The sequence below is a fragment of the Nonomuraea sp. NPDC049625 genome (genome assembly GCF_040675285.1).
Lineage (GTDB): Bacteria > Actinomycetota > Actinomycetes > Streptosporangiales > Streptosporangiaceae > Nonomuraea > Nonomuraea angiospora_A.
Window position 1 is genome coordinate 508,177 of record NZ_JBFAOQ010000007.1, and the last position, 56,197, is coordinate 564,373.

A 56,197-nucleotide genomic window follows, 5' to 3' on the forward strand; every position below is an offset into this window, starting at 1 on the left:
CGGCGTCGCGCGCTCGACGAAGAACTCCTTCAGCAGCACGTGCCCCATGGCCATGGCCAGCGCGCCGTCCGTGCCGGGCCGCACGCTGACGAACTCGTCGGCGAACTTGGCGGCGTCGCTGTAGTCGGGGGAGACCACGACGACCTTCTGGCCCCGGTAGCGGGCCTCGGCCATCCAGTGCGCGTCGGGGGTGCGGGTGACGGGGACGTTCGCGCCCCACATGATCAGGTACGCGGCGTCCCACCAGTCGGCCGACTCCGGCACGTCGGTCTGGTCGCCGAACACCTGGGGGGAGGCCACGGGCAGGTCGGCGTACCAGTCGTAGAAGGAGAGCATGGCGCCGCCGATCAGCGACAGGAACCGCGAGCCGACCGCCTGGGAGACCATCGACATGGCGGGGATGGGGGAGAAGCCGGCGATCCGGTCGGGGCCGTACCGCTGGATGGTGTGGACGTGGGCGGCGGCGATCATCTCGGTGGCGAGGTCCCAGGTGACGCGGACGAGGCCGCCGGTGCCTCGGGCGGACTGGTAGCGACGCCTTTTCAACGGGTTTTTCACGACATATGCCCATGCGTCCACGGGGTCGCCGTTCAGGCGTTTCTTCGCTTCCAGGTACATCTCGACGAGGACGCGCCGGGCGTACGGGTAGCGGACCCGGGTCGGCGAGTAGGTGTACCAGGAGAAGGCGGCGCCGCGCGGGCAGCCGCGCGGCTCGTACTCGGGGCGGTCGGGGCCCACGCTCGGGTAGTCGGTCTCCTGCGCCTCCCAGGTGATGATGCCGTCCTTGACGAACACCTTCCACGAGCACGAGCCCGTGCAGTTCACGCCGTGCGTGGAGCGGACCACCTTGTCGTGACTCCACCGGTCACGGTAGAAGATGTCTCCTTCGACGCCGCCTTTCAGGTAGAGGGTGTGCAGATCGGCGCTGGTGACCGACCTGCGCAGATAGCGACCGGTCTTCAGCAGGAGCTCCTCCACACTCATACCCCCACTTCATCACACATAGTGACTCTCTGTTACACAGGGTGTATGTCTGAGCTTCGTAAAGGTCAGATGTCGAACCTGGCCCTGGCCACCGCGGCGTTCGCGGTGACGTTCTGGGCTTGGAACCTCATCGGGCCCCTGTCCGGGAGCTACAGCAGGCAGTTGGGGCTGTCGCCGACCCAGACCTCGCTGCTGGTGGCGATCCCGGTGGTGGTGGGGGCGCTGGGGCGGATCCCGGTGGGGGTGCTCACCGACCGGCTCGGCGGGCGGCGGATGTTCGCGGCCGTCTGCTTCGTGTCGATCGTGCCGGTGCTGTTCGTAGGGTGGTCCGGTTCGTATGGGTGGGCGCTGTTCTGGGGGTTCCTGCTGGGGATTCCGGGGACGTCGTTCGCGGTCGGCATCCCGTTCGTGAACGCCTGGTACGAGCCCGCGCGCCGGGGGTTCGCGACCGGGGTCTTCGGGGCGGGCATGGGTGGCACGGCGCTGTCCTCGTTCTGCACGCCGCGGCTGGTGGAGGAGTTCGGGCGGGCGGGGGCTCATGTGCTGATGGCGGCGGTGCTGGCGCTGATGGGGGTGATCATGCTGGGCGGCAGCCGGGACTCGCCCGCGTGGTCGCCTGCGGGGTCCTCCGCAGGGGCGTCAGCGGGGTCGGTCGCGGGGGCGCCGGCCGGATCGGTCGCGGGGGCGGCCGCGTTGCGTGGGATGCGGGAGGCGGTGCGGATCAAGGCGACCTGGCAGTGCGCATTCCTTTATGCGGTGACTTTTGGCGGCTTCGTAGCCTTTTCCACCTATCTCCCGACCTTGCTGCAGAACGTGTACCGCTTCGCTCAGACCGACGCCGGGCTGCGTACAGCCGGGTTCTCGATCGCGGCCGTGTTGTCGAGACCGCTGGGCGGGGCGCTCTCCGACCGGATCGGGCCGGTCAGGGTGCTGTTCGTCGCGCTCGGCGGGACCGTGGTGATGGCGCTGGTGCTGGCCCTGAGGCCGCCGCCCGAGGTGCCCGCCGGGCTGAGCTTCGTGCTCATGGCGTTCTTCCTGGGCCTCGGGACCGGCGGCGTGTTCGCGCTGGTGGCCAGGCTGGTCGAGGCGTCCAGGGTGGGGACGGTGACCGGGCTCGTCGGGGCCGCCGGAGGGTTGGGCGGGTACTTCCCGCCGCTGGTGATGGGGGTCGTCTTCACCGCGACGGGGGCGTACACGGTGGGGTATTTGCTGCTGGCGGTGACTGCGCTGGCGGCGCTCACGTACACGCACCGGGCATTCCGGACGCTCTAGTGGCGGGTTTTCGTACGTTCCAGCTGCTCGAAAACCGTTTGCCGATCCGGGGTGCGCCTTGTCAACCTTGTCAGGCCATGCGATCCCTTCCTGAAGCCGATCCCGGCGTGCCCGACATTCGCAGCCCGTTCCGCTACCTGTGGTGGAACGCGCGGCGGCAGTCGGCACACCTTCTTGTGGGCATCGGCTTCGCCACCCTGTGGTGGCTGGTGCAGGCATTGATGCCGGCGGCGCTCGGGAAGGGCATCGACGCCGTCACCGCCAAGGACACCGGGGGGCTGCTGCTCTGGGCTTCGGTCCTGTTCGGCCTGGGGCTGATGCAGGCGTTCACCGGGATCATGCGGCACCGGATGGCCGTCTACAACTGGCTGGCCGCCGCGTACCGCACCGTGCAGCTGACCGCCAGGCAGTCCGCCCGGCTGGGCGCCACGCTGCCGAAGCGGCTCTCGACCGGTGAGGTCGTCAGCGTCGGCAACTCCGACATCGCCCACATCGGCAACTCCATCGACATCCTGCTGCGCGGCACCGGCTCCATCGTGGCCATCGTCACCGTCACGGTGATCCTCATCTCGACCTCGCTGCCGCTCGGGCTGCTGGTCCTGTTCGGCGTGCCGCTCATGACCGCGGCCGTCGGGCCGCTGCTCAGGCCCCTGCACAGGCGCCAGGCCAGGCAGCGCGAGCTGTCCGGCGACCTGTCCACCAGGGCCGCCGACATCGTGGCGGGCCTGCGGGTGCTGCGCGGGATCGGCGGGGAGCAGGTCTTCGCCGACCGCTACCGGGCCGAGTCGCAGCGGGTCCGGCGGGCCGGGGTGAGCGTGGCCGGGGTCGAGTCCGTGCTCGAAGGCGCCCAGATCGTGCTGCCCGGCCTGCTCATCGCGGCCGTCACCGGCGTCGGCGCCTCGTTCGCGGTCGCCGGGGAGATCCCCACGGGGCAACTCGTCGCGTTCTACCTCTACGCGGTTTTCCTGATCGGCCCCATGCGGACGCTCACCGAGGCCGCCGACAAGCTCACCAAGGGCCACGTGGCGGCCGGACGCGTGATCCGGATCCTGGCCATCCAGCCCGAGGTCACCGGCGGCACCGGCACCAGCGCGGGCGGCGTCCTGCGCGACTCGTACAGCGGCGTGACCCTTCAGCCCGGCTGCCTCACGGCGGTCGCGGCGGACACCTCCGATGACGCCATCGCCATCGCCGACCGGCTCGGCCGCTACGCCGACGGCGACGTCACGTTCGGCCCGGTCGACCTGTCCACGCTGCCCATCGACGAGGTCCGCGCCCGCATCCTGGTCGCCGACAACGGCGCCCGGCTGTTCACCGGCCGCCTGCGCGACGAGCTCGACGTGCGCGGCGAGGCCTCCGACGCGCAACTGCGCGAGGCCCTGCACGCGGCCTGCGCCGAGGACATCGTGGAGGCGCTGCCCGACGGGCTGTCCGCCACGGTGGCCGAGGCGGGGCGGGAGTTCTCGGGCGGGCAGCAGCAGCGGCTGCGCCTGGCCCGGGCGCTGCTGGCCGACCCGGAGGTGCTCATCCTGGTCGAACCCACCAGCGCCGTCGACGCCCACAGCGAGGCCCGCATCGCCGAACGCCTCGCCAAGGCCCGGGCCGGCAAGACCACGCTGATCTGCACGACCAGCCCGCTGGTGCTCGACCGTACCGACCACGTCGTCTATGTGCAGGACGGGCGGGTGCTCGCCGAGGGCACGCACCGGCAACTGCTGGATAGCTCGCCACATTACGCCGCCACCGTGACCCGCGGAGAGGACTGACCTCATGCCCCGGACCCACGGGAAGCGCTGCCCCCTGCCCACCCTCGGCTCTCGACTCCGGGACGGATGGGACCACCACCGACGGGCACGGTGCACATTCGGAACGCTCGCTCGCTCGTTCGTTCGGAAGAGGTGAAGCAGGATGGCCCGCGAGATCTTGCCGGTCGCCGATCGAAAACAGGTGCGTGCCTACGCCAGGCGGCTCACCCTCCGCTACCCGCGACAGCTCACGATCGCGCTGACCCTGCACGGCCTGGCGGCCGTCGCGGGGCTGGCGGTGCCGTGGCAGCTCGGCGGGCTGGTGGAGGACGTCCAGTACGGCGTCGAGGTCAACGTCGCCGTCGTGGCCGCCGCCATCGGGGGCTTCCTGCTGCTGCAGGGTGCGCTCATGCGGTTCGCGGTGCTGGCCTCCGCCAGGCTCGGCGAGAAGGTGCTGGCGGAGCTGCGCGAGGAGTTCGTGGGCCGGGTGCTCGGGCTGCCGCTGTCCACCGTCGAGCGGGCCGGGTCCGGCGACCTGATCACCCGTACCTCCCGCGACGTCGACTCACTTTCCCGCACCGTACGGAACGCCGTCCCGGAGACGCTGATCGCGCTGGTCACCTTCCTGATCACGGTCGGCGCGCTGCTGCTGGTCAGCCCCCTGCTGATGCTGCCGATGCTGATCGCCGTACCGGTGATCTGGGTCTCCACGCGCTGGTACCTGAAGCGGGCGCGGGACGGCTATCTCCGCGAGAACGCCGCCTATGCCGACATGACGGAAGGGCTGGCCGAAACCGTCGAGGGCGCCCGTGCCGTGGAGGCGCTCGGCCTGCAGGCGCGCCGCCGATCGCGTACCGACGACGACATCAGCCGCTCCTTCGCCGCCGAGCGCTACACGCTCGGGCTCCGCACGGTGTGGTTCCCCGCCGTCGAGCTCGGCTACGTGATCCCCGTCGTGACCACGCTGCTGGTCGGGGGCCTGTTCTACACCAATGGCTGGGTGGCGCTCTCCCAGGTGGCCACCGCCACGCTCTACGCGCAGCAGCTGATCGACCCGCTGGACAGGTTCCTGTCGTGGATCGACGAGCTGCAGGTGGGCGGGGCTTCCATGGCCCGGCTGTTGGGCGTGGCCAACGTCCCCGACGACCGTGCGGCCGGCTCCTCGCGTCCCTCGGGCGAACTCCTGGAGGCGTCCGACGTCCGGTACGCGTACCGGGAGGGCCGGGACGTGCTGCACGGCGTGTCCCTGACCGTCCGGCCCGGCGAACGACTCGCCATGGTGGGCCCTTCTGGGGCCGGAAAGTCCACGCTGGGCCGGCTGCTGGCGGGCATCCACGGACCGCGTACCGGCTCGGTGTCCGTGGGCGGGGTCCCGCTCGTGGACCTGCCGCTGGACGAACTGCGGGGGCACGTGGCGCTGGTGACGCAGGAGCACCACGTGTTCAAGGGCTCGCTGCGCGACAACCTGCTGATCGCCCGCCCGGACGCCTCCGACGCGGCCGTACGCGAGGCGCTCGAAGCAGTGGACGCCCTGGGCTGGGTCCTCGCCCTGCCCGCGGGCCTGGAGGCGGAGGTGGGCTCCGGAGGCCTGGCGGTGTCACCCGCCCAGGCGCAGCAACTCGCCCTGGCCCGCCTGGTGCTCGCCGACCCGCACACCCTGGTCCTGGACGAGGCCACCTCCCTCATCGACCCCCGAGCGGCCCGCCACCTCGAACGCTCGCTGGCCGCCGTCCTCGACGGCCGCACCGTGATCGCGATCGCCCACCGTCTCTACACGGCCCACGACGCCGACCGGGTGGCGGTCGTGGAAGACGGCCGGATCAGCGAGCTGGGCTCCCACGATGACCTGATGGCGGAGGGCGGCTCCTACGCCGCCCTCTGGACCAGCTGGCACGGCACTCCGACCACCACCCGCTCCTGAACGAGGATCGTCACGTCGGCTCCCCGGCCTGGCGTCCGCAGGCGAGGAAGTCAGAGGAGTCGCGCGATCTCGGTTGCGGCGAGCCGTACGCGTGGGGCGATCTCGTTCTCATCCCGCGTCCCGATGGTCACCACGCCCACGCTTGCGTCGGCCGGGCGCCCTGCTGCGACGATCGGGGCAGCGATGCCCCATGCCCCTGGCTGTAGCTCTCCTGCCGTGACCGAGTAGCCGGTGGCGCGGGCCTGCGTTATCTCCGAGCGCTCCCCGGGGAGGGGCGGGCGGCCGGCCAGGATGGCGATCCCTGAGGCGCCGCGGTTCGCCGGATGCCGAGTGCCGGCGCGATAGCTGACGTGGATCTGCGAGACGCGCGGCTCGGTCACGGTCAGAACGACCGCCTGGCTCTCGTCGATGTCGAGCACCGTGATGAAAGCGGTGGCGTTGCAGGCGTCGGCGAGCACCTGGAGCGCTGCGGCGGCCGCGCTGCGGAGCCTGTGCTGGACGGCGGCGTTGAGTTCGACGATGCCGAGGCCGAGGGTGAAGCGGGTGCCGACCCGGGCGGCCAGCCTGTGGTTGCCGAGTGCTGTCAAGTGACGGGAGACGGCGTTGCGATGGATCCGGGCGAGCTGGGCGAGTTCGGTGATCGTCAACCCGTCCGGATGGTCCTTGAGAATCTCCAGGAGTCGCAGGCCGGTGTCGATCGTTTTCGAGCCGGTCGTGGAGGCAGCCGGGCCTTGCTGGTCAGGGGCCGGGTCTTGCCGGTCAGGGGTCATTCGATGCCTAGGGAAGGTGCGGGGGTGTAGCGCAGGGGTAGGTGCTTGATGCCGCCGATGAAGTTCGACACCAGCCGGACGGGCGGCCCGGCGAGTTGCACGTCCGGCAGCCGCCAGAGCAGCTCCCGGTAGAACACGCGGAGTTGCAGCCGGGCGAAACGGGAGCCGAGGCACACGTGCGGTCCGTCGCCGAACGACACGTGGTCATTGGGCGAGCGCGCGATGTCGAAACGCGTCGGGTCGGGGAAGCGGCGCTCGTCGAAGTTGGCGGCAGCATGGAAGACGACGACCTTGTCGCCCGCGGCGATGCGCCGTTCGGCCAGGACCGTGTCGTGTACGGCGGTGCGGCGGAAGCTGAGGACGGGGGGATGCCAGCGCAGCATCTCCTCGATGGCCGAGTCGAGGAGTTCGGGGTGGTCCAGCAGGCGACGATGCTGGTCAGGGTGGTCGAGCAGGGCGAGTATCCCGCCTGGCAGAGCCGAACGTACGGTGTCGTTGCCCGCGATCACCAGGAGAAAGAAGAACATCGACAATTCGGGATCGGTGAGACGCCGCCCGTCCACCTCGGCCGTGGCGAGCGCGGTCATGACGTCGCTTGCCGGATTCCGGCGTTTGTAGGCGGCGAGTGAGTGAGCGTACTCGAACATGTCGGTGAGCATTGCGGGGGATCGTGGATTGACCGGTTTGCCATCCGGGCCGTGGACGGCGCTTGCGTGATCGGGATCCTGGTAGCCGATCACGCGGTTCGTCCACTCCAGGATCCGGCCGCGATCCTCGGGCGGGATGCCGAGAAGATCCGCGAGGTTGTGGATCGGGTAGTCATCGGTCACGTCCGCCGGCAGGTCGCACTCGCCTCGCTCGGCGATCTCGTCGATGAGCAGCCGTGCTCGTGCCGCGATACCGGTGGTGAAGCGTTCGATGCGCCTGGCGGTGAACACGCCGGAGACGATCCGCCGGAGCCAGCCGTGGTCCGGCGGATCAAGGTTGAGCATCATCTGCCGGATGAACGACAGGTCGGCGGGGTCCGGGTCGCGGATCTGGGTGGCGCCGAGCCAGGAGCTGAACTCGGTCGGCGTGCGAAGTACGCGCACGACATCCGCGTGACGGGTCACCGCCCAGAAACCGGGCCCCGCCGGCCAGTTCCCAACCTGGTGCTCCTCCTGCCAGCGCACGGGGTCGTGGTCACGCAGCCAGCGATACGTCTCGTGCGGGATGCCCTGTGCGTAGATACGCGGGTCGAACACGTTGGCCGTCGTACTCATACAGGTCACGGGCAGCCCTTCCAAGAGATCGTCAGGCGGCCAGGAAGCGTTCGATGGCGGACACCAGAGCCAACGGCGTCTCGTCCATCGCGTAGTGGCCGGCATCCGCGAATGTCAGCAGTTCGGCGTTCGGGTACCACTGCAGCCATGTGCCCCGCATGACATCGGCGGACAGCGCGGGGTCGTGTTCGCCGGCGACGACGAGCACTGGCGTGGTGGCTCCGACCACCTCGGAGTGGAAGTCGGTGCGGGCCCAGGCGTCCAGGTAGGCCCGGTAAGCGGTCACCGTGGACTTCCGCAGCGAGTTGTCGACCATCTCATCGAGCCAGGCATCCGGAAGCCGGTTGCCGGTGGTCAGATCGATGATCACGCGACGGTTGGCGGGCTCCTCAGCGGAGCCGGAGAACAGCGCCCACCCCTCGTCGTCGAACGGCACGCCCGAGGCCGGCACCGGAGAGATGCCCACGAGCTTGCGGACCCGGCCGGGCGCGTCCAGCATCACCCGCTGCATCGCCGTCCCGCCCATCGAGTGACCGATCAAGGAGAAGGTCTCCCACCCCAGCTTGTCGGCGAGCGCCGTCACATCGGCGGCGATCTCAGCGAGAGTGTATTCACCAGTGAGATCGCGAGCCTCGCCGTACCCCCGGTAGTCGGGGAAGGCGTAGGTGAAGGCCTCGCCGTTCAGGTAGGGCTGAATCTTCCCGAAGGAGCCGCGATCTCCGAACCAGCCATGCAACGCGATCACGCGGTGGGGCCCGGAACCGAGGACGTCATGGGGAAGGGCGACGGGGGACATGACGGATTCTCCTTAGCGTTCGTGGCGTCGGAAGCGTTCGTGGCGTCGAATGCGTTCGTGGCGTCGGATGCGGAGCAGTCGCCGGATGCCGTGGCGGGCGGCATCTCACCCGCACGTCCGGTGCCGCCGACGCAGTCCAGGCTGAACCAGACGTACTTGCCGTTTGCATGCTGGACGGTGCCCCACTGGTCGGCCTGCGCCTCAACCAGGAACAGCCCACGCCCGCTTTCGGCGAGGAAGTCAGGGGCACGCCGCGTCGGGAGGGTCGGATCGTGGTCGCATACCGCCAGCCAGATCGTGGCGCCCCCCACTCGAACGTTGATCCTAATGTCGGGAGATCCGCAAGCGGGCGGGACCGCGTGTTGGACCGCATTTGTGACCAGCTCGCTGGTCAGTTCAGCGATCGTCGCCTCATGCGCGGGACAGAGAGGCAGATCCCAGGAGACGAGCATCGTCGACACCCAGCGGCGGGCGATGGATGACGCGATCGGCGAGCGCGGCAGATCGCACCAGCGGGAGAGCAGCCGGCTCTGAAGTTCGGTGGCGACATTCACGGCGCCCCCGCTGTGATTGGCGGTAAATGACAGGTCAATACGCCACCAGGGCATTGCGTGACGTTCCTGTCGTCGGACGCTTCCGATCCCACGCCGCCCTGCATGGGCCGCCCTGAGGCGGCTGCGGCGCGTCCGAACTCGGGTTTCAAGCGATGCATCGCGAACACGGCGTCGGCTTCTCCGGATGCCCAAATATTGGGCGTGATGGTCAAAAAGTGGGCGTGCAGCGAAGAAAGCATCGGTCGAAACAAAGCCGTTGTCAACGCGAATGCCGCAAGATGTGGATCTTTCTGTTGATGCGCCACGTCCAGCGGTGAAAGCCCGCGCAAAGCTCGCAGTGACTCCTTCGAGGACCGCGCGCTCGTTCTCCCCGGTCAATGCCGGTGACGTGAGATCGAACGGGGCGTGGTGGCGCGGGCTACTTCGTAGACAAAGGGAACGACGCGACGTGCGGGGGCGGCGTACTCGCCCAGATCCTCGGGTTCGGGGCCGGCGCCGGTCATCAGGGATGGCGGATTCGTCTGATCTCATCGCCGCCGTTATGCGTCCTTGCCGGATGCCGTACGCCGGCGCGGCATCCCAGGGGTCATTCTTTCTTTGGTGGCTCCGTTCCTGCTGGCGTCGGCGCCGTTTGTCTCATCGTCGACGGCTGATCGGGTGGGGGCCGCTGGTTCGGGAGACGTCGGACGCCGCGACAACGGTGCTGGTCGCCCGCCGGCAAGGTGTGTCGGTGGAGGTGCTCAGCGAACGCACCGAGAGCCGGACGGTGCGCGCCACCCCTCAAGTCCTCAAGCCCTCAAGCAAGTCCTCAAGCCCTCAAGCCCTCAAGGCACGATGACCGCAGAGCTAAGCGTCCGTGGGTTCCCGGTAGCCGACAAACTCACCCCTGGTGGCCCCGACGCTGCTGCTGTATTCGGCCAACGAAGGCGACGACCTCGCTTGGCGCAAGTATGGCCCCCTCAAGGACGCGGGCGTACATGGGCCATCGCGCCACACCAACGGAGCAGAGCACGGTTGCTGCGCCCCAACCGGCCCTCAACCTGGAGCATCTCGTGAAGCCATAACCCTCCCGGCGACGTACACGTGTGGCGAGGGTCTGAGCGCGACGCCGGGACTTTAGCGGTTAGGCCTATGCGCGCGCCGGGACGTTGGGTGGTGTGGCGGTGTTCGCGTTGCACTCGGGTGTTGGGCAGCGGGGGCTACGCGCCGCGCCGGGGCATCGGGCGGTGAGGTGGGCTATGCGCTGCACCGGAGGCGTCAGACGGCGACGCGCGGGTGCTGGGCAAATGAGGGGTCATGCTACGGGCACCCAGGTCGGGCCGCCGTCGTCGGCGGTGTGGTCGACGCGGCCGAACACCACGTCGGCGAAGTGCACGCCGAAGCCGATCGTGTCCGGACGTTGCAGCTCGTTGACCAGCCGGTGCCGGTGCACCGTCGACTCCACCGAGTCCAGGTCCGAACCGGCGAACCAGTCGGGATGCCGGATCTGGGCCGAGGAGTGCAGAGCGTCGCCGAACGCGATCAACCGCTGGCCGCCGGACGTGATCGTGTACGTGGCGTGCCCGAACGTATGCCCGGGAGCCAGCGCCACCCGCACCCCCGGGAAGATCTCCTCGTCGTCCCGCACGGTACGGACCCGGGGCGCCAGCGCGGCGAGCATCTCGTCGGTCGTCCCCTGCTCGAGGCTCAGCTGCCGCTGCTCCCATTCGGGCTCGGAGATCAGGTAGTCGGCCTCGGTGAACGCGGGACGGTTGCTGCCGGGTGCGGGGTGCCAGGCCCAGCCGAGGTGGTCGAGGTGCAGGTGAGTGAAGGCCACCGCCTCGATCTCGTTGGGCCGCCGACCCAGCTTGGCGAGGTTGTCGAGCAACTCACCACCACGGATGGAGCCGATCTTCGGGTTCTCCGGATCGTCGGGTACGGACACCGGCCCCACGCCGGCATCGATCAACAAGGCCCTCTCGCCGTACTCCACCAACAGCGCACCGATGCTGCCCACGAGGTTCCCCGTGTGGTCGAGGAAGGCGGCGTTGTCCTTCCAATCCTGCTCTGTCGTCTCCAGCAACCACCCGTACGGCTTGAGCTGCACTGCGCCGTCGGGCACATAGCTGATCTTGAGCTCACCGAGCTGCAGGGAACGGACAGAGGACGGCCGACGCAGACGCTCTTCGTAGCTGTTCATGGCAGAGAAACTTACAACTAGAACTATTAAAGCTGCAAATATACATGCTTGAGCTATCCTGTCCCTGTGAAGCCGCCCGAGCCCGCCACGACTGCCAGCTCCGCCACCACCGGCGGTGACGCCGCCAGCTCTGCCACCACGAGCGGTGACGCCGCCGGTGTGGATGTCACGCGTGTGGATGACACCAGTGGACGCGCTGCCGGCAGCGCGGAGCGTGCCCTTGCCGAGCGGAACCTGTGCGGCCTCGTCGGTGCGTTGGCCAAGCAGATCGAGGGCCATATCAGGGAGCGGGCGGCCGCGCTGGACCTGACGGCGGCCCAGGCGGTGGCGCTGCGCGAACTCACCGGCCCGATGACCATGCGCGACCTGGCCGATCGGATGAGTTGCGAGCCGTCGAACGCCACCTTCGTCGTCGATCGGCTGGAGGAGCAGGGCATCGTCGAACGGCGCCCTCATCCCGGTGACCGCCGGGCCAAGCAACTCGTCCTGACCTCCGAAGGCGTCGCGCTCCGCGAGCGGCTGATCGACCTGCTCACCGAGGCCTCACCCTTGGCCCGGCTCACCTCGGAAGAGCAGGCCGCCCTCAACGACCTCCTCACGCGGGTGGTGCGATAAGCGGGTGACGCGATAGCCGGAGTGCGGTGATCGCGCGGCGGCTGTGCGATGCGTGCGGTGTGGGACGTCGTGGGGGAGCGCGTCCGATTGTGGGGGTCAGGGTTGTGGGGTCAGCATTCTGTTTTGGTGGGGGGCATGGTGCGGTCGGTGAAGTAGCGGTTGATGTGGTCGCGGGCGCAGGGGTTGGCGCCGTAGAGCGTGTGGCCGGGGCCGTTGTGGCGGATGGTGGCGCTGCCGGGCACCTGGGAGAGGACGCGGGTCACCGCGTCGGACTCGCCCCAGGCTCCTGCTCCCAGCATGGGTGGGAGGCCCTTGGGGAGAGGGGTGGGCGGGTTGGTGACCGGCTGGGGCCAGCCGATGCAGCCCAGGGTCGCTGACGCGAGGGTGTTGGCCGTGCCGGTGTTGGGGGCCACGCGTTGCAGGCGCTTGATGGCGGCGGTCATCTCCTTGCGATTGGCGAAGCGGGGCCAGTCGGCGCATTCGGTGACGCCGGTGGCCTGGTCGGGGTAGCGGGCGCCGCGTTGCGGGACGAAGTCGGAGGCGTCGCCGTCGGCGGCCTTGCGGATCGCCTGGGCCAGCTTGGGCCAGGCGGCGGTGCCCTGGCGGGCCAGGCCCAGGGCGAAGCTCTGGAGGTCGCGGGTCTTGTAGGCGACGTTGGCGGTCTTCGTGGGGATGGGGGTGCGGTCGGCTCGGGCGATCAGTGTGCGCCAGAGGGCGGGGACGTCCGCGCAGTCGTTGGAGGCGCACCAGGTGAAGAAGCGTCGCAGGAACTGCTCGTTGGACTTGGCCATCTCCTCCAGCTCACGCTCCCAGTCGGCGGCGCTGTGGCTCCACGTGCCGTCGAGGACCATCGTGCGGATCCGGTCCGGGAAGAGGCGGGCGTAGTCCTGGCCGTAGAAGCCCGCATAGGAGGCGCCGTAGTAGTTGAGCTTGTCGTCGCCGAGGGCCTTTCTGATGGCCTCCATGTCTCTGGCCTGGTCTGCCGAGCTCATGTTGGCGAACAGCTCGGGGTCCTTGAGCCGGCAGGCCTCGGCGTAGCCGCGGTTGGTGTCGGACAGGCGGCCGAAGTCGGCGTCGTCGCGGGGTGAGTCGGGGATGGGGACGCGGGTCCAGGCGCACTGCAGGCCCGTGCTGAGGCCCCCGAACTGCTCGCCGTAGCCGCGGGTGTCCCACGTGACGATGTCCATGCGTTCGCGGAGCTTGGTCCACCAGTCGGAGGCGGACTGCGTGATGCCGATGCCGGGGCCGCCGGGGCCGCCGTAGGCGATCAGGACCGAGCCTTCGGACTTGCCGGTGGCCTTCAGCCGGCCCAGCTTGAGGGTGATCTTGCGGCCGTCCGGCTTCTGCCAGTCGGCCGGGACCTGGAGGTCGCTGCACTCCATGCCGATCTTGTCATTGGGGCAGGTCTGCCACTGCTGCGGCCCGCCGGCGGTGGCCGCCGCGGACGCCGAGGTGGTCGGCAAGGTCCCCATGCCCAGCAAGGCCAGGGTGATGGTGAGGGGCTTGAGCATGGCGTTCACGATGCCGGAGGGGGAGGTGGAAGCGCGTCGGACCAGGGTTTGGTCTTTTGGGGGTGCGGGTCCTACCAGGGGTTGTCAGACCGCTGCACGCCCCGACCGGTCGGAGAGGGTCTGTGGGGACACTCGACCCAGCGCCCGCCGGGCTCGGCCTGGAGCCGAAGGCGGCCAAGACGGGCCCTTGTGGGTGGGGTGGGTCTTGCGATGGCGGGGTGGGTCTTGCGGTGGCGGGGTGGGTCTTGCGGTGGCGGGGTGGGTCTTGCGGTGGCGGGGTGGGTCTTGCGGTGGCGGGGTGGTCTTGCGGTGGCGGGGTGGTCTTGCGGTGGTGGGGTGGTCTTGCGGTGGTGGGGTGGCGTTGTCACGATCGACGGCGTGGGCAGATGGCAGTGGGTCTGGGAAGGCGCGCTCGGGGTCGTCACGGTGCTGGGGCTGGGGATGGTCCTGTTCACCGCTCCCGGCGGGCACCTGCTGAACATCCTCGCGTCCTCCGCGCCGCTCGGCCTGGTCGCCGTGGCGCTCTCCTTGTCGATGCGCGCCGGCACGCCCAACCTGGCCGTGGGCTCGGTCGCCGCGCTGTCCGGAGTGCTCATCGCCTCCGTCGTGGTCGTCCTCGGCATGCCGCTGGTCGTCGGGGTGCTCCTCGTCATCCTGCTCGCCGCGCTCTCGGGGCTGGTCATGGGGGCGTTCACGGTGCTGCTGGAGGCGCCGGCCTGGGCGGTCACGCTCGCCGCCGCCGTGGTCTGCGACGCGTTGTCGCTCGCGTTCACCCAGGCCAGGACGATCCTCCTGCCGGCGGCGCCGTCGCTCTCGCCCGTGGTGGGGTTCGCGGTGTTCGCCGTCGTCTCGGTGGCGGGCGGGCTGTTGTGGGCCCGGCGGGAGTTCCGGCAGTGGCTGACCAAGGGGTGGGCCGGCCCTCTCGTCGGGCTGGCCGGATCCTGCGTGCTCGCCGCTTTGGGTGGGTTCGTGCTGCTGTTGCGGCTGGGAGCGGCGCAGCCGGGCTCTCAGGGGCTGTTCACCATGGTGTTCGCGCTGGCGGCCGTTCTCCTGGGGGGCACGGGCCTTCCGAGCCTTTCGAGCCCTTTGAACGGCACCGGCGCGGTGAGCACGGTGGCCGACGGGGGACGTGGGGGCGTCGCCGGCACCCTGCTCGCCGTGCTCATCCTGGCGATCGTGCAGGGTGAGCTCACCCTGCTGGCGGTCCCCACGTACGTCATCATGATCGTCCTGGGTGGCGTCGTGATCGCCGGCCTGGCCGTGTCCCGAGCGCTCGACGCCTTACGTCAGTGAAGCCCCGTGCCGGTAAGGCGCCGTCCCGGCAACGCCTCGTGCTGGTGAAGCCTTGCGTCGGTGAAGCCCTGTGCTGAAGAGCACGCGCCGGTAGAGCCCGCGCCGGTAGAGCCCGCGCCGGTAGAGCACGGTGTCGGTAGCCCCGGGCCAGTGAAGTCCCGAGCCAGTGAGGCTCCCGCGTCAGTGGGTCAGCCCAGCGACTTCTTCAGGAAGTCGACCTGGAGCAGCAGCAGGTTCTCCGCCACGACCTCCTGGGGCGTCATGTGCGTCACCCCCGAGAGCGGGAGCACGCTGTGCTGCCGGCCCGCCGCGAGCAGGGCGGATGACAGGCGCAGCGTGTGAGCGGCCACCACGTTGTCGTCGGCCAGGCCGTGGATCAGCAGCAGCGGGCGTTCGAGCTTGGGCGCGTCCGCGAACAGCGAAGAGTTCTCGTACACCTCGGGCTGCTCGTCCGGATGGCCCAGGTATCGCTCGGTGTAGCACGTGTCGTACAGCCGCCAGTCGGTCACCGGCGCCCCCGCCACCGCCGCGTGGAACACGTCCGGTCGCCGCAGCACCGCCAGCGCGGCCAGGAAGCCGCCGAACGACCAGCCGCGAATGGCCACCCTCGTCAGGTCGAGATCGTCGGGATACTGCTCGGCCACCCCCTGCAGGGCGTCGATCTGGTCGTCGAGGGCGGGGGTCGCCAGGTCGTTCAGGACGGACCGCTCGAACTCGGGACCCCGGCCAGGGGTGCCGCGCCCGTCCGCGACGATGACCGCGAAGCCCTGCTCGGCGAACCACTGGCTCTCCAGGAACGCGCCGCGCCGGTTGAGCACGCGCTGCGCGTGCGGCCCGCCGTACGGGTCCATGAGGACCGGCAGCTTCCCGGAGCCCTGCTCGTGCCACGAGGGCAGCACCACGGCGGTGGCCAGCTCGCGACGGCCGGAACGGCCGAGCGAGACGCGCAGGTCGAGCCCGGGCCGCTCGGCGAACGACGGGATCGGCACCGCCATGCCGTCGCGCCGTACGACCGTGGTCGAGACGCCCTCGGCGTCGAGGCTCTGCTCGGTCAGGACGCCCACGCCGCCGGACATCCGCCCCGAGAACACCCCGGAACGGGTCGAGACGGGCAGCAGCGAATGACCGTCCCACGTCCACAGGTGAACCTCGGTCGGATCGCCGCTCGCGCTGAACAGCACGCTGTCGTGATCGACGTCGAGCACCGCCCGCACCTGCAGCGTGGGCGGGGTGACCGCGCGGTCGCCCACGAACAGCCGGTTGCCGCCCTCCGAAGCGGCCACCCACACCAGCGACCCGTCGTCGAGGTGCGCGGGCACGCCGGACACGATGTCGACCCAGGCCGGATCGGTGTCCTCGCGCACCAGCGCGGCCGCGCCCGTCGCCGGGTCGACCGTGAACAGCCGCATCGTGCGCTGGTCGCGCGTCAGGGTCACGATCGACAGCGCGTGGGAGTCCCAGGCCGCCGTCGTGAGGTATTCCTCCTCGTACGGCACCGCGACCCGCGACCCGTCGAGCCCCAGCACGAACAGCTCCGTGACCGCGTTGGGCGTGCCGGCGGCCGGATAGCGCTGGGCCGACGCGGGACGGTCGGGGTTGGCCGGGTCGGCGATGTGCCAGACGTGGACCGGGGCCTCGTCGGAGCGTTCGACCAGCAGCGCGTCGCTAGACGGCGCCCACCAGTAGCCGCGCATCCGGCTCATCTCCTCGGCGGCGATGAACTCGGCCAGCCCATACGTCACGGTCTCCGACTCCGGCGTGGCCAGCGCGCGGTCCTCGCCGGACGCGAGGTCCTGGACGCGCAGCGCGCCGCCGGTGACGTACGCGACATGTCCCCCGTCCGGGGACAGACGGGGATCGATGACCGCGCCCGGCGTGTCCAGCCGGCGCGCCTGACCGGTCGCGAGGTCCACGACGTAGAGAGCGCCGGACAGGGCGAAGGAGGCCCGCGTGACGTCCGTGTCGGTGGCGTACGCGACCACGCCGCCCGCCGCCTCCCGGCTGCGCTCGCGCCTGGCCCGCTCCTCCGGCGGCAGGTTCTCCTCGTCGGCGTCGAGCGCGCGGGGGTCGACGACCAGGCGCTCGACGTGGGTGTCGGTGTCGAGCTCCCACAGGCACGTCACCGGATCGGTGCCCGATTTCGTGCGGAGGAAGACCACCCGGCCGCCGTCCGGAGTGATCGTGAAGCCCCTGGGCACTCCGAGGGTGAACCGGCGGGTCCTGGCAGACAGTCGCGGGAAGCTCTCGCTCATGCGCCCAATCCTGCCACCGCCGATGAGGAACCTGCGCAATGGCGTCCGGAGCCCGTCGGTACGCTCATCCCTATGACTGATCGACGGCTCCTCCTCGTACACGCCCATCCGGACGACGAGTCGATCGGCACCGGGGCGACGATGGCCAAGTACGCCGCCCAGGGAGCCCACGTCACGCTCGTGACCTGCACTCTCGGTGAGGAAGGCGAGGTCATTCCCGCCGATCTCGCCCACCTGGCCGCCGACCAGGACGACGCGCTCGGGCCGTACCGGATCGACGAGCTCGCCGCCGCCTGCCGGGCGCTCGGCGTCGAGGACCACCGCTTCCTGGGCGCGCCGGGCCGCTGGCGGGACTCGGGGATGATGGGGGTGGCGTCCAACGACCACCCGAAGGCGTTCTGGCGCGCCGACCTCGACGAGGCGGCGGGAGAGCTCGTCAAGGTCATCCGGGAGGTACGCCCGCAGGTCCTCGTCACGTACGACGACAACGGCTTCTACGGGCACCCCGACCACATCCAGGCGCACCGGGTTTCGCGCAGAGCGTTCGAGCTGGCCGCGAAACCGGACTTCGGCGAGGGCGAACCGTGGCAGATCGCGAAGTTCTACCACACGGCCCTAGCCCGATCCGTCATGCGGCGCACGACCGAGGCGCTGCGCGGGGCGGACGTCGGCTTCCTGGTGGAGGACGTGGAGGACATGCCGTTCGGCAACGCGGACGAGGACGTCACCACCGAGGTCGACGCCCGCCCGTGGATCGGAGCCAAGATGGAGGCCATGCGGGCGCACGCCACGCAGATCGTCGTGGACGGACCGTGGTTCGCGCTGTCCAACAACATCGGCCAGGAGGTCCTGGGCGTCGAGCACTACCGGCTGGCCATCGGCGTGCCCGGCCCCGCCGTGCCCGGCCCGCCCATCGAGGCGGGCGGTCTCGGCGAACCGCACACCCGCGAGAACGATCTCTTCGCGGGCATCCACTAACCTCGTGCGACATGGAACATCGCAGCCAGGCCGAGTCGGCGCTGGGCGGAGCGGCGTACGGCATGCTGTTCGTGCTCGGCGTCGTCATGGGCGTCGTGGGCGGCTTCACGCATGCGGTGCGGCAGATGGGGCCTGTGCCGATCGCGGCGATCGTGTGGGTGCTGGCGTTGTTCGCGGTGTGCCTGGGGGCGGGCAAGCTGATGCGGGGCAAGCTCGGGGCTTTCATGGCGGCGGTCGGATGGCTGCTGGTCACGATGCCGTTCACGCTGAAGCTGAGCGCCGGCGATCTGGTGATCGCGGATGGTCCGCCCGGGTACGTCTACCTGTACGGAGGGTTGACGGCCATTGTGGCGGCCTATCTGCTTTCGCCCTCGTCAGAGGGGGGATCGTGGCTCTTGCATGGGTACCCTCAGAAGAACTCTATGTAGCGGCATAAAGTAGCGTTCGTGCATTCCATCGAGCGGCCAGTGGACCCTGAGACTTACCGCAAGGTCGTCGGTCGCTTCGCCACTGGAGTCGCGATCGTCACCACCCGGCTGGACGATGTCGATCATGCGATGACGGTGAATTCGTTCACCTCGGTCTCCCTTGATCCGCTCCTCGTGCTGTTCTGCGCGGAGAAGGTGGCCCGGTTCCACGACGCGGTGCTGGAGGCGGGGGTGTGGGGGGTCTCCGTGCTGCCCGCCTCGATGGAGGACGCCTCGCGCTTCTTCGCCCACCGGGGCCGGCCGTTGAACGGGCAGCTCGCGCGGTGGCCGCATCACCTGGGGGAGTCGGGGGTGGCGTTGTTCGACGGGGCCATCGCGACGGTGGAGTGCGTGACGACGGCGGTGCACGACGGCGGGGACCACTCGATCGTGGTGGGCCAGGTGACGGCCCTGGACACGCCTTCGGACGGGGCGCCGCTTCTGTACCACGAAGGCCAGTACAAGACCCTCTGGCGGGCATGAGTCGGGCCAGGCACGTGGCCTGGCCCGCTCACTTGCTCGCTTCCCGGGTGGCTACTGAGTGGTAGCGCTGGTCGATTCCGACGGCGTGGTGGTCGCAGTCGCCGTCGGGACGCTGGTGCCGGTCGGCGTCAGCGTGTCCGGCGGGGTCTCGGAGGGGAGCTCTGTCGGCGTCTCCTCCGCCGGCGGCGGACAGGTGGGGATCCCCGGCGCGCTCTCCGTCGGTGTCACGGAGTCGGTCGGGCTCGTGGTGGATGTCTCGGTCGGGCCGGTGGTGGGTGTCGTGGTCGGGGTTTCGGTCGGAGTTCCGGTGGGAGTTTCGGTCGCGCTGTCAGTCAGGGTCGGGGTCGGCGTCGGCGGGTCGGTGACCGGCGGGGACTCCGTGCCCGTGGCGGTGGGCGTCACCGTGTCCGTCGGGCCGGTCGTCGGCGGAGGGGTCTCCGTCGGGCCGGTCGTCGGCGGTGGCAGGGTCTCCGTCGGCTCGATGCTCGGCTCGACGCTCGGCTGACAGGTGAACGTCACCGTCTGCGTGACCGTCGGCCCCGGCTCGGTGACCGTGATCTGCTCCTTCACCGTCACCGTCGGAAGGGGCGTCATGGTGACTGCCGGTTTGCCCTTTTTCTTGTACGTGCCCCGGCCGAGCCGCTCCGTGGACTCTCCCGAGCCCTCGGTCACCGGGAAGTCGACGCTGGTCGTCTTGCAGGATCTGCCCTTGCAAACCCGCTGCTTGATCGAGAAGAGAGCAGCTTGCGCGTCTGTGATCGATACATTCAGGTAGGAGACGCCTCGCCTCTTGACTACCTTCGTCGTGGCGGTGTACTCCCCGATCGTGGGAGTCTCCGTGAGTGTCGGACTCGTGGTCGGGGCAGTGGTTAACGCCACGTTTGCGCCGAGAGCGCCTGGTCGGTTGTCAGTGGATCGTAGGGGATCGGTTGCTGACGTCTGGGTGATCGCCACTCCGCCGGCTCCTGCCAGTGCGACGGTGCCGAGCAGCGCGCCCAGGATGGAGAATCTCATAATCCTGCTCTTGTGGGAGATTTCAGGACGGGGATCATTATTCCGACTTGTCAAGATTGGTCAAGGCTGAGACGCATGGACAGGCGCTTCCGGTTCCGGCGGGTGGCGAACTACGTGAACCTCGCCACGCCGCTCGGTCTGCTGATCTCGATCATCGGTGGCGCGACCAGGAACCCCGGCCCCGACGGGCTCATCCTGGCCTTCGGCTACCGCTACCGCTTCCCCATCGCGGGGGCGTTCACCGTGGGAAACGTCGTCCTGACCAGGTGGGACGCGCTCCCCGATCGACTCGTCCGCCACGAGGGCCGGCACGCCACCCAGTGGGCCTGGTGCGTCGGCCTCCCCATGCTGCCGCTCTACCTGCTGTCGATGCTCGTGTCGGTGATGGTCTGCGGCAACCAGGCCACGTACAACCTCTTCGAGCGCCTGGCCGACCTGGAGGACGGCGGCTACCCCCGCGCCCGGCTGTGGTGGCGGCGGCGCAGCGGCGTCGAGTGAGGCCGAAGCGCGTGCCCCCGGTGTCAGGGGAGCGGTCCCTGCGGTGCGGCGTCGAGTGAGGCCGAGGGGGCTCAGTGGGGCGATCCCTGCCGTGCGGGAGCGCGTCTTGGCGAGCCCTTCAGGCGGCCCAGCATGAGCGAGGCGATGGCCAGGCCGGAGATGGCGCCGGCGCAGAGGACGGAGGCGGTGGAGGGGGACACGGGCTCGACGCCTGCCAGGGCGAGGGCCGAGACGGCGGTGGCGGTGGCCACGTAGAGCCAGGTGGCCAGGCGGATCCAGCGGACGCGGGAGCCCTCGGAAGGCAGCGTGCGGGACAGCAGCCAGGACAGGGCCGGCAGCAGGAGGACGCCGTGCATGAAGATCGCGTGCGCGGGCTTCAGGGTCGTGGCCACCGTGTACGCGAGCTGCTGGTTTCCCGTCACCACCTCGACGACGCCACGGGCGATCATGACGGCGCCGAACGCCATGGCGGCGAGGAGCGTGGCGAAGCCCGCGCGTACGGCCAGGCGCATGCTCGGGGCGAGGTCCGGATCGGGACGGAACGCGGCGATCGTCATGACGATCCCGATGGCGACGAGGACGCCGCCGCCCGCCGCCAGGGTCCTCGCGACGGCCGTGTCGAAGGCGGTCTCCATGTTGAAGTGGGACGGGACGCCTCGCCAGGCCTGGAGGGTGATCAGGGCCACCTCCAGCGTGGACGCCACCGCGAAGGCGCCGACCACAAGCGGGCGGGCGCGGAGCCGGACGAACTGGGAGACCCACGTGAGGGTCAGCACGCTCAGCCCGAACGACACACCGAACGTGAACGGCTTGCGCCACGACACCGCGCCCTCCCACGGCCCGCCGTCCACGACGAACACGCCCAGGTGAACGAGGCCCGCGAGCACCAGCAGGACTCCGATGAGGTACCAGAGGCGATTCATGCCGCCATGGTGGCAAGGCGGCGGGGGCCGGCGCGTCGGCCCAGGGTTTGGATCGCCTCTACAACCCCGGTCGTACGACCGAGGCGATCAGGGGGTGAGCTTGAGGGTGTGGACGGCCGCCTTCTTGATCGACTCGGGCTTCGCGTACATCGGCAGCAGGTCGCCCTTGGCCCAGGCCTCCGCCTGATCCCAGTAGTTGTCGTGGAAGGCGTGTCCGGAGGCGCCCGTCAGGTTGATCCATCGGGACTTGTCGGTGTCCGACAGGTCGACGATCATGCGCATCGACGGGACGGCGGTGATCTCGTACCCCTTCTGGACGTTCCACCCCGTGGCGTTCACGGCGTCCTTGCCCCCCGCCACGGCCAGCGGCCCGCGGTTGAACAGGGCCTCCACCGGAGCTATCCCCGAGGTCCCCAGCGAGCCGTTGACCAGCTCCAACTGGTGCAGGTCGCCCCAGCGCCAGGACTTGACCTCGGGCCCGAGCCGGTCCGACAGCTCCTGGTACGCCGAGGCGAGCGCCTGGCGGAGGATGTCGTCGCGGGTCTCCTTGACGTTCTTGGTGGTCACGTCGTCCCAGAAGGGGTCGTCAGGAGCGTCGAGCAGGCGTCTGACGACCTCGTACCAGCGGTCCCCTCCGGCCGGCCGCGCCGCCTCCGGCAGGTCGTCGTCGAACGTCAGCGTGAGCACCTGCCGCCACACCGCGTTGAAGTAGGCGGCGGCGGTGGAGTCGAGGCCCTGCATGCGGTCCCACGTCTTCAGCAACTGCCTGGCCTCGCCGCTGGGCCCCGCCAGGTCCACCCGCATCAGGGCCGGGATCAGCGTCTCGGCGAAGCCGTTGTACGTGTCCTGCTGGATCGCCGACATGGTCGCCGCGTCGATCGGGCCCTTCTTGAGCGCTTCCTTGATGCGGTCGCGGATGCGTTCGGAGCGGTAGCCGTGCGCCCAGTCCTTGGTCAGCAGGGGTTTGTACCGCTTGGGGTCGATGACGGCGTTGTTGGCCGTGACGATGAACCCGTCGGCCGGGTTCTCCACCGAAGGTAACTGGTCGTACGGGATGGGGGCCGTCATCCAGTCGTACTCGCCCGTCCATCCCGGGACGGGCCACGTGCCGTCGCCCTTGGCCCGCACGGGGATGCGCCCGGGCGCCTGATAGCCGATCTTGCCCGTGGTGTCGGCGTAGATCAGGTTCTGGGACGGCACGTCGAACAGCGCCGCCGCCGCCCTGAACTCCTGCCAGTCGCCCGCCTTGTTCAGCGCGAAGACGGCGTCGGCCGTCCGGCCCGGCGTCAGCGCCGTCCACTGCAGCGCCACCGCGTTGGCCTCGCCGCTGGGCTTGGCGCTGCCGATGACGTCGTTGATCAGCGGCCCGTGCCGGGTGCTCCTGACCGTGATCGTGACCGGGGCGCCGCCCGCGACCTTGATCTGTTCCTTCCTGGTCTCCAGCTTCACCTGCTGGCCCTTGTACAGGTACGTGTCGCCCTGCACCTGCTCCAGGAAGAGGTCGGCCACGTCGGGGCCCAGGTTGGTGAAGCCCCACGCGATCTTGTCGGTGCGCCCGATGACCACGCCCGGCACGCCCGAGAACGTGAACCCGGTCACGTCGTACGGGCACGCCTCCGTGATCTTCCTGCAGTGCAGCCCCGCCTGGTACCAGACGGAGGGCATCTGCGGCGACAGGTGCGGGTCGTTGGCCAGCAGCGGCTTGCCGCTCTTGGTGTACTCGCCGGAGACCACCCACGAGTTGGACCCGATGCCCTCGCGGTCCTCCGTGCCCATCGTGCTCGGTACGGCGTCCAGGGTCTTGGCGGCCTGGGCGATCGCGCGGTCGGCGCGCTGCTGGGGCTCGGCGTGCTGGTTGAAGCGCCCCTGGTCGATGGTGCCCTCGGTGACGATCGGGCTGTGGCGGTCGTACGGGTAGCCGGGGTAGAGCTGCTCGACGCGCTCCTTGGGCAGCTTGGTCAGCGCCAGAGCCCGGTCGATCTCGTCCTCCATGTTGGAGCGCAGGTCCCAGGCCATGGCCTTCAGCCAGGCCACGGAGTCGGCCGCGGTCCACTTCTCCGGCTGGTAACCGCCGTTCTGGATCTTCAGGATGGAGTATTCGAGGCTGCGGTCGGAGGCGTTCGGGTTGGCGCTGAGCCAGGCGTTCACGCCTCTCGCGTACGCGTCCAGGTAGTCCCGGGTGTCCTGGGCCAGGTCGGGGAGCTCCTCCTCGGCGACCTTGCGCCAGCCCATGGTCCTGATGGCCTTGTCGTTCTCGACGGTGGCCTTGCCGTAGAGCTCCGAGAGGCGGCCGGAGGTCAGGTGGCGGCGGAAGTCCATCTCGTAGAAGCGGTCCTGGGCGTGGACGAACCCCTGAGCCGTGAACAGGTCCGCTGCGGTGTCGGCGTAGATGTGCGGGATTCCGTATTTATCCCGATAAATCTCCACATTCCCGTTTAGGCCCGGCAGCCGCAGCGATCCGTCCACCTGCGGGAACGACTTCCGCACCGTGTAGACGAGGACCCCTGCCAGCACCAAGACCAGCGCGAGCACTACGGACAGCACCCGGGCGAACCACCGCAACGGCCGCGGCATCCACGCGTAGGGCCTCACCGACACCTCCATCTCCGCCGAACTGGCACTAAGTCTGTCAGCCCGAGATCACTACTCCGGCCGCCTTCCACAACCCTGGGAGGAGGACTTGAGAGGCCTGGTTACGGGCGATCACCCCTCCCTCACTCGCCGCGTCCGCCGAGCGGAGGACGGGCGGGGGTGTCGCGCGGGCGACCCCGGCGCTCCCTCGTGAGAGTGAGTGAGAAATCGGTCGCACCGGCGATCCGCGGCGGCAGCGCTGATCGACAGGATGGACGCATTCCACCTGCACCCCTCTCACTTGGAGATGCTCCGATGAAGCTGTCAGCCGCCGGTCTCGCCCTCGCCACCCTCCTCGTGGCGACGCCCGCTCAAGCGGCCGCCATCCCGGCCGCCCCCACCCCAGTCCCCTCGACGAGTGCCTGCCCGCCACCGGCCGTGGTCCGGCCCGATCCGGCCGCGCCGGTCCCTCCCGTCAACGCCACCGCGCTGGAGCAGTCCATCAAGGACCTGCCCGCGGCCGACGCCACCGCCGCGATCGTCCGGGTGAGCGGTACGAAGGGCTCATGGCGGGGCGTGACCGGCGTGGCCGACATCACCACCCGGCGCAAGGCCTCCGCGCACGTACGCTTCCGGGCGGGCAGCGTGACCAAGATGTTCACCACCGCGGTCGTGCTGCAGCTCGTGGCCGAGGGCAAGGTCTCACTCGACGGAACCGTCCAGGACTACCTGCCCGGCCTGCTGCCCGACTCCTATCCCGAGGTCCGCGTCGGTCAGCTGCTCAACCACACCAGCGGGCTGCCCGCGCCCGAGCTGCCCGGCACGTTCGACTGGGTCTACCGGACCCGGTTCAAGACCTGGACGCCGGAGGAGTACGTCGGGCTGGCCGTGCGCAACCCGATCGAGTTCGCGCCCGGCACCAGGCAGCACTACCTCAACACCAACACGTTCGTGGCGGGCATGCTGATCGAGAAGATCAGCGGACGCTCGTACGAGCACGAGGTCACGTCCAGGATCCTGCGCCCGCTCGGCATGCGGGACAGCTACCTGCCCGGCACCTCGCCCCGCATCCGCGGCCCGCACCACAAGGGCTACCAGTCCGTGCCCGCGGGCTTCGACGGCGCCATCGCCTACGGCGCGGGCCACGTGGTCGACATGACCGAGACCAGCGTCACCTCGACCTGGGCCTCGGGCGATCTCATCTCCACCGCCGCGGACCTGGAGAAGTTCGTCAAGGCGCTGTTCTCGGGGAAGGTCGTGCCGGCCGCGCAACTGGAGCCGATGTTCACGGTCCCGGACGTGACGATGTACGACGAATGCGGCAACCAGCCCGCCGTCTACACCTCGGGCATGACGCGGCTCGTGCTGCCGGGCGGGATCGTCGCCTACGGCAAGACCGGCGCGCGGTACGGCTACGCCGCCGGCGTCGGCGCGACCCGTGACCTGAGCCGGGTTCTCGTCTACTCGGTCAACTCCACCGACGCGAAGGCATCGGGCCAGAACGACAGGACGCTGCGCATCGCCCTGGCCGCCTTCTCCCGATGAGCCGCCGGTGCGTGGCGCATCGTGCCCGAGCGGGATCCGCGGCGGTGGCCGGCGGGGCGGCGTTGGGCGGGGGTCAGGTCCAGGTCTGGCCGTCCGGGGTGTCCGCGACGCGTACCCCCATCTCCGCCAGCTCCTCCCGCAGCCGATCCGCCTCCTCCCAGTCCCGGGCCTCCCGCGCCCGGTCCCGCGCCTCCAGGAGCTCCCCGGCCCCGGGAGGCAGCGCCCGCGCCTTGCCGATCTCCGTCGAGAGGTCGAGCCCCAGCACCTGGTCCAGATGCAGGAACGTCTCGAACTTGGCCCCGGGCGCGACGGACTCGTCGCGTTCCAGGTCCCGGAGGATCCGCAGCGCGGACGGCGTGTCCAGGTCGTCGGAGAAGGCGGCCTCCACCCGTTCCGCGTAGTCCGCGGCCATCGGCGCGCTGTGTGACTCCGACCACTCGGCCACCCGGGCGCGCCACCGCCGCACCGTACGGTCGGCGGCTCGCAGGGTGTCCCAGGTCAGGTTCAGCTGCTGCCGGTAGCGGTGCTCCAGGAACGCCATGCGTACGGCGAGCGGGTCGAGCCCGGCCGCGGCCACGTCCGACAGCAGCACCACGTTCCCGGTGGACTTGGCCATCTTGCGGCCGTCGAACAGCAGGTGCTCCCCGTGCACCCAGTGCCGCACCACCTCGTGCCCGGTCGCCGAGTTGGACTGGGCCCGCTCGTCCTCGTGGTGCGGGAAACGAAGGTCGATCCCACCGACGTGGATCTCGAAGCTGGAGCCGAGGAAGCGGAGCGACATGGCCGAGCATTCCACGTGCCACCCGGGGAAGCCGCGGCCCCAGGGAGAGTCCCACGTGAGGTCTCCCGAGGAGGGCTTCCACAGGGCCCAGTCGGCGTGGAAGCGCTTGCGCGGGTCGACGGCGTCGATGCGGTGGGCGGGCTTGAGCGAGTCCAGGCGATTTCCCGAAATTTCGCCGTAAGTGGGGAAGGTCTGGACGTCGAAGAACACCGACCCGTCCGGCACCTCGTACGCGTGTCCCCGCTCGATCAGCTTGGCGATCAGCTCGATCATCAGGTCGACGGTCTCGCTCGCCCGGGGCGTGTGCTCCGGCGGTCGGAGGTTGAGCGTCGAGGTGTCGTTCCTGAAGGCGTCCTCGTAGAAGCGGGCGAGCTCGCCCACCGAGCGCCCCTCCGCCCGCGCCTGCTCCAGGACCTTGTCGGAGCCGGCGTCGGTCAGGTGGCCCACGTCGGTGATGTTCTGGCAGGCCAGCACGCGTACCCGCCGCCGTTCGAGCACCCGCCTGATCAGGTCGGACAGCAGGTACGTACGGAGGTTGCCCACGTGCGCGTGGCGGTAGACGGTCGGCCCGCACGTGTACATGCGCACCGCCCGCCCCGAGGCGATCTCCTCGACCTGCCGGGCACGCGTGTCGTAGATCCGGAGCATCCTCCGAGCCTAGCCGCGTCAGCCCCCCAGGAAACCGAGGATGTCCCGGTCGCCGCGCTCGCGCAGCCTGCCCAGCACTTCCTCGCGCCCGGCCGTGTCGGGCATCCCCATCCTGGCCCCGATCAGCCGCAGCCCCTCCAGCTCCGAGCTGACGGGGGCGGTGTAGCCGATGAGGTAGAGCGCGCGGTTCACGGGCGGCATCCCGACGGGCGCGGCCGGCAGGTAGCGGGTCAGCAGCTCGCCCCCGTCCGACACGGTCAGGAACACGTGGTCGCCCTCGCTCGCCTTGAAGTCGGCCAGCACGTTGCGGATCGACCCCATGGTCGGCTGGTTGTGCCAGCTGATCACCACGTCACCGGACGGGGTCGAGGCGGTGAGCTGCCCGCCCGGCGCCATCCCCAGGTACGCCGCGAAACCTGTGGGCAGCGGCGAACCGGACCCGCGCAGGTGCTCGGCGTTGACGTCCACCCGGTGCCACCAGCGGCCGTCGCGGGAGCGGAAGCTGCGCCGCGTCTCCGACACGTCCTTGCGCGGCTGGTACGGCTCCGCCTCCCCGGTCGGCGAGGTGCCGGCCACCCGGATCCAGCCCCGCTGCGTCCGCTCGAAGCCCGGCCCGCCCGAGTACGCCCGCACCGAGCTCTCGCTGACCTCGTACTTGGCGGTCAGGTTGGTGACGATCGTGCTCACCGAGGCCTCGCCGCCGGCCCGCTCGATCTCCCTGGCGATCATCTCCCTGATCCCCAGGTACTCGTCGCCGCCCCATCGCGTCAGGCCGTACTTGTTGCGGTCGACCCGGCGGAAGCGTTCGTCGGCGGTGAGCTGGTTGCGGATGCCGACCAGGCTGTAGTCCTCGCCGATGCGTTCCTGGATCTCCTCGGGCGACAGCGGCGCGCCGGCCACCGCCAGCACCGCCTCGGCCTTCTCGTTGATGCTGCGCGGCCACGGCACGACGTGCTGGCCCAGCACGCGTAGCTGCGGCACCGCCAGGATCCACCGCTCGGCCACGTCCTCGCGCACGCCGAGCTGGGTGACCATGGCCACCGCCTCGCCGAGCGGCCGCGGCCCGTCGGCGAACAGCTGCCGCGTCTTCTCCCGGAGCTCGTCGGCCCCGCCTGCCACGAGCCACCCGTCGGACTGCTCGTAGCCGGTCAGCAGCGTACGCACGAACCGCCACGCCGGGATCCCCAGCGAGCGCAGCTCGGCCCGGTGCCACGGCACGGCGGCCTGCAGGTCGTCGGCCGGGACCGCGGAGCCGAGCCGGCCGCGCAGCCAGGAGACGTGCGCGACGAGGGCCGACGCGTCCGGCTTGCCGAGCCAGGCCTCCACGTGGTCGCGCAGGTCGCGTTCGATCTGCCGGATCCGCTCCCGCGTGACCGAGAAACGCTGGGCCAGCTCGTCCAGCGTGGCCCGCTGCGCGGCGTAGAGCCGGTCGCGGGCGATGGCCCGCTGCCGGTCGTCCAGCGCCCCGAACAGGTCGTCGATCAGCTCGGGCAGCGGCCTGTCCGGCCTGGACGGCGCGGGCGCGGCCTCGGGCGCCGGTTCGAGCAGCCGCTCGAACACGCCGGTGAACAGCTTCTGCACCACGTCCTTGCCCAGCGTCTCCGGCGTCCGCTCGGCCTCGGCGGGGTCGGAGAAACGCAGCAACGGGAGGATGTCGCCGACCATCAGATGACCCCAGCAGGCCACGGCGAGGTCGGCCAGGCGGCCGGCCACGGCCTGCGTCCCGACCATGGCGCACGCGCGATCAAGGGGGATCGCCTGCCACCAGGCCTCGGGCAGCTGTGGCTCCTCCACGATCGGCGCGATCTGACCAGGGGAGGTCCATCGCAGGGGTGGCGCGAGGTCGCTCAGGCTGAGGTTCATTGACGTCCAACCGGCAAAGGGAAGATATATCCGCAGTTCAGACTATGTGATTAGAGTGACAAAAACGGGCTGCCTCTTCCGGAATGGGAGATATAGAGCATCGCACGAGCCCGCGTGCAGGCGACGAACAGTATGCTCCGTTCACGTTGCAGGGCACGAGCCCGAGCGTCGGGTTCCTCGGGCGGCGGCTCGGGCACCACACCCTCCGCCACGCCGATGAGCGCCACCCGCTCGAATTCCAGCCCCTTGAGATGTTGGAACGTCGAGGCCCGTACGTCCAGCCCGTCCAGCGCCCGCCTGGCATCCCGCACGAGCCGCGGATTGCGCGCGCCGACGGCGATCTCGTCCGCGGGCACGCCGTCCGCCAGCCACGACTCGACCGTGCTCCGCAGTCCGGCCAGCTCCGACTCCGGCGTCTCGTACGCCCTCACGATGGGCCGGTCGCCGTTACGCGCCGAGTGGAAGCCGTACATGTTGGTCGTGCCCTTGACCAGGCCGCTGGCCGGGCCGCCGCGCAGCCGTACCACGAAGGACAGCAGCTCCTGGGACATCCGGTACGAGAGCCGCAGCGTGTGCTGGACGGCGGGGATGCCGACCGCGCCGAGCGCCACCCGCGTGTCGGTGATCCGCTGGTGCGGGTCGCCGACCACGAACAGGTCGTCGCGAGCCCGCGGCACCGCGGCGCGCAGCAGCCGCCACTGCGACGGGCTGATGTCCTGCGCCTCGTCCACGACGATGTGACGGTACGGCTTGCGCCCCGGGTCCACGTCGTCGAGCAGGTCGCCCGTCGCCAGGGAGAGCAGCCGGAGCGCCTCGTCCGTGAGCTGGGCCAGCGTCCGCGCCCCCGGGCCGACCAGCGCGGGGCGGCGGCCCTCGGCGTCGGCCACGATGCGCAGGGCCAGGCGTTCGGTGTTGCCGACCTCGACCCGCTTGCGGACCACCTCGTCCTCTATCAGCAGGTCCAGCTTCGCCGACAGGTCCTCGGCCAGCGCCTGGGAGAACGTCACGAGCAGCACGGGCCCCGACCCGTGCGCGGCCAGGTGAGCGGCCCGCTGGAGGGCGACGACCGTCTTGCCGGTGCCCGCCCCGCCCACGACCAGCACCGGCTGCTCGAAACGGGCGGCCCTGGCCAGCCGGTGCTGCGGCGGGTCGAGAAATGTGCACCAGGCAGGCAGCCCGAGCACCCGGTCCAGCTCCACCTTGTCCGCGACGAACGCCGCCCGGTCGGGGCTGCGGCGCAGCGCCGCGTGCAGGTCCTCGGGGTCGATCGGCCCGGTGTCCTCGTCGGAGGCGCGCCAGGCGTCCAGCTCCCGCCACGCCTCGGCGAGCGTGCCGCCGCGGGCCAGTACGGCGAGCGGGACGTGCTGGGTCGGCGGGAGCAGCGGTTCGAGCGCGGCCACGTCGGCCTCGGTCGTGATCAGCCTGAACAGCGGCAGCGCGTGCACGTCGAGGCCGAGCCCCATCAGGTCGCCGTCGCAGATCGGGTCGTACAGCCCGGACGACCTGGCCGATCGGCGTAACGCGGGCTCGACGCGTTCGAGCGCCTCGGCGTCCCACTCCTCGACCACGCCGATCACCGGGTTGACCCCGAACCTGAAGCGTCGCGCGTACGACCAGGCCTCGGGGTCGGGCAGCACCGTACGCAGCCAGTACACGTCCCGCTGCCGCACCACCACCCCGCGATGGCCCTCGGCCAGCCGCAGCGTCGCGACCCGCGGATCCCGGCAGCCCCTGACCCGCTGGGGGTGCGGGGCGCCGGCCACGTTCAGCAGGAACCGGCGCAGCGCGACAACGGCGTCCCTGCGCACCGGCTGGGCCAGTGCGCTGAGCTCCCTGGGAAACTCAGGGCCGATCGCGAGCCGCGGCACCGGCTCAGTCCAGGAGGGCGAGCAGGTCGCGGTCCCCGCGTTCGCGGAGCCTGGTGAGCAGGTCGGGGAGCGCGACCGGTCCCGTCATGCCGATCCTGGTGGCGATCACCCTGGCCGCCTGATCTCGGGTGCCGCCCGGGGCCGTGTACCCGACCAGCCGGAGCGCCTTGGTGATCTTCTCGGCGCCCTGCGCGGCGACCGGGAGGTGCCGGGCCCTGAGCACGCCCTCGTCCGACAGCGTCAGGAACAGGTGCCCGCCCTCTCGCGCGCCCACGTCCACCAGGAGGCGTTCGATGGATTCGAGCACCGGCTTGCCGTGCCACGTCATGGTCAGCTCGCCCGCGGCGCTCCTGACCGTCCGGCTCTCACCGGGGGACAGGCCCAGGTACGAGGCGAACCCCGTCGGCAGCGTGCACTCGCCGCCGGCCAGCTGCTCGGCCGTCACGTCGATGCGCAGCCACCAGCGTCCGTCGGGCTGCCTGAAGCAGCGCCTGGTCTGCGAGACGTCCTTCAGCGGCTGGTACGGCTTGTGCTCCCCGGAGTCGCCGTTGGCCTCCTCCACCTGCGAGGGGGCCGGGGTGAACGCCTGGAACTGCGGCGGGCCCGGGGGAGGGGGCGGCGGCATCTGGGGCGAGCCGAACGCCGACTGCGGCTGCAACTGGGGCTGCGGCTGGGGGGACAGCGTCGCCAGCACGAACTGCCAGGCCGGGACCTCCAGGGCGCGGATCTCCACGTTGTGCCATTCGGCCGCGCCGATGAGCTGCTCCTTGTGGGCGGCCGGGCCCAGGGTCCTGCGCAGCTCCTCCAGATGGGCCCGGTACGGGGCCGCCTCCTCGCTCGACAGCCAGTGGTCGAGGCGGGTACGGAGCTCGTCCTCGGTGGCGGAGATCTCGGCCGGGGGGACGGCGAAGAGCTTGGCCAGCTGATCCACGGCGGAGGGCTCGTCGGTGAAGACGCGGTTCTGGGCGACGGCCCAGCTCTTGTCGTCGAGCCCGGCGAACGCGGCCTCGATGAGGTCCGGAAGCTGCCCCTGCGACGGGGCGGGCTCCTGCTCGGGGGCGATCACCTGGGCGGGCTCCGGCTCGGGCGCCTCCTGAGCGGCCGGTTCGGGAGCGGGCTCGGGCTCCTCGGCGGCGTCGAGCACGGACTGCGGCTCGGGCTGCGGCTCGGGCTGCGGCTCGGGCTGCGGCTCGGGTTCGGGCGCCTCGTCGGCGACCGGCTCGGCGTCGGCGGCCGGCACCGGCTCAGCGACCTCGGCCGCGCCCTGCTCCGAAGCGACGCCCTCGGGCTCGCTCTCGTGCGAGGCGACGGCCTCGGGCGCCTCCTCGTGCGAGGCGGCCTCGGGCGCGTCCTGCTGGGGCTCGTCCTGGTGGGGGGCGTCGGCCTCGGGCGCGCCTTCGTGCGAGGCGACGGCCTCGGAGGCGTCCTCCTGGGGAGCGGCGCTCTGGGGCTCGTCCTCGTGAGCCGCGGCGTCCTCCGGCGCGACGGCCTGGGGCTCGTCCTCCTGGGGAGCGACGTCCTCGGGTCCGCCCTCGTGGGACGCCACGGCCTCCTCGTCCGCCGGGCGCTCGGCCTCGGCGGCGTGCGGGGCCTCGGCGGGCTCGGGAGCGGCCGCGTCCTCGTCGGGCTCGGGGTCGTCGATGACGGACCCTGCGGGGACGAAGTGGGCGACGGGCTCGGGTTCGTCGATCACCGACCCGACGGCGGCGAACCGGACCACGGGGTCGGGCTCCTCGACCGGCTCGGGGGCCGGCTCCTCGGCCACGGGCTCCGGCTCGGCCACGGGCTCCGGCTCGGCCACGGGCTCCGGCTCGGCCACCGCGGCGGGCGGGTGCTCGGCCGGCGCCGCCTGCTCGCTCGCGGCGGGAACCGGCGCCGGGTGCGCGGGCTCGGCCGCCCGCGGGTGCGCCAGGCGTACCAGGACCGCCGAGAACAGCGTGTTCAGCACCGGCCGGGCCTGGATGAAGGGCTGGTCCACCAGCTCCCTGCTGGTCAGCTTCAGCAGCCCGGCCCACGATCCGGCCCGGTCGAGGGCGATCGCGACGGCGGGCTCGTCGGCCTCCTCCGGGTCCAGCACGTACAGCGCCGGCAGGACGTCACCCACCGCCGCAGCGGGCCAGTGCTCCAGGGCGATCTCCGTCAGCAGCTCGCCCAACGACTCGGGGCCGATGGCCGCCAGGACGTGTGGCATGGGCAGACTGCGCCACCACGCGTCGGGCAGCTCCGGCTGCCCGGTGAGCAGCGTGATCGTCGTGGCGTCGCTCCACCTCAACGGTGGTACGAGGTCGCTCAGGCAGAAGTTCATCCCGTTCCGTTCACCAGCCCCTCACGCCGCCGCCGCAGCGGTGCAGCCATAATCTCGCCGCCCACGGAACAGACCATAGTCCGGCAAATCAGCCCTACGCATCATGTACAACGCATCAACGCCGAACGGCGGCAAAGCGTAGACGCACGTAGTCGGCCATCCAGCCAGTCTCCCTGCGAAGCGCGGGCGCGGCCAACTCGTTCACACGATGAAGCAGGGGCTCCACGATTTCCGGCGGGAGTCCTTCGAGCACCGACGAGGCGAACATGCGCACCCAGTCGGCGGCCCCGCCGGGGCACTCGTCCAGGGGGGTCGGCCGGTCGAAATATTCCAGCAGCCTGACCACGAAGCCCTCCTGCTCGAGGCGGCGGGCGTACTCGGCAGGCGAGGGAAAGTACCACGGAAGATCGGGTTCGCGCAGGCCGTACTCGCGCCAGGCCGTCAGCATCGCGGCGGTCAGCTCGGCGCAGTTGCCGGCCCCGCCCATTTCGGCGACGAAACGCCCGCCGGGTGTCAGCGCCTCGCGCACGCGCGCGATCACCAGCCCGGGGTCGCGGCTCATCCAGTGCAGCGCCGCGTTGGAGAACACCGCGTCGTACGGGTTCACGACGTTGAAGTCGTGCCCGTCGCCGACGATGAAGTTGATCCCCGGGTACTGCGCGAGGGCCTTCTCGATCATCGCGGGGGAGCCGTCGATGCCCAGCACGTCCGCGCCCCTGAAGGCGATCTGCGAGGTGAGCACGCCCGTGCCGCAGCCGAGGTCGAGCACCCGCTCGCCGGGCCGCGGATCCAGCAGGTCGACCAGTGGCGCGCCCTGAGTGGAGACGTAGCCGAAGCTGCTGTCGTAGGCGCGACTGTTCCACCGCTCCAAGCTCGGTGTGTCATATCGCAAGACGATCAGCTCACATTCGATCAGACAACGGGCCCCCCTGGCCGTGCTGTCTGCTCACTTTAGAGCCTGAACGTCCCTACGACATATCAAGTCACATCGGACTCATCCGACACTCTTCGTCCATTCCCGGCTGAGATACGCCTTCGCCGCGTCTGCCTGCGGGATTGTCATGAGGACCGGCGGGCCCGGAGCCTTGGGAAGTTTCGCGGCCTGCTCGGCGTCGAGCGTGCCCTTCATGAGCATCGCCTCACTGCGCGCCGGGCGGGCGAAACCCTTCTGGAAGAGGTTCTGGCCCTCGTTCGAGAACAGGAACTCCTGCCAGAGGCGGGCCGCGGCCGGATGCGGGGCCGTCTTGCTGATGGCCTGCATGTGGAAGCCGCCGAGCGGCGCGTCCTTGGGGATCGTGACCTTCCACGCGTCGGAGTGGGCGGCGCTGCGGGCCGCGTTCAGGTGGTCCCAGGCGATGACCGTGTTGGCCTTGGCCAGGTCGGTGAGCCGCCCGGCCTGCTTGAGCTTGGCGAACAGCGCCACCCCCTGCGACGGCTGCGGCACGCCCGAGCGCATGGAGGCGGCCATCACGCCGTCGAACGCCCCGTCCGAGCGCAGCGGGTCGCCGTCGAGCGCGACCCGGTAGCCGGGATTGAGCAGGTCGGCGAAGGAAGCCGGGGGCTTGACCTCGCGCGGGTCGTAGCCGATGGACATGAAGCCGCCGTAGGCGGCGTACCAGGCGCCGGACGGGTCCTTGACGTCGTCGGGCAGGTCCTGCCAGCCCTGCACCTTGTACGGGGCGAACCGGTCGGCACCGGAGACGGCCACGTCCAGGGTCAGGTCGAAGACGTCGGGCTTGAGCTGCGCGGCGGCGTCGAGCTCGCGCTTGCTGCCGGCGGCCGGCTCCAGTTCGTTGACCTTGAGCCCGTACTTGTCGGCGAACGTCTCGATGATCTCGCCGTAGTTCACCCAGTCGTGGGGCAGCGCGATCACGTTGAGCCGGCCCTCACGCTTGGCGGCCTCGACCAGCCGGTCCATGGTGGCGAAGCCGGCCTTCATGGAGCTCGCCTGGACGTTGACCGGCGGCAAATTCTTGGGCTGGGAAGAGGTGGAGTGGGTGGACGACGCGCCGCATCCGGCGCTGGCGAGGATGGCTGCTGCGGCGGCGCAGGTACGTACGGTCACACAACGAATACTTACCGTTACATTCGTTCAGGTCGAGGAGGCGCGGCCGGAACGACCTTGGCGGCCACCAGCGTCTCCTCCGGGATCTCCACCACGGTGCCGTCTCGTTTGCGAACTTTGAGTAGTCCGTTCTCCCACGACACGAGGATGCCCACCGCATCTCGAAATCCCCCGGGAACGCGCCTACGGGTGGTGATGCGTGCACCTATATCCTGACTTGTGATCGCGATGATGAGACGTGCGGCCACGAGTTTGCCACCCTCCGTTTCGGCCAGCTGGCAAGCACGGCAATACTAGGGCGTAGCAAACCGCGGTCAGAGACATGCCATGGTGCGGAGAAGAAGGAGCTCGAGGTGACCTACGTCATCGCGCAGCCTTGCGTGGACGTCCTGGACAAGGCGTGCATCGAGGAGTGCCCCGTCGATTGCATCTACGAGGGCGAGCGCATGCTTTACATCCACCCCGACGAGTGCGTGGACTGCGGCGCGTGTGAGCCTGTATGCCCCGTCGAGGCGATTTTCTATGAGGATGACCTTCCCGAGCAGTGGAAGGACTTCTACAAGGCGAACGTGGACTTCTTCGAGGACCTCGGCTCGCCCGGTGGCGCCTCGAAGGTCGGGAAGATCGACAAGGACCACCCGGTGGTGGCCGCCCTGCCGCCGCAGGGCGAGGACCACTAGCCGATCCTGTCGCGCCGGGTACGGGGGGCATCCTGGCCGGATGCGCCCCGGTCGGCGTGCGCTTTTTGAGTACGGCACGCACAACCCTGGAGAACCGTGAACAAGTTGCCCGACTTCCCCTGGGACCGGCTGGAGCCGTACAAGGAGCGCGCGCTCGCACATCCCGACGGCATCGTCGATCTCTCGATCGGCACGCCCGTCGATCCCGTGCCGCAGATCGTCCAGGACGCTCTCGCGCAGGCGGCCGACAGCCCCGGCTACCCCTTCACGCACGGCACCAAGGCGCTGCGCGAGGCGGCGGCCGGGTGGCTGCGGCGCAGGCATGGCGTCTCCGTCGATCAGCAGGACGTGCTCCCGCTGATCGGCTCCAAGGAGTTCGTCGCCTGGCTGCCCACCTACCTGGGCGCCGGGCGGGTGGTCTTCCCCGAGCTGGCCTACCCCACCTACGACGTGGGCGCCCGGCTGGCCGGGGCGGTGGGCACGGCCTCCGACAGCACGCTCGCGCTCGGCCCCGAGCGCGTCGACCTCGTCTGGGTCAACTCCCCGGGCAACCCCACGGGCCGGGTGCTGCCCGCCGAACACCTGCGCAAGGTGGTCTCCTGGGCCCGTGAGCGCGGCGCCGTCGTGGCCTCCGACGAGTGCTACATCGAGCTCGGCTGGGAAGAGGAGCCGATCTCGATCCTCCATCCCGACGTCTGCGGCGGCTCCCACGAGGGGTTGCTCGCGGTCCACTCGCTCTCCAAGCGCTCCAACCTGGCCGGCTACCGCGCCGGGTTCGTGACGGGAGATCCCGTCCTGGTCAAGCGACTGCTGGAGACGCGCAAGCACGCCGGCATGATCATGCCCCAGCCCGTACAGGCCGCCATGACGGTCGCGTTCGGCGACGACGAGCACGCCGACCTGCAGCGCGAGCGGTACGCCGCCCGCCGCGACCTGCTGCGGCCCGCGCTGGAGCGGGCGGGGTGGCACATCGACCATTCGACGGCCGGTCTCTACTTCTGGGCGTCGAACGGGCAGAGCGCCTGGGATCAGGTCGGAAAGCTTTCCGAAATCGGCATTTTGGTCGCGCCCGGAGAGTTCTACGGATCGGCAGGTGAGCGGCACATCCGCATCGCGGTCACCGCGACTGATGAGCGGATCGGTGCGGCGGTGCGCCGCCTCCAGTAGGATCGCCCGTCATAGCCGGGCAATCCGGCTGACACGCATAAATTGATAAGGGCTTTTGCCGAGGCAGACCGCGAGTGGAGCGAGCTGATCGATGAGCATGACCTCCATGGTCGTACTCGGGCTGAGCATCGCCACCGTCCTTCTGTTGCTTGGGGCTTTTCTGGCCACCATGCGGCAGGACAGGAAGGGCCGTACGAGCGCGCCGCCGGTCGAGGTCGCCCCCATCGAGACCCCGCTGCCGGCGCCGGTGAGCGCGCCCGGGCATGCCGGCACCGACTACACCGACCCTCGCACGATCCGGGTCGGCGACCGGATCGAGGTGCATGGATCTCCCCGCCGGGTGCTCGGCGCGTTGTTCGTCTCCTGGCAGGGACAGCAGTGGGTCGAATACCTCCTCCGGGACAGCGCCCGCCGCTTCCAGTGGCTCTCCGTCGAGGCGCACGAGGGTGATACGCCCCATCTGGAGGTCCAGCTCTGGACGGACGTGCCCACGCAGGGGATGGTTCCGGCCAAGAGCACGCTGGTGATGGAGGGCGTGGAGTTCTCCCCGATCGAGCGGGGCACGGCGGCGTTCCGGAGCGAGGGCGACACCGGCCATCCTGACCGGGGCCTGCTGGACTTCGCGGACTATCGCGCCTCGGACGGGCGGCTGCTGTCGTTCGAACGCATCCAGGGGCAGTCGTGGACGGCCAGTTACGCCCAGCCCCTGCCGCCGGGCTCGATCACCATCGTCCGCCGCGCCTCCTGACCCTGCTCAGGAGAGCTCGACCTGGGTGGTGCCGGCCTTGCCGGCGGTCTGCCAGTTCTCGAGCTTGACGTCGTTCTTCCACGTCGCCCCCGCGTACCCGACCTGGCGCAGCGCGTACTTCTGCGAGAAGGACACCGACCAGGCGGCGATCAGCCAGCCGCGCCGCTCCGAGGTGACGGCCGTGCTGCCGAGAGCCCTGGCCAGCTGCTTGCGGGCCTCGGCGGTACGGGGCTGCGGCGCCGGGGTCTTCTTGGCCGGTGGGTACCAGCAGTGGACGGCGCGCGGGACACGCCCGGTGAAGGCGGCGGCGAGCAGTTTGGCCTCCGTCTCGTGCTGCGCGTACGCGTAGCCGCCCGCCGAGCGCTGCACCTCCTGGGCCGCTTCGGCCACCGGGATCTTGCGGTAGTTCTTGACCTTCTCCAGCGCGGCGAAGAACTTGTTCGTGGCGTAGACGGGGTCCATGAGCTGCTTCTTGGTGCCCCAGCCCTGCGACTCCCGCTGCTGGAACACGCCCACCGAGTCACGGTCGCCGTAGTCGAGGTTGTAGACCTTGGATTCCTGCAGCGCCGTCGCGTACGCGATCACGACGGCCCGCTCGGGCAGCCGGCGGCGGGCCGCGACGGCCGCGATGGTGGCGGAGATCTCGGCCTGCTCGAAGTCGAGCTCGCGCTCGCCGAGCGGGGTGCGCACGGTGCAGTGCGGCTCCGGCGCCACCGCCAGCGGCTTGGTCTTCTTCAGCAGGTGGAAGAGCCCCACGGAGATGCCCACGGCGAGCACGACGACGATGATCGCGATGGTGATGACTCCACGGGAGAAGCGCAGGCGCACCCTGAAGAACCTACCCGTGGCGGATAAGCTCCGTGGCCATGAGTGACGTGAGCACCACCTCACCGATTTCCCCGGTGGTGGACGAGTTGTGGGAGCGCCGGGCGGAGCTGTCGCCGGCCGACGCCGAGGCGCGCCGGCTGATCGTCGGCGCCGTCGACCTGCTCGACAGGGGCGAGGCCAGGGCCGCGCGCCTGGAGGGTGGCGAGGTGGTCGTGGACGAACGCGCCAAACGGGCCATCCTGCTCAGCTTCAAGGTGCTCGGCATGGCGCGCTCGCAGGTGGGCGACTTCCAGCACCACGACCGGGTCCCGCTCAAGAGCTCGCTCGACGGCGTGCGCGTGGTGCCCGGCGCGATCGCCCGCTGGGGCTCGTACCTGGCGCCCGGGGTGGTGCTGATGCCGTCGTTCACGAACATCGGCGCGTACGTGGACGAGGGGACCATGGTGGACACCTGGGCCACCGTCGGCTCGTGCGCGCAGATCGGGAAGAACGTCCACCTGTCCGGCGGGGCGGGCATCGGCGGCGTGCTGGAGCCGCCCAACGCCGTGCCGGTCGTCGTCGGGGACGGCGCGCTGATCGGCAGCCGCTCGATGATCGTCGAGGGCGCCCGGGTCGGCGAGGGCGCGGTCGTCGGCGCCGGGACGATCCTGTCCGGCTCGATCCCGGTGATCGACGTGCAGACCGGCGAGGAGCTGGCCCGCGGCCACGTCCCCGCGTGGTGCGTGGCCGTCGGCGGCACCCGGCAGAAGGAGTTCCCCGGCGGCACGTTCGGCCTGCCGTGCGTGCTGGTGCTCAAGCGCCTGGAGCCGGGGCAGCGACACGACAAGGCGGCGCTCAACGACGTGCTGCGCGAACACGGAGTGAACACCTGATGCTTGATCTCACGCAGGACGTACGCACGCTGACCGCGGCGATCGTGGACATCGAGTCGGTGAGCGGCGACGAGCGGGCGCTGGCCGACGCGGTCGAGCGGGCGCTGTCCGCGCTGCCGCATCTCAAGATCGACCGGTCGGGCGAGACGGTCGTGGCCCGCACCGAGCTGGGCCGGTCCGAGCGGGTGCTGATCGCCGGGCACCTCGACACCGTCCCCATCGCCGGCAACCTGCCCAGCCGGGTGGAGGGCGACCTCCTCTACGGGTGCGGCACGTCCGACATGAAGGCCGGCGTGGCGGTCGCGCTCAAGCTGGCGGCCACCGTCCCCGCTCCCGACAAGGACGTCACGTACGTCTTCTACGACTGCGAGGAGGTCGAGGCCGAGCGCAACGGCCTCAACCGCGTGGCCAGGGACCACCCCGACTGGCTGGCGGCCGACTTCGCGGTGCTCATGGAGCCGACCGACGGGACGATCGAGGGCGGCTGCCAGGGCACGCTGCGCGCCGAGGTCACCGTCAGGGGCAAGCGGGCCCACAGCGCCAGGTCGTGGTTCGGGGTCAACGCCATTCACGGGATCGAGCCGGTCCTCGCCAGGCTGAACGCGTACGAGGCGCGGCTGCCGGTGGTCGACGGCCTCGAATACCACGAGGGCCTGAACGCGGTCGGCGTCCGGGGCGGGGTCGCGGGCAACGTCATCCCCGACCTGTGCGTGGTGTCCGTCAACTACCGGTTCGCTCCCGATCTGACGATCGAGCAGGCGCAGGAGCACGTACGCGAGGTCTTCGACGGGTTCGAGGTGAGCTTCGTCGACGCCGCGCCCGGGGCCAGGCCGGGGCTGACGCACCCGGTGGCGGCGGCCTTCGCCGAGGCGGTCGGCGGCACGCCGCGCGCCAAGCTGGGCTGGACGGACGTCGCCCGCTTCTCCGCGCTGGGGGTGCCCGCCGTGAACTACGGTCCCGGGGATCCGAACCTGGCGCACCAGCAGGGCGAGTACGTGTCGCTGTCGAAGATCGTCGAGAGCGAGCGGGCCATGCTCAACTGGCTCACAAAATGAAAGTGGCCTTCCTCGCCGGCCATTTGGCGGGGAAGACCACTTTCAGTCCCGAGCAGCACCCTCGTGCAGTTAGACGCAGGGGGGTCGAAATACGGTTCCCTGGTTTTTCCAAGTTTTTTTGGAGCCTGGGTTCACCGGTCTGACCTGCGGTGTTCGCGCTCAGGACGCCCATCTCGCCCGAAGAGGGCTAGCGTGACCAGCATGGAACAGTCACGTCCTGAACGCCGTCAGGGCCAGGCGGTCGTACGCGGCCGCCTGGTGCCCAGCTCCACGCACGACCAGCGCCTGCTCGCCCGCCAGGGGTCCTCTGACTGGGTCCACATGGACCCGTGGCGGGTGCTGCGGATCCAGGCCGAGTTCGTGGAGGGGTTCGGCCAGCTCGCCGAGCTGCCGCCGGCGGTCACGGTCTTCGGCTCGGCGCGTACCGCGGAGGGGGCGCCCGACTACCGGCAGGGCCGCGCGCTCGGCCAGGCGCTGGCCGAGGCGGGCTACGCGGTGATCACGGGCGGCGGCCCGGGCGTCATGGAGGCGGCCAACCGGGGCGCGAGCGAGGTGGACGGCGCGATGTCGGTCGGGCTCGGCATCGAGCTCCCGTTCGAGCAGAGCATGAACGACTATGTCGACCTCGGCATCGAGTTCCGCTACTTCTTCGTGCGCAAGACGATGTTCGTCAAGTACTCGTGCGGCTTCATCGCCCTGCCCGGCGGGTTCGGCACGCTGGACGAGCTGTTCGAGGCGCTGACGCTGGTGCAGACCCACAAGGTCACCTCCTTCCCCGTGGTCCTGATGGGCTCGGAGTTCTGGGGCGGGCTGCTCGACTGGATCAAGAGCACCCTGCTCGGCACCGGCAAGATCGCCGCCCCGGACCTCGACCTGATCACCCTCACCGACGACGTGGACGAGGCCGTGCGCATCATCGTGGACGCCGACCTGGCCCGCTCCAGGCAGCGCGAAGAGGAGCTGGAAGCCGCCGCGGCCCAGTACGCCGAGCCCCAGTAGGCTTCCTGGATGTGAATATCTGCGTCTACTGCGCCTCCAGCCTGAACATCGACAAGAAGTACATCGATCTGGCCGGACACGTGGGCGCCGAGCTCGCCAAGCGGGGTCACACCCTGGTGAGCGGCGGCGCCACGGTCTCCTGCATGGGCGCGGTCGGCTCGGCCGTCCGGGCGGGCGGCGGCCGCACGATCGGCGTGATCCCGCAGGTGCTGGTGGACGTCGAGGTGGCGGATGAGGAGTCGGACGAGCTGATCGTCACCACCGACATGCGCGAGCGCAAGGGGATCATGGACGCCCGCTCCGACGCGTTCCTCGTGCTGCCCGGCGGCATCGGCACGCTGGAGGAGCTCTTCGAGATCTGGACCGCGCGGGTGCTCGGCATCCACGACCGGCCCCTGGTGATCCTCGACCCCTGGGGTCTGTACGACCCGCTCAAGCAGCTGATGAACCACCTGTACGACGAGGGCTTCACCCGGCCCGACGTCTTCGACGCGATCTCGTGGACCTCCACGGTGGAGGAGGCGTTCGCCCACCTGGAGGCGCGTCCGCAACCGGTCCGGCCCAGCGTCGCCGAACTCGGCGAGGCGGTCGGCTGACCGGCGCGCTCACCGCCCGGAGACGCACGGACTGCGGCAAGTGCGGGACCTCATGCCCCGATGGTGTGAGTACGATGCCAATGTGCTGGTCATTCTCGCCATCGCCGCCATCGCCATCTTGGCGTGTGTGGTCTTGGTCTCCCTCGGTAGGGGCGGTGAGCTGACCGAGTTCCCGCCGGATGTGCCGCCTCTCGACCTGCCCGAGCCCGGACAGTTGACGGCGGTCGACTTCATGGCGCTCCAACTTCCGGTCAATCTGGTCGGCTATCACACGGCGAGCGTCGACGAGACCCTGCGCAGGGCTGCCAACGCGATCAGCGCGCGTGACACGCGGATCGCGGTGCTGGAGCAGCGGGTCTCCGAGCTGCTGTCGAGCCGGTTGCACGCGCGCCAGGAGATCTACGCCGCGCCGGGGGCGGGGCTGCGTACCGACCACGCCCCAGAAGCCCCGGCGGTGGCGCGCGAGCTGCCGGAGTCCGGCGATCCCGTGGAGGTGAGCGGCGCCACGGTGTCCTGGGACAGCACGCCGGACCTGCGGCGGGCGCCGGAGGACCCGGAGTGGCGGATCCCGCCGGGCGACGGCGAGCCGGCCCCGGTGGCCGCTCCGGACGAGCAGGCCCAGGCGGAGTCTCCCGACGGCGAGGCCCCAGCGGCCCAAAGCACAGCGGCCGAAAGCACAGCGGCCGAGACCGCAGCGGCCGAGGAGGCCGCCGCCGTTGTGGAGCCCTCCGTCGACGAGAAGCCGGACGAGAAGCTCGACGAGACCGTCGAAGCCGCCGAGGACGACGTGGTCTCCGAGCCGGTGGACGAGTCCAAGGACGGCGCGGAGGCCACGCAGGCCGCGCCACTGGCCAAGGACGGGGACGGGCGCCCGTGACCGAGCTGATCCGGTGCTCCTGGACGGGCATGGCGGGCAACGCGGCCTACATCGCCTACCACGACGACGAGTGGGGCCGCCCGCTCACGGGCGACGACGCGGTCTTCGAGCGCGTGGCCCTGGAGGCGTTCCAGTCGGGCCTGTCGTGGCTGACGATCCTGCGCAAGCGGGAGAACTTCCGCGCGGCCTTCGACCGGTTCTCGATCGCCAAGGTGGCCGCGTACACCGAGCAGGACGTGGAGCGCCTGCTCGGCGACGAGGGCATCGTGCGCAACCGGGCCAAGATCGAGGCCGTGGTCGGCAACGCCAGGGCCGCCATGGACCTTTCCGAGGGCCTGTCGGACCTGGTGTGGCGCTACGCCGACCCGGAGGCCCCCATGCCGAAGAGCATGGCCGACGTGCCCGCCACCACGCCCGGCTCCAAGGCGCTGGCCAAGGAGCTGAAGAAGCACGGCTTCAGGTTCGTCGGCCCGACCACGGCCTACGCGTTGATGCAGGCCATCGGCCTGGTCAACGATCACATCGAGGGCTGCGTGGCCCGTTCGCGCTGAGCTCGAAGGTGTGGGTCGCGCCGAGTGACCCGCCGAGCTCGACGGTCACGGCGGTCCTCTCCCCGGCCCGTGCCGTGACGGTGTCGTCGGCCCTGATGAGCCCGCCCAGCGGGTGGTCGAACGTGATCGTCACGACGTCCACCGTCCGGCTCGGGTCGGCCACCGCCACGGCCACCCGCCCGCCGGCGCGCCGCACGATCACCACGCACGGCGCGTCCACCGCGATCTCCCCGAGGGTCCCGGCCGTCCAGAACACGGCCGCGAGCAGCCCCCGCGCCCGCACGGCCTGCAGCTCGGCGGTGTTGGCGGCCACCCGCACGGGACGCCGCCCGCGGTACCTGCGGGTCTGCTCGCGCGCCGCGCCCGGCAGCACCGTGTACGCGTAGGAGGCGTTCACGGGGTCGATGCCGTGGTCGATCCAGAGGCTCGCGTAACGCCGCGTGACGGGCTCGACCGCGCCGCCGGTGTCGTCGCCCGCGTTGATGTCGCACCACTTGCCCGTACGCGTCTCCACGGCGCACTGAGCGCCGTCCAGCACGTAGCCCGCGACACCGGGCAGGTGCGCCCAGCCGTCGCCGACGTGCGGTCGCGCGTCCGTGGCCCGGTTCTCCACCACGGTCACCACGCCGCGCCCGTCCGAGCCGGTGATGCCGCTGCCGAGCGCCACCACGGCCGCGTCGAGGAAGAACCACGACTTGCGCGCCCGCAGGCTCGCGCCCTCGCTCGTCAGCTCCATGACGGCGGCCCCGTACCGGCCGTCGAGCACCGCGCCGCCGGCCCACGCGCCGGGCGGGCAGTGGGCGCGGAAGGAGAGGTTCGCGCGCTCGCGGTCGTCGACGGTGGTCCCGGGCAGCCGGTACGGGTCCACCGTCGGCCAGAAGCCCTCGCCGAACTGGCCCAGGTCGCTCGTGTAGAGGTAGGTCATGCCGTCGCCGGTGTACCAGCCGTGCAGGTTCTCGCCGTTGATCGCCTCGTACGCGGCGATCCGGCGCGACGAGAGGCTGAGCGCGAACGACCAAGTGGGCCGCCGGTGCACGATCCGGTCCATCGAGGGGAACACGAAGTGCCCGACGGGCCCGGGAGCGGCCTCGACGTTCACGTCGCGCAGCACCGCGACCGCCCGCCGGGTCTCCGGCACGTCCGCGTGCTCCAGGTAGGGGAGGGCCTTGCCACGCTCGATCCACCCCTTGGCCAGCTCCCGGAAGCGGCCGGCGTACGGCTCCGGCGCGCTCTGGGCCAGCAGCAGGACGGCGCCGATCAGGCCATGGCCGGCCACGGCGTCGGAGAACGCCTGCCGCGTGGCCGCCCGCCCCCTGACCGTGTCCATCAGCAGCCCGTCATGGACGAACGGCGCGCACGACCGCTCGACCGCGTCCAGGACCACGGGCAGGCCCGGATCGCGGACCTGCCACGGCGAACCGTCCAGGAGCGCGAGCGCCTCGGCGACCGCGATGATCAGCGACAGGCCGTAGGAGCCGGTGTAGGCGACGCACTCGTGCTGGATGAACGACCCGTCGCGGTAGAAGCCGTCGCCGGACTCGACGTGGCGGAAGACGCTCCTGAGCCCGCCGTCGCGCACGTCCGACAGGCCGTCGCGGGCCAGCGCCAGCTTGTCCGCGCTGCGTCCCGCGATGCCGCGGAAGGCGACGATGGAGGCTTTGTCGGCCCGGTTGGCGCCGCTCTCGCCCGCCTGCGGGTTGCCGGCCCGGCGGTCGGCGTCCGGGCAGAACCGGTCCACGGCCGCCAGGTAGGCGTCGAGCCTGGCGCCGTCGAGCCGGTCGCCGAGCAGCACGCACAACCGGGTCAGGTGGGCGGGCGTGCCGATCTCCCAGAACCACCAGTTGCCCGTCTCGGGGAGCCGCTCGTTGTAGTGGCGCTCGTGGAGCATGTCGAGCGCGTCCACCACCCGGGCCGCGACGGCGTCGTCGCCGTGCTGCGCGGTGCCGGGCGTGGCCCAGGCCGTGGCGATGCGCCGAAGGCGGCCGTAGCTGCCCGTGACGTTGCCGGGGCCGCCGGCCGGCGGCAGGTCCGGCCAGAGCGTTCCGGGCGCCATCGAGGCCAGCAGGCCGCCGGCGGCCCCGCTCAGCCTGGCCAGCGGTCCGGCGTAGACAGGATCGGAGACGTCGATCCCGCCGCCGGTGAGCAGGCCGAGCGCGCCCGCGCGGAGAACGTCGAACGCGGGCACGCCTCCGGCGGCGGCCTCCTGCGCGGCCGTGGGCAGGCCTCGGGCGGCGGCCTTCTGCGCGGCCGGGTCCGGTGCGGACGTCACTCGGCGCGGAACGTCGGGCGTTCCTTGGCGAGGAAGGCGCGGGTGGCGTTCAGGTGATCCAGGGTGGCGGCGCATTCGTCCTGGAGGTCGGCCTCCATGGCGAGCGAGTCGGGCAGCGAGTGGGTCGCGGCGTAGGCCAGCGCCCGCTTGGTGGCGGCGTAGGCGAGGGTCGGGCCGTGCGCGAGGCGTACGGCCAGCTCGTGGGCGGTCTTCAGGACGTCGTCGGCGGGCACCACGCGCGTGACCAGGCCCAGCTCCAGCGCGCGGGCCGCGTCGAGCGGCTCGCCGAGCAGCAGCAGCTCGGCCGCGCGGCCCCGGCCGACCAGGCGCTGCAGCGTCCAGGAGGCGCCCGAGTCGGGCACCAGGCCGATGCCGGCGAATGCCAGCGCGAACTTCGCCTTCTCCGAGGCCACCCGCAGGTCGCAGGCGAAGGCCAGGGACGCGCCCGCGCCCGCGGCGACGCCGTTGACCGCGGCCACCACCGGCTTGGCCATGGTGGTGATCAGCTCCACGATCGGGTTGTAGTGGACGCGGACCGTGTCGGCCAGGCCGCGGCCCGCCTCCAGGTTGCCGGCGTGCTCGCGAAGATCCTGGCCCGCGCAGAAGGCCCGGCCCGAGCCGGTCAGCAGCACGGCCCTGATCGCGGCGTCGCCCGCCGCGCGGCGCAGCGCGTCGAGGAGCGCGTCCTTGGTCTCGGCGGTCAGCGAGTTCATGGCGTCGGGGCGGTCGAGCGTGATGGTGGCGACCGTGTCGGCCACGTCATAGCGGATCAAAGTAACTCCCTCTCGACGAACGCGGCGGCCGCGGGCAGCAGCCGGGCGGCCTCCTGCTCGAAGTACGCCCTGGCCTTCTCGCCCGGCCAGCCCGCGGGCAGCAGCTCCGGCGGCAGGCCCGGGTCGCGGAACAGGAAGTTGCGCCAGCCGTGCACGAGCCTGCTCCGGGTGGCGAACACCTGGTCCGCCGGTGCTCTCTCGGGCAGCGTGCTGATCAGCGTGACAGCCTCGGCGAGCCAGTGCTCGTACGCCTCGCCGATGGCGGTCAGATCCCACGCCCTGGCCACCAGCTCCCGCGGGTCGCCCTCCAGCGCCGAGTCGAACCTGTCGGCCCGCACCCCCTCGCCGTCGAGCAGGTTGTCCAGCTCGATCGAGGATCGTGGACCGATCCACGTCGTCTCGGACAAGGACGCGTACCCGAGGAAGGCCAGGTCGGCCCTGAGCCGCTCCCTGCGCGGCCGCTCCTTCACCGGCGCGAAGACGATCACGTGCCACCGGCCGTGCCAGGTCAGCGTCCCGGCTCGGTAAATTCTGAGCGCGGCCTCGTCCAGGCGCCGGCCGCATTTCGGGGTCAGCCCGTAGCCGGCTCCCTGCGGCAGTTTCACCGGCCGCAGCCACCCTTGGCGCACCATTCGTGACACAGCGGTGCGGACGGCGGGAGGGGCTATTTCCAGGGGTTTCATGAGCCTTACGAGCGAGGCGACGGACGCCTGTCCACCGCGCGAGCGCAGGTGGTCTCCATAGAGATCGAACAGAGCGGCGCGAGCGTGCACGAAGTCCAGTTTGGACGCCATCGCACGGCTCGACAACGCATTCTGGGAGGAGATCGTTACCCATGAGCGCTCTCGATGCGGGAGAATAGGACATCACAGAAGACGTGAATGCGCCGACCACCCCTCACGGGCGGTCGGAAATCGCGGGCCGCGGGAGCCCAAGGCAGGAAGGGATGCACGCATGGCGGCGATGAAGCCGCGGACCGGCGATGGTCCGCTCGAGGTCACCAAGGAAGGGCGCGGCATTGTCATGCGGGTCCCCCTGGAGGGTGGCGGCCGGCTCGTCGTGGAGATTTCCGCCGACGAGGCGAAGGCGCTCGGCGAGGCGTTGAAGAACGTCGTCGGCTGAGAGCTCCCGAGAGACCACCTTTTCCACGACCCTGGCGTAATCCGGCGCCAGGGTCGCTGACGTTCGAGGAGAGAATCCGTGCCGATTGAGACCACTGCGTCGGTGGTCGCCCAGGTTCCCGACGGAGCCGAGCTGCTGGCCGTTCCCTTTGACTCCACCCTCAGCCCCGAGGTCGAGCTGCACCTGCCGGTGTCCGACCTGCTGGCCCACTACGAGGCCAAGGGGGAGGCGGGGGAGATCGTCGAGGTTCCCGTGGCCAGGGGCGGCGGTGTCGGCCGCGTCCTGCTCTACGGAGTGGGCGACGGCTCGCCGCGGGCCCTGCGCAAGGCCGGCGCCGCGCTCGCCCGCAGAGCCAGGGGCAGGGACACGCTGACCGTGGTCGCGCCCGACGGCGACGTGGCGGCGTTCGCCGAGGCGGCGCTGCTCGCGGCGTACTCGTTCAAGATCGGCAACGGGGGCAAGAAGCCGGTGCGGGCGCTGGCCCTCGCGGGCGCGGACGCGGCGCAGGTGCGGCGCGCGCAGGTCGTGGCGCAGGCGGTGGCGCTCGCCCGCGACCTGGCCAACACGCCTTCCTCCGTCAAGAACCCCGCGTGGCTGGCCGAGCGGGCCGCCGAGGTCGGGGTGCCCGCGCGGATCTGGGACGAGGAGCAGCTGCAGGCCGACGGGTTCGGCGGCATCCTCGCGGTCGGCAGGGGCTCGGCCAGCCCGCCCCGCCTCATCCAGCTCTCCTACACCCCCGCCGAGCCCACCGACCGGCACGTGGTGCTGGTGGGCAAGGGGATCACGTTCGACTCGGGCGGGCTGTCGCTCAAGCCCAACGAGAACATGAAGACCCAGAAGACCGACATGGCGGGCGGCGCGGTGGTGATCGCCGTGCTCGGCGCGCTGGCCGAGCTGGGCGCTCCCGTACGGGTCACCGGGCTGATCGCCTCCGCCGAGAACATGCCCTCGGGCACGGCGCAGCGGCCCAGCGACGTGATCAAGCATTACGGCGGGCGCACGGTCGAGGTGCTCAACACCGACGCCGAGGGCCGGCTGGTGCTGGCCGACGCCCTCGCCTACGCCGACGCCGTCCTCGACCCCGACGAGGTCGTGGACATCGCCACCCTCACCGGGGCGATCACGGTGGCGCTCGGCCGCAACGTCGGCGCCGTCTACGCCTCCGACGACGCTCTGGCCAAGGGGCTCCTGGACGCCGGGCAGGTGAGCGACGACCGGCTGTGGCGGATGCCGCTGATCGAGGACTACACGCCCGCGCTGGAGTCGTCGATCGCCGACCTGGCCAACGTCGAGGCCGGGTCCAGGTTCGGGGCCGGGTCGATCACGGCGGCGCTGTTCCTGCGGGAGTTCGCGGGACGGCGGCCGTGGGCGCACCTCGACATCGCCGGCGTCGGGCGCAGCACGGTGGACGAGGGCACGCTGACCAAGGGCGCCACGGGATTCGGCGTCCGCCTCCTGCTGGAGTGGCTCACCCGCGTCTAGCAGCCGGCTCGCTCGCGGCTGGGCGGCCCACCGGGGCCGGCCGGCTCGCGCAGGCGGCGCTCCGCCCGAGTGGCTCGCCTGCGGCTAGTCGGCGATCTTGATGGCGGCCAGCAGGCCGTCGCCCAGCGGTATGAGCACCGAGCGCAGGCGGTCGTCCGACTGCACCAGCTTGCCCACCTCGCGCAGCGCCACCGTGTCGGTGTCGCGTTGCGCGGGGTCGGCCACCCGGTTGTGCCACAGCATGTTGCCGAAGGCCACGATGCCGCCCACGCGCAGCAGGCGGACCGCCTCGGCGAGGTAGTCGGCGTACTCCTGCCTCGCGCCGTCGGCGAACACCATGTCGTAGCCGCCGTCCGACAGCCGCGGCAGCACGTCGAGCGCCCGGCCCGAGATGAGCCGCACCCGCCCGCCGGAGAAGCCCGCCTCCGCGAACGCCTGTCTGGCCAGCCGCTGGTGCTCGGGCTCGACGTCCACGCTCGTGAGCGTCCCGTCCGTACGCATGCCGCGCAGCAGCCACAGCCCCGAGACGCCGCAGCCCGTGCCGATCTCGACGACGGATTTGGCGTTGACGGCGGTGGCGAGGAAGCACAGTGCCGCCCCGCCGCCGGGAAGGATGGGTGTGGCCCCCATCTCCAGCCCGCGCTGTCGCGCCGTGTGCAGGAGCTCATCTTCCTGATGGAACTGCTCCGCATAGGCCAGAGTGGCCTCCACCGGGTTGGTCATCGGCCGCCTCCCCCGCTTTCGTGCGATTGGTCCACGTGATTGGCACCGATCGCAGCCTAGGGGAGACACGCCAGGACGGGAACTCAGGAGGGACCTAAGGCGTTGCAGGTTTAAACGGGCTTTGCCGGTCCGGAAGGCAGGCAGTGCGCACGAAGGGACGAAACCAGGCACTATGGCGGTAGCGGTGGTCCCAAAGAGAGGAGTTCTGGTGGACGAAAGCGACCACCAGGCGGATGCTCCCGTGTCGTCTGATTGGACACCTCCCACATGGGAGGAAGTGGTGCGGACTCACTCCGCACGCGTGTATCGGCTGGCATACCGGCTGACCGGCAATGTCCACGACGCGGAAGACCTCACCCAGGAGGTCTTCGTCCGCGTCTTCAGGTCGCTGTCGAGCTACACCCCGGGCACGTTCGAGGGGTGGCTGCACCGGATCACGACGAACCTGTTCCTCGACATGGCGCGGCGCAAGCAGCGCATCAGGTTCGAGGGGCTGGCCGACGACGCCGCCGAGCGGCTGCGTGGCCGTGAGCCGTCCCCGGCGCAGGCGTTCGACGACGCCCACCTGGAGCCCGACATCCAGGCCGCCCTCGACGCGCTCGCCCCCGAGTTCCGGGCCGCGATCGTGCTGTGTGACATCGAGGGCCTTTCTTACGAGGAGATCGCGGCCACGCTCGGCGTCAAGCTGGGTACGGTCCGAAGCCGTATTCACCGTGGCCGGGCGCAGTTGCGGGAGGCACTCGATCATCGAGCCCCCCGTAATTCTCAACTCCCCCCGACCGTGATCCGTGGGGAGGAATTCTGATGGCTCATCTTGGAGAACGCGTGTCCGCGCTCGTGGACGGCGAGCTCAACCACACCGAGCGCGAGCGCGCGCTGGCTCATCTGACCTTCTGTGCCGACTGTCGGCAAGAGGTCGAGTCGGTACGGGCGCTGAAGTCGCGCCTGCGCTCCCTGGAGGGGCCGGCGATGCCGGCCGATCTGACGATGTCCCTGCTCCGGATGGCGGAGCCGGGCGGCCCCCTGCCGCCGAGGGAGCGCCCTTTTCCGTCCCGCACCTTCGGCGGGGTGCCCATCCCTGGGCCGCACACCATCGCTCCGCTGGACAACCGCCCGCGGAGGGACGCCACTGGTGGGGCCTCGGGCCCTGGTCGCGGCGGTAGGCGGCGTTCGGCCTACGTGGCCGTAGGGGTGGTCTCCGCGGCCGTCGCGCTCGGCACCTTCTTCGCGGCCACCGGCGTCGGACAGAACAACCCGGCGCCGCCGGTGGAGCTGTTCCAGCAGCCGCGCACCTCGCCGGCGGGCGCGCCCTCGACGGCCACTCCTTGACCTGGGGTTGACCTCCGGCTATGCCTGGGAGACTTGGACTTGGCGTACTTGGCAGCGCGCTGGGCATACGATCTGGGTTCGGGATTTGTCACAAGCGATTCCTGACAAATGCTTTATGACCCTCGTATGCCGCAAGAGCGAGGATTGCGGTGGCCGAGCCAAGGAGTGGTGAGACTTAGATGACCGACGAGACGCGCCCCACCGAAGGACGCACGCCGTCGGACTACCCCGAACCACAGGGGCGGCCGGACTTCCTGCCCGCGGACGACTCGCCTGACCAGGCCGGCCGGTTGCCTGAGCCGCCGGCCTCGTTCGGCACCTCTTGGGGCGACCCGTCGGGTCGCCCCTCTTCGGGTGTCCCCCCGTACGGTGGCCCGACCTCCGGCGCTCCCACGTTCACCAGTCCCTCGTTCGGCTCCCCGAACTCCTACGAGAGCCCTTCGTACAGTCACGAGGGCAGCGGCCCGTCGTTCAGCGCCTCCTACGACAGCGGCTCCGCGTTCGGAAGCCCTTCCTACGAGAGCGGCTCCACGTTCGGAAGCCCTTCCTACGAGAGCACCGGCCCCTCCTACGGGAGCGGCCCCTCGTATGGGAGCGCTCCGTCCTACGGGAGCGGTCCTTCCTACGGGAGCGGTCCGACGTATGGCGGCGGGCCGGACAACGGGACGCGTGCCTACGAGAGCCCGCTGTTCGGCGGCCCTTCCCCGTCCGGTCCCACCGGCGCCAACACTCCGCCGCCACCGCCCCGTCAGGCGCTTCCCCTGGGCGCGGGCTGGGCGCCGCCGCCTCCCGGCGCGGACGCGGGCTCCTCGGGGGGCAGGCGCGGGCCGAGCACGGTCCTGCTCGTCTCGACCGCCGTGGCCATCGCTCTGGTGGCCTCGCTGCTCGGCAGCGTCGGCACCTACCTGCTCACCAAGCCGAGTGACGGCAACGACCCCGGCTACAGCCTCGGCCCCCTGCCGACCGGCGGCGCCGCCAACCGGGAGCCCGGATCGGTGGCGGGCGTGGCCGCGCGGGTGCTGCCCAGCGTGGTCTCGATCGAGGCCGGCACCACCACCGAGGGCGCGACCGGGTCCGGCTTCCTGATCAAGAACGGCTACGTGGTGACCAACAACCACGTCGTCGCGCTGGCCGCCAAGGGCGGCGAGATCCGGATCATGTTCAACAACCGCAAGACCACCCCGGGCAAGATCGTGGGCCGCGACCCCGGCTCGGACCTGGCCGTGATCAAGCCCGAGGACACGTTCGGGACGCCGGAGATCACCCTCGGCAACTCCGACCAGGTCGTGGTCGGCGACCCGGTCATCGCGATCGGCTCCCCGCTGGGCCTCACGGGCACGGTGACGACGGGCATCGTCAGCTCGCTCAACCGCCCGGTCATCGCCGGCGACGAGACGGGCTCCGGCACGGAGGAGCCCGCCTACATCAGCGCCATCCAGACGGACGCCGCCATCAACCCGGGCAACTCGGGCGGCCCGCTGGTGAACGGCAAGGGCGAGGTCGTCGGCGTGAACTCGGCCATCGCCACCCTCGGCCGCTCGGTGAACAGCCAGAGCGGCAGTATCGGCCTGGGCTTCGCGATCCCCGTCAACCAGACGCGGCGCGTGGCCGAAGAGCTGATCACCACCGGCAAGGCCAAGCGGCCCAGGATCGGCGTTGTCCTGGACAAGGACTACAAGGGCCAGGGCGTGAAGATCGCGTCGGCTCCCAGCGGCGGCCGCCAGCCGGTGGACGTCAACGGGCCGGCGGACAAGGCCGGGCTGAAGGCGGGCGACGTCATCCTGGAGATCGACGGGCTGACGCTGCAGGACGGGAACGAGCTGATCGCCCTGATCCGCAGCAAGGCGCCGGGCGCCAAGATCACCATCAAGTACCAGCGCGCCGGCCAGGAACGCACCGCCACCCTCACCGTGGTCGCCGACGACGAGCCCACCCCGACGCCGTCCTGATCCGCCCGGCCGTCCTTGTCGGCGGCCCTGTGCGCTTCTTCACAGCGGCGCGGGCGGTTCGGCGTCCGTCCTTCGGGTTCTTCATCGCGGCGCGGGCAGTTTGGTGTCCGTCCTTCGGTTTTTGAAGGCCGCGCACGGTGGGGACGACCCGCGCCGCCTTTGGTTTCCGTCCTTCGAGTTTTTACGGCTGCGCACGGCAGGCACCACCCGCCGACCCGGGTGACCGGCCCTCCAGGGAGACGCTTACCAGCTTCCCGGCCGCGCCGCCGTAACGGACGGTGCGACCGGCTGGGTGGTAGACGCGTTGACCAGGGCCGAAGGGGTGTATGTGGGGAAAGTCGGTGATATGACCGAGGGGGGACGACCGACCTACGCCCGGGAGCCCTTAGTCTGTGGATAGGCCGGGGTTGTCCTCGGAGTGATTGGACTGCGGTAGGAGCTCACGGTGTTCGGACTCGGGTGGATGGAGATCGGAGCGCTGATCGTCATCGCGCTGCTCGTCTTCGGTCCCGACAAGCTGCCTCAGGCCGCATCTCAGGCCGGCAAGACGCTGCGCAACCTGCGCCGGATGGCGAACAACGCGCGTGACGACCTGCGTTCCGGGCTGGGCCCGGAGTTCGCCAATTTCGACCCCGCCGACCTCAACCCGAGGAACTTCGTCCGCAAGCACCTGCTCGACGACCTCGAGGACGACTGGAACGACAACAACCGGCCTCGGGAGCTGGAGCCCGCCACGACGGCTCCGTACTCGCCCGAGCCGGTGGACGAGCTCGGCTACGGGGAGATTCCCCCTTACGACTCAGAGGCCACCTGACGGGCCAGGGAAGGCTCGTCGCCGTCCATACGGCCCGCCGCCTCCCGGACGGCACACGGGGGCTCAAACAACCCGCCACCCGTCCTCCTGGACCATCGTCGCCCACAAGCGCTCATATGGCCCTCTGAGGGTCCTCCACGCCCGTTCGGGCGCGCCTGGTCAACGCTGTTGACCACCCAGCCGGTCACGCCTGCCCGTTGCGGCGGCGCGCCGGGGAAGCCGGTGAGCGTTCCCCTGGAAGGCCGGTCACCCGGGTCGGTGGGTGGCGCCCACCGTGCGCAGCCGTAAAGGACCCGAAGAACGGGCACTGAGGACGGCGTGGATGCTCGCCGTGCGTAGCCGTGAAGGACCCCAAGGGGACTGAGAACGGCGCCCGCCCGGAGGACGGGCGCCGGAAATCAGGCAAGCGCCGAAAATCAGCGGTTGGGGGAGAGGCCGAGTTGGAGGCCCTTGAGGCTGGTGGAGCGCTTGCTGAGGGTGGAGGCGATATTGCGGAGTTCGGCCGCCGCCGGTGCGTCGGGCTCCGTCAGGACCAGCGGCTTGCCCTCGTCGCCGCCCTCGCGGAGCCGGAGGTCGATCGGGACCTGGCCCAGGAGCGGGACGCGGGCGCCCAGCGTGCGGGTGAGCGCGTCGGCGACCGTCTGGCCGCCGCCCTCCCCGAACACGGCGATGCGCTCGTCGCAGTGGGGGCACGGCAGCCAGGCCATGTTCTCGATGACGCCGGCGATCTGCTGGTGCGTCTGCGCGGCGATCGAGCCCGCCCGCTCGGCCACCTCGGCGGCGGCCATCTGCGGCGTCGTCACGACCAGGATCTCCGCCGTGGGCAGCCGCTGCGCCACCGAGATCGCGATGTCGCCCGTGCCCGGGGGCAGGTCGAGGAGGAGGACGTCGAGGTCGCCCCAGTAGACGTCGGCCAGGAACTGGTGGAGCGCCCGGTCGAGCATCGGCCCGCGCCAGACCACCGGCGTGTTGCCCTCCGGCTTGAACATCCCGACCGAGATGACCTTGATGTCGTGGGCCACCGGCGGCATGATCATGTCTTCGACCTTGGTAGGCCGCTCGGCGGCACCCAGCATGCGCGGGATGCTGTGGCCGTAGATGTCGGCGTCGACGATGCCGACCTTCATGCCGCTGGAGGCCATCGCAGCGGCCAGGTTGACCGTCACGGACGATTTGCCGACCCCGCCCTTGCCGCTGGCCACCGCGAACACGCGGGTCAGCGAGCCCGGCTGGTTGAACGGGATCTCCTTCTCCGGCCCCCGGTTGCCCCGCAGCTTGGTCTGCAGCTGCTTGCGTTGCTCGGTGCTCATGACATCAAGCTCGATCTGGACGCCCGCCACGCCGTCGAGCTTGGCGACGGCGTTGGTGACGTCGCGGCGGATGGTGTCCTTCAGCGGACAGCCCGCCACGGTGAGGAAGATGCCCACGCGCACCACGCCGTCGGGAGCGATATCGATGCTCTTGACCATGTCGAGGTCCGTGATCGGGCGACGGATCTCGGGGTCGATGACGTTGGCGAGAGCCGCCGTCACCTGTTCCTGGGTAGGTGCCATCGAAGTCTCGGCACGAGGGAGTGCCGTCCCTCCTTAGTCGGTATATGTGTGACAGGCGCAGGACGCCAGTGAGGATGCCCCTCCATGGTATGAACCGGCGGCCTCACTGAGTTAATCCGTGCTGTTAGATGTCTGTGCAACAACGTCCTAAGGTTACTCCGTGACTCTTCTGCGCGACGAGGGCCTGACCGCCGAGGAGCTGGCGGTCTGGCGGATGATGCAGCGCGCCCAGGTGCGCATCACCCGGCATCTGGAGGCGGAGCTGCTCGTCGCCCACGATCTGCCGCTGGCCTCGTACGAGGTGCTCGTGCAACTGGCCGAGGCGCCGGAGCGGCGGCTGCGCATGAACGATCTCGCGGGCCGTGTCCTGCTCTCCCGCAGCGGCCTGACCAGGCTCATCGACCGGCTGCAGCGGGACGGGCTGGTGTCGCGGGAGGCCTGCGCGGACGACGCCCGCGGGCTGTTCGCCGTGCTGACGGACGCCGGCGCGGAGCGGCTGGCCGAGGCTACCCCGACCTACCTGCGCGGCGTGCGGACCCAGTTCCTCGACCTGCTGGGCGCGGAGGAGATCACCCGCGTCCGGGCGATGGTCGCCAAGCTGGACCTCAGCGACTCTCCTTGAGCTCCTCGGCGAGGCGTCCGAGCTC

The 56,197-nt window shown here is 70.6% G+C and carries 52 protein-coding genes (2 of these 52 running past the window's edge); 28 read left to right on the top strand and 24 right to left on the bottom strand.

The features are described from left to right. Nucleotides 1-984, bottom strand: partial view of a nitrate reductase subunit alpha gene (locus AB0J87_RS31430; protein ID WP_363970879.1) — the beginning only. 2,511 nt of this gene lie to the left of the window's left edge; only the first 984 of its 3,495 coding nucleotides appear in the window; the start codon lies at nt 982-984; its stop codon lies beyond the left edge, outside the window. 45 nt (nt 985-1,029) lie between these two features. Between AB0J87_RS31430 and AB0J87_RS31435 the strand changes: the two genes are divergently transcribed. The 3 genes from AB0J87_RS31435 (at nt 1,030) to AB0J87_RS31445 (ending at nt 5,922) form a co-directional block, all read left to right on the top strand. Next, nucleotides 1,030-2,256 carry an MFS transporter gene (locus AB0J87_RS31435; protein ID WP_363970881.1) on the top strand — a complete coding sequence of 409 codons (1,227 nt, stop codon included), beginning with the start codon at nt 1,030-1,032 and terminating at the stop codon, nt 2,254-2,256. A gap of 77 nt (nt 2,257-2,333) precedes the next feature. Beyond that, complete coding sequence (locus tag AB0J87_RS31440) at nt 2,334-4,022, top strand: ABC transporter ATP-binding protein (protein WP_363970882.1); 1,689 nt, start codon at nt 2,334-2,336, stop codon at nt 4,020-4,022. A 142-nt stretch (nt 4,023-4,164) separates the two neighbouring features. Continuing rightward, nucleotides 4,165-5,922, top strand: a complete 1,758-nt coding sequence (locus AB0J87_RS31445; RefSeq protein WP_363970884.1) for an ABC transporter ATP-binding protein — start codon at nt 4,165-4,167, stop codon at nt 5,920-5,922. Nucleotides 5,923-5,972: 50 nt separating this feature from the next. On the opposite strand, the gene AB0J87_RS31450 is transcribed toward AB0J87_RS31445, so the two are convergent. The 5 genes from AB0J87_RS31450 to AB0J87_RS31470 all read right to left on the bottom strand — a co-directional run bounded on the left by AB0J87_RS31450 (nt 5,973) and on the right by AB0J87_RS31470 (nt 11,483). Next, nucleotides 5,973-6,692, bottom strand: coding sequence for a helix-turn-helix domain-containing protein (locus AB0J87_RS31450; protein ID WP_363970886.1), 720 nt, complete (start codon nt 6,690-6,692; stop codon nt 5,973-5,975). Then, nucleotides 6,689-7,954: a cytochrome P450 gene (locus tag AB0J87_RS31455; RefSeq protein ID WP_363970888.1), complete on the bottom strand. Its 1,266-nt coding sequence runs from the start codon at nt 7,952-7,954 to the stop codon at nt 6,689-6,691. Before AB0J87_RS31455 ends, AB0J87_RS31450 begins: the two co-directional genes overlap by 4 nt. A 31-nt stretch (nt 7,955-7,985) precedes the next feature. Beyond that, a complete protein-coding gene (locus AB0J87_RS31460) occupies nt 7,986-8,750 on the bottom strand; it encodes an alpha/beta hydrolase (RefSeq protein ID WP_363970890.1) in 765 nt (254 codons plus the stop codon). Further along, nucleotides 8,696-9,358 carry an ATP-binding protein gene (locus AB0J87_RS31465; RefSeq protein WP_363970892.1) on the bottom strand — a complete coding sequence of 221 codons (663 nt, stop codon included), beginning with the start codon at nt 9,356-9,358 and terminating at the stop codon, nt 8,696-8,698. Before AB0J87_RS31465 ends, AB0J87_RS31460 begins: the two co-directional genes overlap by 55 nt. A gap of 1,240 nt (nt 9,359-10,598) precedes the next feature. Beyond that, entirely contained in the window at nt 10,599-11,483 is an 885-nt protein-coding gene (locus tag AB0J87_RS31470) for an MBL fold metallo-hydrolase (protein WP_363970894.1), read from the bottom strand. A gap of 66 nt (nt 11,484-11,549) precedes the next feature. On the opposite strand from AB0J87_RS31470, the gene AB0J87_RS31475 reads away from it, so the two are divergent. Then, entirely contained in the window at nt 11,550-12,098 is a 549-nt protein-coding gene (locus AB0J87_RS31475; protein ID WP_363970896.1) for a MarR family transcriptional regulator, read from the top strand. Nucleotides 12,099-12,208: 110 nt separating this feature from the next. Here AB0J87_RS31475 and AB0J87_RS31480 read toward each other — a convergent pair whose 3' ends face one another. Then, the gene (locus AB0J87_RS31480; RefSeq protein WP_363970898.1) at nt 12,209-13,609 is read right to left on the bottom strand and encodes an alpha/beta fold hydrolase; all 1,401 of its coding nucleotides are present in this window, start codon (nt 13,607-13,609) and stop codon (nt 12,209-12,211) included. Nucleotides 13,610-13,987: 378 nt separating this feature from the next. On the opposite strand from AB0J87_RS31480, the gene AB0J87_RS31485 reads away from it, so the two are divergent. Continuing rightward, nucleotides 13,988-14,902, top strand: coding sequence for a hypothetical protein (locus AB0J87_RS31485; protein ID WP_363970900.1), 915 nt, complete (start codon nt 13,988-13,990; stop codon nt 14,900-14,902). Between the two features lie 188 nt (nt 14,903-15,090). Here AB0J87_RS31485 and AB0J87_RS31490 read toward each other — a convergent pair whose 3' ends face one another. Next, nucleotides 15,091-17,154: a prolyl oligopeptidase family serine peptidase gene (locus tag AB0J87_RS31490; RefSeq protein ID WP_363970902.1), complete on the bottom strand. Its 2,064-nt coding sequence runs from the start codon at nt 17,152-17,154 to the stop codon at nt 15,091-15,093. A gap of 72 nt (nt 17,155-17,226) precedes the next feature. Here AB0J87_RS31490 and mshB point away from each other — a divergent pair, with 72 nt between their 5' ends. The 6 genes from mshB (at nt 17,227) to AB0J87_RS31520 (ending at nt 20,594) form a co-directional block, all read left to right on the top strand. Beyond that, on the top strand, nt 17,227-18,132 hold the full coding sequence (gene mshB / locus AB0J87_RS31495) for an N-acetyl-1-D-myo-inositol-2-amino-2-deoxy-alpha-D-glucopyranoside deacetylase (RefSeq protein ID WP_363970904.1): 906 nt from the start codon (nt 17,227-17,229) through the stop codon (nt 18,130-18,132). An 11-nt stretch (nt 18,133-18,143) separates the two neighbouring features. Next, entirely contained in the window at nt 18,144-18,560 is a 417-nt protein-coding gene (locus AB0J87_RS31500; protein WP_363970905.1) for a DUF6113 family protein, read from the top strand. A gap of 39 nt (nt 18,561-18,599) precedes the next feature. Then, nucleotides 18,600-19,082, top strand: coding sequence for a flavin reductase family protein (locus AB0J87_RS31505; protein ID WP_363970907.1), 483 nt, complete (start codon nt 18,600-18,602; stop codon nt 19,080-19,082). A gap of 58 nt (nt 19,083-19,140) precedes the next feature. After that, entirely contained in the window at nt 19,141-19,587 is a 447-nt protein-coding gene (locus tag AB0J87_RS31510; protein ID WP_363970909.1) for a hypothetical protein, read from the top strand. Between the two features lie 3 nt (nt 19,588-19,590). Beyond that, nucleotides 19,591-19,857, top strand: a complete 267-nt coding sequence (locus AB0J87_RS31515; protein WP_363970911.1) for a hypothetical protein — start codon at nt 19,591-19,593, stop codon at nt 19,855-19,857. Between the two features lie 314 nt (nt 19,858-20,171). Then, nucleotides 20,172-20,594, top strand: coding sequence for a hypothetical protein (locus AB0J87_RS31520; RefSeq protein ID WP_363970913.1), 423 nt, complete (start codon nt 20,172-20,174; stop codon nt 20,592-20,594). 71 nt (nt 20,595-20,665) lie between these two features. Here AB0J87_RS31520 and AB0J87_RS31525 read toward each other — a convergent pair whose 3' ends face one another. Together AB0J87_RS31525 and AB0J87_RS31530 are read right to left on the bottom strand one after the other, a co-directional pair. Next, a complete protein-coding gene (locus AB0J87_RS31525; RefSeq protein WP_363970915.1) occupies nt 20,666-21,517 on the bottom strand; it encodes a hypothetical protein in 852 nt (283 codons plus the stop codon). Between the two features lie 87 nt (nt 21,518-21,604). After that, a complete protein-coding gene (locus AB0J87_RS31530) occupies nt 21,605-24,091 on the bottom strand; it encodes a penicillin acylase family protein (RefSeq protein ID WP_363971093.1) in 2,487 nt (828 codons plus the stop codon). 312 nt (nt 24,092-24,403) lie between these two features. On the opposite strand from AB0J87_RS31530, the gene AB0J87_RS31535 reads away from it, so the two are divergent. Beyond that, nucleotides 24,404-25,633: a serine hydrolase domain-containing protein gene (locus AB0J87_RS31535; RefSeq protein ID WP_363970917.1), complete on the top strand. Its 1,230-nt coding sequence runs from the start codon at nt 24,404-24,406 to the stop codon at nt 25,631-25,633. Nucleotides 25,634-25,706: 73 nt separating this feature from the next. Here AB0J87_RS31535 and cysS read toward each other — a convergent pair whose 3' ends face one another. The 7 genes from cysS to AB0J87_RS31570 form a co-directional block, all read right to left on the bottom strand. Beyond that, nucleotides 25,707-27,062, bottom strand: a complete 1,356-nt coding sequence (gene cysS, locus AB0J87_RS31540; RefSeq protein WP_363970919.1) for a cysteine--tRNA ligase — start codon at nt 27,060-27,062, stop codon at nt 25,707-25,709. A gap of 18 nt (nt 27,063-27,080) precedes the next feature. Next, nucleotides 27,081-28,925: a sigma factor-like helix-turn-helix DNA-binding protein gene (locus tag AB0J87_RS31545; protein WP_363970921.1), complete on the bottom strand. Its 1,845-nt coding sequence runs from the start codon at nt 28,923-28,925 to the stop codon at nt 27,081-27,083. Nucleotides 28,926-28,975: 50 nt separating this feature from the next. After that, nucleotides 28,976-30,793, bottom strand: a complete 1,818-nt coding sequence (locus AB0J87_RS31550; protein WP_363970923.1) for a UvrD-helicase domain-containing protein — start codon at nt 30,791-30,793, stop codon at nt 28,976-28,978. Nucleotides 30,794-30,797: 4 nt separating this feature from the next. After that, nucleotides 30,798-33,098 (bottom strand): hypothetical protein, encoded by a 2,301-nt coding sequence (locus AB0J87_RS31555; RefSeq protein ID WP_363970925.1) that lies wholly within the window; start codon nt 33,096-33,098, stop codon nt 30,798-30,800. Nucleotides 33,099-33,213: 115 nt separating this feature from the next. Further along, the gene (locus AB0J87_RS31560) at nt 33,214-33,990 is read right to left on the bottom strand and encodes a methyltransferase domain-containing protein (RefSeq protein WP_355197206.1); all 777 of its coding nucleotides are present in this window, start codon (nt 33,988-33,990) and stop codon (nt 33,214-33,216) included. A 102-nt stretch (nt 33,991-34,092) separates the two neighbouring features. Further along, on the bottom strand, nt 34,093-35,163 hold the full coding sequence (locus AB0J87_RS31565) for an ABC transporter substrate-binding protein (RefSeq protein WP_363970927.1): 1,071 nt from the start codon (nt 35,161-35,163) through the stop codon (nt 34,093-34,095). A 17-nt stretch (nt 35,164-35,180) separates the two neighbouring features. Further along, entirely contained in the window at nt 35,181-35,411 is a 231-nt protein-coding gene (locus tag AB0J87_RS31570; protein WP_192787934.1) for a hypothetical protein, read from the bottom strand. A 105-nt stretch (nt 35,412-35,516) separates the two neighbouring features. Here AB0J87_RS31570 and fdxA point away from each other — a divergent pair, with 105 nt between their 5' ends. From fdxA to AB0J87_RS31585, 3 genes are all read left to right on the top strand, one after another. Next, complete coding sequence (gene fdxA / locus AB0J87_RS31575) at nt 35,517-35,843, top strand: ferredoxin (protein WP_080047500.1); 327 nt, start codon at nt 35,517-35,519, stop codon at nt 35,841-35,843. A gap of 96 nt (nt 35,844-35,939) precedes the next feature. Continuing rightward, on the top strand, nt 35,940-37,010 hold the full coding sequence (gene dapC, locus AB0J87_RS31580) for a succinyldiaminopimelate transaminase (protein ID WP_363970930.1): 1,071 nt from the start codon (nt 35,940-35,942) through the stop codon (nt 37,008-37,010). A gap of 91 nt (nt 37,011-37,101) precedes the next feature. Next, nucleotides 37,102-37,758 (top strand): DUF4178 domain-containing protein, encoded by a 657-nt coding sequence (locus AB0J87_RS31585; protein WP_363970932.1) that lies wholly within the window; start codon nt 37,102-37,104, stop codon nt 37,756-37,758. Between the two features lie 6 nt (nt 37,759-37,764). Here AB0J87_RS31585 and AB0J87_RS31590 read toward each other — a convergent pair whose 3' ends face one another. Next, nucleotides 37,765-38,586: a hypothetical protein gene (locus AB0J87_RS31590; RefSeq protein WP_363970934.1), complete on the bottom strand. Its 822-nt coding sequence runs from the start codon at nt 38,584-38,586 to the stop codon at nt 37,765-37,767. A gap of 38 nt (nt 38,587-38,624) precedes the next feature. Between AB0J87_RS31590 and AB0J87_RS31595 the strand changes: the two genes are divergently transcribed. From AB0J87_RS31595 to AB0J87_RS31620, 6 genes are all read left to right on the top strand, one after another. Further along, nucleotides 38,625-39,458, top strand: coding sequence for a 2,3,4,5-tetrahydropyridine-2,6-dicarboxylate N-succinyltransferase (locus AB0J87_RS31595; protein ID WP_319709156.1), 834 nt, complete (start codon nt 38,625-38,627; stop codon nt 39,456-39,458). Next, nucleotides 39,458-40,513, top strand: coding sequence for a succinyl-diaminopimelate desuccinylase (gene dapE, locus AB0J87_RS31600; RefSeq protein WP_363970936.1), 1,056 nt, complete (start codon nt 39,458-39,460; stop codon nt 40,511-40,513). The genes AB0J87_RS31595 and dapE overlap by 1 nt, the downstream gene beginning before the upstream one ends. A 201-nt stretch (nt 40,514-40,714) precedes the next feature. Then, the gene (locus AB0J87_RS31605) at nt 40,715-41,512 is read left to right on the top strand and encodes a TIGR00730 family Rossman fold protein (protein ID WP_363970938.1); all 798 of its coding nucleotides are present in this window, start codon (nt 40,715-40,717) and stop codon (nt 41,510-41,512) included. A gap of 11 nt (nt 41,513-41,523) precedes the next feature. Next, on the top strand, nt 41,524-42,108 hold the full coding sequence (locus tag AB0J87_RS31610; protein ID WP_350725504.1) for a TIGR00730 family Rossman fold protein: 585 nt from the start codon (nt 41,524-41,526) through the stop codon (nt 42,106-42,108). 82 nt (nt 42,109-42,190) lie between these two features. Continuing rightward, on the top strand, nt 42,191-42,985 hold the full coding sequence (locus AB0J87_RS31615; RefSeq protein WP_363970940.1) for a hypothetical protein: 795 nt from the start codon (nt 42,191-42,193) through the stop codon (nt 42,983-42,985). A 29-nt stretch (nt 42,986-43,014) separates the two neighbouring features. After that, nucleotides 43,015-43,536, top strand: coding sequence for a DNA-3-methyladenine glycosylase I (locus tag AB0J87_RS31620; protein ID WP_363971095.1), 522 nt, complete (start codon nt 43,015-43,017; stop codon nt 43,534-43,536). Here AB0J87_RS31620 and AB0J87_RS31625 read toward each other — a convergent pair. From AB0J87_RS31625 to AB0J87_RS31635, 3 genes are read right to left on the bottom strand one after another with little or no spacing between them, the layout of a single operon-like run. Next, entirely contained in the window at nt 43,496-45,805 is a 2,310-nt protein-coding gene (locus tag AB0J87_RS31625; protein ID WP_363970942.1) for a polysaccharide lyase 8 family protein, read from the bottom strand. The genes AB0J87_RS31620 and AB0J87_RS31625 overlap by 41 nt on opposite strands. Next, entirely contained in the window at nt 45,802-46,578 is a 777-nt protein-coding gene (locus AB0J87_RS31630) for an enoyl-CoA hydratase-related protein (RefSeq protein ID WP_363970944.1), read from the bottom strand. Before AB0J87_RS31630 ends, AB0J87_RS31625 begins: the two co-directional genes overlap by 4 nt. Next, nucleotides 46,575-47,372 carry a PaaX family transcriptional regulator C-terminal domain-containing protein gene (locus tag AB0J87_RS31635; protein ID WP_355197185.1) on the bottom strand — a complete coding sequence of 266 codons (798 nt, stop codon included), beginning with the start codon at nt 47,370-47,372 and terminating at the stop codon, nt 46,575-46,577. The genes AB0J87_RS31630 and AB0J87_RS31635 overlap by 4 nt, the downstream gene beginning before the upstream one ends. A 160-nt stretch (nt 47,373-47,532) precedes the next feature. Between AB0J87_RS31635 and AB0J87_RS31640 the strand changes: the two genes are divergently transcribed. Together AB0J87_RS31640 and AB0J87_RS31645 are read left to right on the top strand one after the other, a co-directional pair. Next, the gene (locus AB0J87_RS31640; RefSeq protein WP_020545024.1) at nt 47,533-47,700 is read left to right on the top strand and encodes a DUF3117 domain-containing protein; all 168 of its coding nucleotides are present in this window, start codon (nt 47,533-47,535) and stop codon (nt 47,698-47,700) included. A 78-nt stretch (nt 47,701-47,778) separates the two neighbouring features. Continuing rightward, nucleotides 47,779-49,182, top strand: a complete 1,404-nt coding sequence (locus AB0J87_RS31645; protein WP_363970946.1) for a leucyl aminopeptidase — start codon at nt 47,779-47,781, stop codon at nt 49,180-49,182. A gap of 84 nt (nt 49,183-49,266) precedes the next feature. Here AB0J87_RS31645 and AB0J87_RS31650 read toward each other — a convergent pair whose 3' ends face one another. Continuing rightward, nucleotides 49,267-49,905, bottom strand: a complete 639-nt coding sequence (locus tag AB0J87_RS31650) for an O-methyltransferase (RefSeq protein ID WP_363970948.1) — start codon at nt 49,903-49,905, stop codon at nt 49,267-49,269. A gap of 172 nt (nt 49,906-50,077) precedes the next feature. Between AB0J87_RS31650 and sigE the strand changes: the two genes are divergently transcribed. The 4 genes from sigE to AB0J87_RS31670 all read left to right on the top strand — a co-directional run bounded on the left by sigE (nt 50,078) and on the right by AB0J87_RS31670 (nt 53,997). Continuing rightward, the gene (gene sigE / locus AB0J87_RS31655) at nt 50,078-50,710 is read left to right on the top strand and encodes an RNA polymerase sigma factor SigE (RefSeq protein ID WP_350725491.1); all 633 of its coding nucleotides are present in this window, start codon (nt 50,078-50,080) and stop codon (nt 50,708-50,710) included. Beyond that, nucleotides 50,710-51,234 (top strand): anti-sigma factor, encoded by a 525-nt coding sequence (locus AB0J87_RS31660; protein WP_357733431.1) that lies wholly within the window; start codon nt 50,710-50,712, stop codon nt 51,232-51,234. The genes sigE and AB0J87_RS31660 overlap by 1 nt, the downstream gene beginning before the upstream one ends. A gap of 179 nt (nt 51,235-51,413) precedes the next feature. Continuing rightward, nucleotides 51,414-53,183 carry a trypsin-like peptidase domain-containing protein gene (locus AB0J87_RS31665; protein WP_363970951.1) on the top strand — a complete coding sequence of 590 codons (1,770 nt, stop codon included), beginning with the start codon at nt 51,414-51,416 and terminating at the stop codon, nt 53,181-53,183. 445 nt (nt 53,184-53,628) lie between these two features. Further along, on the top strand, nt 53,629-53,997 hold the full coding sequence (locus AB0J87_RS31670; RefSeq protein WP_350725486.1) for a sec-independent translocase: 369 nt from the start codon (nt 53,629-53,631) through the stop codon (nt 53,995-53,997). A gap of 416 nt (nt 53,998-54,413) precedes the next feature. Here AB0J87_RS31670 and AB0J87_RS31675 read toward each other — a convergent pair whose 3' ends face one another. After that, a complete protein-coding gene (locus AB0J87_RS31675) occupies nt 54,414-55,550 on the bottom strand; it encodes an Mrp/NBP35 family ATP-binding protein (protein WP_363970954.1) in 1,137 nt (378 codons plus the stop codon). Nucleotides 55,551-55,710: 160 nt separating this feature from the next. Between AB0J87_RS31675 and AB0J87_RS31680 the strand changes: the two genes are divergently transcribed. After that, nucleotides 55,711-56,172 carry a MarR family transcriptional regulator gene (locus AB0J87_RS31680; protein ID WP_363970956.1) on the top strand — a complete coding sequence of 154 codons (462 nt, stop codon included), beginning with the start codon at nt 55,711-55,713 and terminating at the stop codon, nt 56,170-56,172. Here AB0J87_RS31680 and AB0J87_RS31685 read toward each other — a convergent pair. Beyond that, on the bottom strand, nt 56,156-56,197 hold the final stretch of the coding sequence (locus AB0J87_RS31685) for a DUF1003 domain-containing protein (RefSeq protein ID WP_355197177.1). Its footprint extends 426 nt past the window's final position; only the last 42 of its 468 coding nucleotides appear in the window; the start codon falls outside the window, past its right edge; it ends in the stop codon at nt 56,156-56,158. The two genes, AB0J87_RS31680 and AB0J87_RS31685, sit on opposite strands and share 17 nt — an antisense overlap.

What these genes read in the sequence shown, in the direction of transcription:
- AB0J87_RS31435 (WP_363970881.1), top strand. Translation starts at nt 1,030, where the DNA reads ATGTCTGAGCTTCGTAAAGGTCAGATGTCGAACCTGGCCCTGGCCACC.
- AB0J87_RS31440 (WP_363970882.1), top strand. Translation starts at nt 2,334, where the DNA reads ATGCGATCCCTTCCTGAAGCCGATCCCGGCGTGCCCGACATTCGCAGC.
- AB0J87_RS31445 (WP_363970884.1), top strand. Translation starts at nt 4,165, where the DNA reads ATGGCCCGCGAGATCTTGCCGGTCGCCGATCGAAAACAGGTGCGTGCC.
- AB0J87_RS31450 (WP_363970886.1), bottom strand. Translation starts at nt 6,692, where the DNA reads ATGACCCCTGACCGGCAAGACCCGGCCCCTGACCAGCAAGGCCCGGCT.
- AB0J87_RS31455 (WP_363970888.1), bottom strand. Translation starts at nt 7,954, where the DNA reads ATGAGTACGACGGCCAACGTGTTCGACCCGCGTATCTACGCACAGGGC.
- AB0J87_RS31460 (WP_363970890.1), bottom strand. Translation starts at nt 8,750, where the DNA reads ATGTCCCCCGTCGCCCTTCCCCATGACGTCCTCGGTTCCGGGCCCCAC.
- AB0J87_RS31465 (WP_363970892.1), bottom strand. Translation starts at nt 9,358, where the DNA reads ATGCCCTGGTGGCGTATTGACCTGTCATTTACCGCCAATCACAGCGGG.
- AB0J87_RS31470 (WP_363970894.1), bottom strand. Translation starts at nt 11,483, where the DNA reads ATGAACAGCTACGAAGAGCGTCTGCGTCGGCCGTCCTCTGTCCGTTCC.
- AB0J87_RS31480 (WP_363970898.1), bottom strand. Translation starts at nt 13,609, where the DNA reads ATGCTCAAGCCCCTCACCATCACCCTGGCCTTGCTGGGCATGGGGACC.
- AB0J87_RS31490 (WP_363970902.1), bottom strand. Translation starts at nt 17,154, where the DNA reads ATGAGCGAGAGCTTCCCGCGACTGTCTGCCAGGACCCGCCGGTTCACC.
- mshB (WP_363970904.1), top strand. Translation starts at nt 17,227, where the DNA reads ATGACTGATCGACGGCTCCTCCTCGTACACGCCCATCCGGACGACGAG.
- AB0J87_RS31500 (WP_363970905.1), top strand. Translation starts at nt 18,144, where the DNA reads ATGGAACATCGCAGCCAGGCCGAGTCGGCGCTGGGCGGAGCGGCGTAC.
- AB0J87_RS31520 (WP_363970913.1), top strand. Translation starts at nt 20,172, where the DNA reads ATGGACAGGCGCTTCCGGTTCCGGCGGGTGGCGAACTACGTGAACCTC.
- AB0J87_RS31525 (WP_363970915.1), bottom strand. Translation starts at nt 21,517, where the DNA reads ATGAATCGCCTCTGGTACCTCATCGGAGTCCTGCTGGTGCTCGCGGGC.
- AB0J87_RS31530 (WP_363971093.1), bottom strand. Translation starts at nt 24,091, where the DNA reads ATGCCGCGGCCGTTGCGGTGGTTCGCCCGGGTGCTGTCCGTAGTGCTC.
- AB0J87_RS31535 (WP_363970917.1), top strand. Translation starts at nt 24,404, where the DNA reads ATGAAGCTGTCAGCCGCCGGTCTCGCCCTCGCCACCCTCCTCGTGGCG.
- cysS (WP_363970919.1), bottom strand. Translation starts at nt 27,062, where the DNA reads ATGCTCCGGATCTACGACACGCGTGCCCGGCAGGTCGAGGAGATCGCC.
- AB0J87_RS31545 (WP_363970921.1), bottom strand. Translation starts at nt 28,925, where the DNA reads ATGAACCTCAGCCTGAGCGACCTCGCGCCACCCCTGCGATGGACCTCC.
- AB0J87_RS31555 (WP_363970925.1), bottom strand. Translation starts at nt 33,098, where the DNA reads ATGAACTTCTGCCTGAGCGACCTCGTACCACCGTTGAGGTGGAGCGAC.
- AB0J87_RS31585 (WP_363970932.1), top strand. Translation starts at nt 37,102, where the DNA reads ATGAGCATGACCTCCATGGTCGTACTCGGGCTGAGCATCGCCACCGTC.
- AB0J87_RS31595 (WP_319709156.1), top strand. Translation starts at nt 38,625, where the DNA reads ATGAGTGACGTGAGCACCACCTCACCGATTTCCCCGGTGGTGGACGAG.
- dapE (WP_363970936.1), top strand. Translation starts at nt 39,458, where the DNA reads ATGCTTGATCTCACGCAGGACGTACGCACGCTGACCGCGGCGATCGTG.
- AB0J87_RS31605 (WP_363970938.1), top strand. Translation starts at nt 40,715, where the DNA reads ATGGAACAGTCACGTCCTGAACGCCGTCAGGGCCAGGCGGTCGTACGC.
- AB0J87_RS31620 (WP_363971095.1), top strand. Translation starts at nt 43,015, where the DNA reads ATGGCGGGCAACGCGGCCTACATCGCCTACCACGACGACGAGTGGGGC.
- AB0J87_RS31635 (WP_355197185.1), bottom strand. Translation starts at nt 47,372, where the DNA reads ATGGCGTCCAAACTGGACTTCGTGCACGCTCGCGCCGCTCTGTTCGAT.
- AB0J87_RS31640 (WP_020545024.1), top strand. Translation starts at nt 47,533, where the DNA reads ATGGCGGCGATGAAGCCGCGGACCGGCGATGGTCCGCTCGAGGTCACC.
- AB0J87_RS31650 (WP_363970948.1), bottom strand. Translation starts at nt 49,905, where the DNA reads ATGACCAACCCGGTGGAGGCCACTCTGGCCTATGCGGAGCAGTTCCAT.
- sigE (WP_350725491.1), top strand. Translation starts at nt 50,078, where the DNA reads ATGGCGGTAGCGGTGGTCCCAAAGAGAGGAGTTCTGGTGGACGAAAGC.
- AB0J87_RS31660 (WP_357733431.1), top strand. Translation starts at nt 50,710, where the DNA reads ATGGCTCATCTTGGAGAACGCGTGTCCGCGCTCGTGGACGGCGAGCTC.
- AB0J87_RS31665 (WP_363970951.1), top strand. Translation starts at nt 51,414, where the DNA reads ATGACCGACGAGACGCGCCCCACCGAAGGACGCACGCCGTCGGACTAC.
- AB0J87_RS31675 (WP_363970954.1), bottom strand. Translation starts at nt 55,550, where the DNA reads ATGGCACCTACCCAGGAACAGGTGACGGCGGCTCTCGCCAACGTCATC.